This is a genomic window from Methylobacter svalbardensis, assembly GCF_037671525.1.
Lineage (GTDB): Bacteria > Pseudomonadota > Gammaproteobacteria > Methylococcales > Methylomonadaceae > Methylobacter_A > Methylobacter_A svalbardensis.
The window spans coordinates 1-42915 of record NZ_JAWPOH010000033.1 but is presented as its reverse complement, the minus strand read 5'-3'; the positions used below and the strand labels follow the sequence as shown (position 1 = coordinate 42915).

Sequence of the window (42915 nt, the reverse complement as noted above, 5' to 3'; positions counted from 1 at the left end):
TTTAGCGCCGATGATAGTGTGGCAGTTTGCCATGCGAAAGTAGGGAATTGCCAAGCTCTTAAATTAAAAACCCAAGTCTCTGCACTTGGGTTTTTTTTTGCCTTGCGTTTGATTCAACTTAGCGAATGTTATTTATAACAAAATTGGCGACTAATGGCTCATTTGTCATTTTTGCTGAGTGCAGGTAGTGAAGGTTGAGGAAAAGTTAACTGATTAAGTTAGCAGGGAGGGTACAGGTGGACGAGTCAAAACGAACCCATGTTGACGCGTCATAATCCATAGATTGATATCAAAACCAGGGGCGTTTCAATCTCCTGGGATTAGCTTGCAGGTACATTCCGAATGCCGTGCAAGTGGTGTCCGGCGTATAGTGGGCAAACGCAGGTGCGTTTGCCTAATGGAAGTTGAAAAAAGTTTATGTGTCGCTCTACGAGAGGCTGTAGGGGAGGTATCTGCGGTCTACTCTTCATGAAAATAATAATGAGCCAAAGACTTAAGGGTGATCACTTCGAGCATAACTTCGGGCATGGCAAAAAGTTCTTGTCTTCTTTGCCGGCAGCTGGAAGGCTGGTCTTATGCGGTGGAAAGTCGAATCGTTCGCCCCCAAAGCTTGAAATCGGGTAGGTTGTGGTCATAATGAGAATTGCTGCCTAGCGATTGATTGCTTCTACTTGGAGCAAAAAGAGGGCATAATGCCCTCTTTTTTAATGGTTTAACCCGCAGGAAGGCAGGTCATGACGCGATCAGAGAATATATATTTAATTGGCCTCATGGGTGCAGGAAAAACTACGATAGGGCGGCAGTTAGCCAGAGCACTTAAATTGCCTTTTTATGATAGTGACAAGGCGATTGAAGAAAGAACCGGCGTAGATATTCCGACCATATTCGAGTTCGAAGGAGAAGAAGGGTTCAGGGATAGAGAGCAGAAAATGATTCAGCAATTAACCCAAATGGATGGCATTGTGCTGGCTACCGGCGGCGGTGCAATCTTGCGTGAAGAAAATCGCAGGTTATTGAAGGAAAATGGTTTTATTGTCTACCTGCAGTGTTCTGTAGAAAGGATTTTGGAGCGGACGCGCAGAGATACACAACGTCCATTGCTGAAATCGGACAATCCCAGAGACCGCATAGAAAGCTTATTTGCGCAGCGTGAGCCGCTGTATTTGTCTTGCGCCGATTTTAAAATTGACACGGGCGTCATGCAAAGCAAAGAAGTCGTCAGTCATATTCTAGAAGAATACCATTCGGTTAATCGTTAATAAACAAAATCCAGGTCGGGTTACTTCATGCTAACCCGACCTACAAGCATGAATAAAGATGAAAAAATTACTGGTTGAATTAGGTGACCGTAGTCACCCGATCTATATAGGCTCTGATTTACTGAGCCAGTCTGAGCTGTTCATCAAGCATATAAAGTCCAAGCAGGTTGTTGTGGTTACCAATGCAACCGTTGCGCCTCTGTATCTGAATGCGGTTTTAAAAAACTTGCAGGGCTATACCGTTGAAACAGTCATATTGCCCGATGGCGAACAATTCAAGACTTTGGATTTTGTAACGCGAATTTTTGACAAGCTGCTGGCTAGTAAGTTTAGTCGTAATGCCACTTTGATTGCTTTAGGTGGCGGCGTTATTGGTGATATGGGCGGCTTTGCGGCAGCCTGCTACCAGCGAGGCATTCCTTTTCTGCAAATTCCCACAACATTGCTGGCGCAGGTTGATTCTTCGGTAGGCGGCAAAACCGGGGTTAATCATCCGCTGGGCAAGAATATGATTGGCGCCTTTTATCAGCCGCAATGCGTTATCGCCGATGCCGATGTTTTGGATACGCTGGATGACCGTCAATTATCTGCCGGACTGGCCGAAGTGATTAAATATGGGCTGATCAGGGACGTTGAGTTCTTTGAGTGGCTGGAAAATAATATCGACGCGTTACTGGCCAGAGATAAGCAGGCATTGGCTTATGCCATTGAACGCTCGTGCATGAATAAGGCTGAAATTGTCGCCGAAGATGAAACTGAAACCGGAATCAGGGCGACGTTAAATTTAGGCCATACTTTCGGCCATGCGATAGAAACCGGCGCCGGTTATGGTAAATATCTTCATGGTGAAGCGATCGCCATCGGCATCTGTCAGGCCGCCGATCTTTCCAGAAGAAAATGCTGGTTAAGCGATCAAGATGTCGCAAGAATTATTGCGCTTTTTAAGAAAACCAAACTGCCCGTAGATCCGCCGGAACAGATTGACTCCGACCGGTTTTTGGAATTAATGGCGGTAGACAAAAAGAATGTGGACGGTCGAATCAGGCTGATTCTTTTACAAAAAATCGGCATGGCAACATTGCCAGTAGAAGTAGCCCTAGAGTTATTGGAGAAGACGCTTAAAACCTATGGTCGAAGATGATGTCCTTTGGATGAACCAGCAGCCCCGTGATCCGATAAATAAGGCCCAGATCAATACGACGGCTCATTCCTTGATAACAAAGGAACGAATGCAGAAGCTTGACTTATTAAGTCATCTGCTTTCAAACCTGACACAGCCCCTTGTGGTCTGCGGCCCGAAAGGCATTGGTAAGACGACGCTGCTTAGCGTTTTGCAAGAGCGCAACACTGAATCATGGCAGTATTGCCCGATGCAAGGTAATGCTGACTTAAGTTTTGAGGCTATTTTGCAGCAATTAACTAAGGCTCTCGGCAGCCAGTCTGGTCAGTCGTTATCAATGGCTTTAGCGCAGTATCAAGGTCGACACAAGCAAGTCGTATTGATTATCGATAATGCGGGTGAATTAGTACCCGGCTTGATTACGGCAATTATTCAATATGCAGCGGCAAATTCTATTTTAAGGGTGATCTTAGCCTTAACACATGACGAATTGCAGGTGAAACGCGGATCGGATCGGGCAGTTGATGATTGCCATGTCGTTGAAATTCCGACCTTATCAGAAAAGCAGTGTGGTGATTTTTTACGTTATCTGTCAGCAAAACCTGTTTTGAACTTGTCGTTTAAAGCCATCAGCGAAAACATGATTGCGCATATCTACCAGGAAACACACGGCGTTCCGGGAAGGATTATCGCCGAAATATCCGGTGCATCAAGCGCTAAGCAAGGTGGGAAAATGAAATGGATGCTTCCCCTTGTCGTCGTGGCCGCGTGTGCTATAGCGGTAGGCGTTCAGTGGCTGGCATCGTTAAATAATAAAGAAGTCATAGCGCTTGTTGCTGTTGAACAGACAGCGGGAAATATCGAAATGCCTGCCTCACCGTCAGAGCCTCCGATAATACTAGCACTGCCGCCTGCTCAGCCAGTCATTCAGCCGCAGGAGCAATTAATACCGGCAAATGTAGAAAATGAGAAGGAACCTTCGGTCGCAGTCAATGTAAGCAGCGATGAACAGCAACCCGTTACTTCGGCTGAAAAAACTGAGGAGGCGGGCGATGTGCTTCGTTCCTTGCCTCCCGGTGTTGTTCTATCTCCTGACCTGGGTTCCATGGATCGAGGAAATGCCGCAAGACTGCCGGTAACAGTCGCGGTCATGCCGCCGCCAGCACATCCTAAACCGCCTGTGGCAGCACCAGAACAACCACAACCACAACAAGCGGAGTTAAGTAAAACGGTTGATCGTGTAGAGCCGTTTACGCCCAATAATCTGGAAACCATTCAGATGCCGGCAAAGCCTGTAGCCGTTGCGGCAGTTCTTGAACAGCGAGTCACAGAAACACCGATGCCGACGGCAAATAATTTCACCCTGCAACTTATGGTGTTATCAAAACAAGTGTCGGTTAACAGCATGCTAAAAAAATATCCGACAATGACATCGGGTTTTAGAACCATTAAGTCGCTAGCCAATGGCAAAGAGAAGTTTATTGTAGAATATGGTTCATATTCTGACGCGGCATCAGCCAATCAAGCCAAGCGATCATTGCCTGCTGAATTTCGTAATGCACTAGTAAAAAAAATGAGTTCGATAAAACGTTAGCTAGTCCCAGAGCGCATACATAAAGGACGACCTCTGTAACGGCTCTTGCATAACTCACAGGGACAAGGGGAATATAGAGCAAAGTATCTGCCCATGCAGTCGAGCCAATTGCCCTTGCGATAAAACACTATAGAATTTTAAATCTGAATAAATAAAACCATGACCGCATTAAAAAATGATATTTTTATTAGAGCATTGTTAAAACAGCCTGTTGAATACACACCGGTTTGGATGATGCGTCAAGCGGGGCGTTATTTGCCGGAATACCGCAAAGTCAGGGAGCAGGCCGGCAGTTTTTTAGACCTGTGTACCAATCCTGAGTTGGCTTGTGAAGTTACCCTGCAACCATTACGACGCTTTGATTTTGATGCGGCCATTTTGTTTTCGGATATCTTGACCATACCCGATGCCATGGGCTTGGGGCTTTATTTTACCGAAGGCGAAGGACCTAAATTCACTAACCCGGTCAGAACGGCGGCGGATGTGCATAAATTGCCCATTCCAGACCCGGAAACCGATTTGCGCTACGTGGTTGATGCGGTTCGACTGATAAGAAAAACCCTGCAAGGCAGTGTGCCGTTAATCGGCTTTTCCGGTAGCCCCTGGACGCTGGCGACCTACATGGTTGAGGGCGGCAGTAGTAAGAGCTTTCAAAAAGTGAAAGGCATGATGTACGAACAGCCCAGGCTGATGCATGTCATGTTGGATAAGCTGGCGCAATCGGTCGCCGTCTATTTAAATGCGCAGATTGCAGCGGGTGCTCAGGCGGTCATGTTGTTCGATACCTGGGGTGGCATGTTAACGGGCGAAGATTATGTCGAATTTTCTTTATATTATGCCAAGCAAGTCAGATCATTGCTTAACACCAACGTAGACGGGCAGCAGATTTCCACTATCTTGTTCACCAAAGGCGGTGGGCTTTGGTTGGAAGCCATGGCCGATTCCGGCTATGATGCCTTGGGTCTGGATTGGCAGACCGATATTGGCTTGGCGCGCACTCGCGTGGGTGACAAAGTCGCCTTACAGGGTAATATGGATCCGGTTTCGCTTTATGCTAGCCCTGAAGTTATCACTGAAAAAGTGAAAGCTATTTTACATAAATACGGTTCGGGTTCAGGTCATGTGTTCAACCTGGGTCACGGTATCTTGCCTGATATGAACCCGGATCACGTTAAAGTGATGGTTGATGCGGTGCATGAATACAGTCGTGCTTATCATCAAGTTTAAACATTGAATATCATTTAATTAATAAAGGGGTTGCGGCCATGAAAATAGTGAAACTTTTTTTGGCAATCGGTTTGCTGGTTGCCAATGTGGGTGTTAGAGCCGAGAGTTCAAGCAAGCCAATTGACATCGTCGTTCATAGAAGCCCGACCTGTACTTGTTGCGGCAAGTGGCTGGCGCATTTGAAACAAAATAACTTTACGGTAACCGATGTCGTTACCGATAACGTACAGGCCATAAAGGATAAATATGGCGTGACTCAGCAACTGGCTTCCTGTCACACCGCGATTGTCGATGGTTATGTTATCGAAGGTCATGTGCCTGCTGATGACATTAAAACATTATTAAAAACCAAGCCTAAAATTGTCGGAATAGCTGTCCCCGGCATGGTTAGTGGAACTCCCGGCATGGAAATGGGCGATAAAATCGATCCCTATGAAGTGGTGAGTTTCGATCGCGAAAATCATACCCAAGTATTTAATAGCTACGAAGGCACGAAATGATTCATGCCGGGCTGTCGCTGCCCGACTCGTTGCAGACGCCGGGTGTGAAAATCCGCGCCAGGCAGGTTTGTCTGGCGGGTGACGTCGGCGGTACAAAAACTATCCTGGCGCTGTTTGAAACCGATAGCGATGAGCTTAAGTGTCTAAAAAAAGAACAATTTTCCAGCGCTGATTATCAAACGTTTACCGAGTTACTGGCCTCATTTTTGACTGATGCAGATTGCACTCAGATAACGGCAGTTTGCATCGGCGTGGCCGGTATCGTTATCAATGGTCGCTGCGAAACCACCAACTTACCGTGGGTACTCAGCAGCAAAGACATCGGCGAACGCGCCAATACTCAAAATGTCTGGTTGCTGAATGATTTGGAAGCCACCGCATGGGGCTTGCTGAGCTTGCCGGAGCACAATTTTGTCGAATTGAATCCCGATGCACAGAGGCAGCAAGGTAGCATTGCCGTGCTTGCCGCCGGAACAGGTTTGGGTGAGGCAATCATTGCATGGGATGGAGCTACGCATCATGTTATTGCCAGTGAAGGCGGGCATGTCGATTTTGCTCCGAATAGCGAGCAGGAAATGGCCTTACTCGATTACATGAGGGAAAAATATCCTGAGCATGTCAGCTGTGAGCGACTCATATCCGGTGAAGGCCTGGTTAATATTTATCAATTTCTCAAGCATATTAACCACGCAGCAACCGCCCCGGAAATCGAACGGCAAATGAATGAACGAGATCCAGCCGCCGTTATCGGCGAAGCAGGCGTTGCAGGCAGTGATGCGTTATGCGTTGAGGCATTAACGCTGTTTTGTCGATTATATGGTTCTGAATCGGGAAATCTTGCGCTTAAATGTTTGCCTTATGCGGGTGTCTATTTGGCCGGAGGCATCGGTGCAAAAATCTTGCCTGTGCTGCAACAAGGCGAATTCATGCGTGGCTTTTTAGCAAAAGGACGCTGCCGGACCATCTTGCAGAAAATATCGGTCAAAGTATGCACCAATCCGGAAGTCGCCTTGTTGGGTGCATTAAGTTACGCCCAAAAAACATTACGTTAAAGCCATGAAAATTAGTGTTCCCAAAGAAATAAAAGATCAGGGTAATTGTCAATTATAGCCAAGTTTTAAATAGTCTTGCAGTGGTGCTCTACTGTACGATAGACATCAAAGCCGATGTAGCTCAGTTGGTAGAGCAACTGATTCGTAATCAGTAGGTCACGAGTTCGACTCTCGTCATTGGCTCCATATATTCAATATGTTATGAAGTCAAAAACCTCCGGCAAAGCCGGAGGATTGAAAATGTGAACCGCTCAAAGCGGGTTAATTTATGCGCCACCTAAAGGTGACGGTGCCTCAAAAGGGTTCAGAACGCTAATAAATATAAAGTTTTTCAACCCTTATCCCTGGTCAAAATTCAACCGGTACGGGTGGTCAATTTTCAATCGGCGCCAACACCTATATTCTAAAAAACAACATACGCGGCTTATGATCGCTCCATGACAAACAAATCAAACTTCTGGCAACTATGGGCGCCGCATCTTGCTCTTTATTGAGGATAACCACCTCGATCTGCAAACGATCAATATTATTGCTGACAAAATTTCCCAGCCTGTTTTAATAGTCGGCGGAGGACAAGGCTTAATAATCGATGCCTTGCGTAAAAAAGGGCTTCACGTCGACGGCGTCGATTCAAACTCTGAAATGGTCAGGCTGGCCGAACAGCGCAGAGGCATCAAGCTGGTGCATACCGACGGATCAAGTTTGCCCTTTGCCGACGAAAGCTACGCAACCACCATCATCTCGACCGGCGTAGTCGATTTTCTGGACGATGAAAAGCAAATCCTGCAGATCATTAACGAAGCCAGACGTGTGACAAAAAAAGGGGGGAGCCTGCTTATCACCTATTACAAGGTTCACCCTGCTGCAGAAAAGTTTTTTAAACGCATCGGGATCATTACCGAAAATCACATCATGCGGCTTAGAAGGCTTTTCGAGCTGAGCCGACTCGCTCCATCAAAGTTCATCGCCGCTATTAGACAGGACGGGAACCTGAGTCTGTGCGGTGCAATCGCTGAATTGCTGCGAATACAATGGTTTTTACCGAAAAAGGAACGCCTGTTGTCCAATACCATCTGCAAGATTTTAAAAACGGCGGACAATGCGGATGAATTGATTGGTTCGGTATCCGAAGCGATTCCCCATCATACGCGGGAAAGCATCAGCACCTTATGCAAAAAACTCAAGCTGTCTGTCAATGCCCTTATGGATTATGAGACGTGTTTCGTCGTCGACGTTGGTGTTGAATCATAGCATCTGTAAAAGAGCGTCAAAATTTGCCAGTTACTAATCTCTAAGTTATTGTTTTTATTGGACACTCTGTTTTTATTGACTGGAAAAACGGCGCTGAATTGTGGAAAAAAGTGAAAGCTGTTTTGCAATTCTGGACAAATTCTTCAATCTTCCCTGCTCCGATATATAAATCAGCATCTCTGATTTTAATGTAAATGAATCAGGCAAGACAGAGAGCAACTTAACCTGCCCCTCAATTTTTAAAGCCTTGCTATCAATATTGATTGACTGTAAAGTGCTTTCTAATGCTTTCTAACGAATTAATTGTGTGGCTTCTTAGGGAAGGGATAATTATGGGGATTTTGAGTTCGCTTTTGGATGGTGGTCGTCCTAGTAAGATTCGTAGTCTTGCAAAGCAAAGGATTCATCAAGTCCGACGTGCGCTGCTATAGGCTATAACGAAAGCATGGTTGATTCTTTGGGGATGTTTCAGTTGTCGGGTCTTCCTGAGAGTACTATTGCTACTATTGTTGAAACATACTCGGCCCTTAAAAAACAAAACTTACCTGAACATGAAATACTCACTCGTATAGAGGGATTTCGTTCAAAAATAAGCTCTGGTGATATGCCAAATCCGCTAAATCTTAATTCGCACATCCAGTATTGTGTTGATCTTGAACATTCTCATGGGGCTCCGATTTCAGAGGATTTTATTACAAAGGCTAGACAAATTAGCTCCCAACACTTTACCCGGTTTACTACTACTTTCTTTTCAGATTTGAAAATCCTCACGGAGGGGACATGTTATGAACAAACGTAAAAAATATTCCAAAAAGTTGTTTCTGCCAGTACTACTCGGCACGTTGGTGGCCGGGGGCGCAATCGCTGGCTCTAGCCTGACACCGGTATACCTTGGCAACGCTGATACTTTTGCGATTCTGAGTCAAAGCGGAACCACCAACATTTATCGATCTGCTATTGTTGGGGATGTTGGGGCGAGCCCCATCACCGGTGCAGCGATCCTTCTCACCTGCGGGGAAGTGTCGGGGAATATATATGCTGTCGACGCCGCGGGTCCTCTCCCCTGCGCGGTAACTAACCCTAGCTTCCTGTCCTCGGCTGTGGGCGACATGGGATTCGCGTACGATGACGCTGCAGGACGACTTTCACCCGATTTCACTGAACTGGGTGCCGGTGAAATTGGCGGCTTAGTCCTCGCTCCTGGCCTCTACAAGTGGTCTACGAATCTTATGCTTAGCACGGATGTTACGCTCTCGGGCGGCCCTGACGATGTCTGGATCTTCCAGGTAGCGGGAAAGCTGAACCAGGCCAACTCTACGCGGGTGACGCTGGCCGGCGGCGCCCTGGCCAAGAACATCTTCTGGCAGGTCGCTGGCGCGGTGACTCTTGGAACCAATGCACACTTTGAGGGCGTCGTACTGGGTAAAAAAATGATCGCCGTAAACACTGGAACATCGGTCAACGGCAGACTGTTGGCACAGACTGCCATCACTCTTCAGATGAATGCGATTACCGAGCCCGCCCAGTAAGGACGCACACCGTTCATGTGGGTTTGACATCTACCCACACCGGCAAAATAAAAGGGTTACAGATTTCGGTCTGTAACCCTTTTATTTTACTCTCCGCTTTCGGCTCGTGGGATCAAGGTTCCCGTCAGTTAGGCTAGGCGTAAGGAAAAAGAAAGACGCTTCCCGTTTTTAGCCCCCCTTAACCCGGCAGTAGCAGTCGTTCTCGCCGAATTCGTCTTCTTGCAAAAAGAGCCATTAAAGTATGGTTGATATATTTGTATACTTATTCAAATTTGATCACAAGAAGAGTCAGTCCAACCTGAAAAAGCAAGGTATTAATTTTATTGATGCTTAACGGCTTTGGGACGATCCTGACTTTATTGAAATCCAGGCTAGATTGACAGAAGAGCCTCGCTCCTTGGTGATCGGCGCAATCAATGTCACAAGACAAAAACAAGAAAAACCAGATAACCGATAGTGGAAATTTTACTTCGTTTGTTACTTCGTCGGCAGGGCTATTGGGGCAATTATTGTATTTTTTTGCAATGTAAGAATGTCCAGTTTTTACTAGCCAAGGCAGAATTCTGCAGGATCAACGCGCGGCCTGGATGAGGTGTGTGCCGACTTGTGGCGGTGACAGTTTTGTGTGAGGGTGTTGTTGTGTAAGGTTCTGTCGCACTGAACCCAAGGTTGTACGAATTGAGGTCATCTGTCACAATAACGCCACATTGTGACTCATAAAAGGACAGCTCCATGGCTGAGATAACTGAAGTACCTAGCCCTTTTTGCGGTATCGGCACCGATGACCTGACTATTCAGGCTGATGGTGTACTGCTTAAGGTGGTTAAAAACGGCTGTGCGGTTAATACGCCTGCTTTTGAACAGGCTATTACCGATACTCGTCCAAGAGTCGATGGCAAGGAAGTCGGTCTGGATGTAGCCGTGACTAAGGCGGCAGCGTTATTAAAAGATACTAATCAGCCGGTGATTGGCGGCTGCGCTACTGATGTCAACGGCATGCGGGCGTTGCTGGCCTTGGCTGACCGTAGCGGTGCGGTGGTCGATAATATGAGTTTTACCGGTGCTCGGAATAACTTTCTGGCTTTGCAGGATTCCGGCTGGATGAATACGACGCTGGCTGAGGTAAAAAACCGTTGCGATTTGTTGCTGGTAATTGGCGTCGATCTGGAAGGCTTTTCGCCGCGCTTTTTTGAGCGTTATCTATGGAATGAAGAATCCATGTTTCTGGACGATACCGGCAAGCGCGAGGTTATCTATTTGGGCAAAGCCCCTTCCGGTAACGCTTCCACTTCGCCTAGCGGCCAAAAGGCACTGGTTTTTGAATGCGCAAATGAAGATTTGCCGGATGTGGTCGCGGTATTAAGGGCGCAGGTCAAAGGCAATCCGATTCGGGTCGATTCAGTTGGCGGTATTGCGGTGGCCGATTTACAAAGTATTGCCGATAAATTAAAAGCAGCAAGCTATAGCGTCGTGACCTGGGCGGCTGGCGCGTTGGCCTACAGTCAGGCCGAATTGACGGTGCAGACCATTTCTGAAATGGTTAAGGATATTAACAATCAGAATACCCGTAGTTCCGGTTTGCCGTTAGGCGGCAAAGAAGGCGATCAGACCGCTAATCAGGTTTGCGGGTGGACCACCGGTTATCCTGCGCGTACCCGTTTTTCCAGTGGCTATCCTGAGTATGATCCCTTTTTGAATGATACCAATTTGTTGTTGGCCAATGGTGAGGCAGATGCTTTGGTATGGGTTCAGGCGTTTAATGCCAAAGCAGTTCCACCGGTAACAAGCTTGCCGACTATTGTACTGGGTCGTTCGGGGATGACCTTTGCCAAAGAGCCGGATGTGTTTATCCCTATCGGTACGCCGGGTATTGATCATGCCGGACACGCTTATCGTATGGATAACGTGATCGCGATACGGTTGAAAAAATTGCGCGAATCCGGTCTACCTAGTACGTTTGACGTGCTGAATGCCATTGAACAAGCCTTTTAGGCAGAAATATGCTCTTCGGCAATTGCTCCTGCATTGCTCTACTACAGGCCATCAATGGCCTTAGGCAATTTCTGTACTCATTACATCCATGTAACTCGGAAAAATAGTATGTTGATAAAGTTAACAGGCGGAGCTGTCTATGATCCCGCAAGCGGGATTGATGGCGCAAAACAGGATATTTACATTCAGGACGGACGCATCGTCGACCAGCCCGCCGGCGATTTTAAAGTCGATAAAGAATACGATTTAACAGGCAAGGTGGTGATGTCCGGCGCGATTGATATGCATACGCATATTGGCGGCGGTAAAGGCAACATTGCCAGAATTTTGTTGCCGGAAGATCATCGGGCCGATCCTGTCGCTCGTACCGATATTACCCGTTCCGGCTGCGGTCATGCTATGCCCAGCACCTTTGTGACCGGCTATCGTTATGCAGAAATGGGTTATACCGCTGGTTTTGAACCGGCCGTATTGCCGGTCAACGCGCGTCAGGCGCATATGGAAATGGCTGATATTCCGATTCTGGATAAGGGCGGTTATGTGTTGATGGGCAGTGATGATTATTTGCTGCGTATGTTGACCGCGAAAAAAGATCAGAAAGCCATTAATGACTATGTGGCTTGGACGATGCAAGCAGCAAAAGCCATCGGCGTTAAAGTCGTTAATCCCGGCGGTATCAGCGCGTTCAAATTTAACCAGCGCAAACTGGATCTGGACGAGCAAAACAGCCATTACGGCGTGACTCCGCGCGATATTCTGCGGGTATTGGCGACAGCCGTTAAGGAGCTGGGTATTACCCATCCTCTGCATGTGCACGGCTGTAACCTGGGTGTGCCCGGCAACATGAATACCACGCTGGATACCATTCAGGCCATAGGCGGCTTGCCGTTGCATTTGACCCATATTCAGTTCCATAGTTACGGCACGGAAGGTGATTTCAAGTTTTCATCGGGTGCTGCAGCGATTGCCGAAGCCGTCAACAAAAATAAAAACATCACTATCGATGTCGGGCAGATTCTGTTCGGTCAAACCGTAACCGCGTCCGGCGACAACATGCGCCAATATGCCAATCATAAGCATGCCAGCCCGAATAAATGGGTGACCATGGATATTGAATGCGATGCGGGCTGCGGCATAGTGCCGTTTAAATACAAAGATAAGAACTTTGTCAACGCGCTGCAATGGGCAATCGGCCTGGAAACCTTTTTGCTGGTTGATGATCCCTGGCGTATTTTCCTGACTACGGATCATCCCAACGGTGCGCCCTTTACCAGCTATCCGCATTTGATTCGTTTGCTGATGGATAAAAGTTTCCGTAACGATGTGTTGTCCACGATACATCCCGAAGCGCAAAAAATGACCACCTTGGCATCAATTGAGCGCGAGTACAGTTTGCAGGAGATTGCGATTATGACTCGCGCCGGTGCGGCCAGATTGATAGGTCTGCAAGATCGAGGCGGCTTGAGCGCCGGTAACTGGGCGGATATTACCGTTTATACCGACAATGCCGACCGGCAGCTTATGTTTGAGAGACCGGATTATGTGTTCAAGGACGGTGAGCTGGTGGTGGTTGACGGCAAGGTCATTCATACCAAATGGGGTACTACCCATGTAGTTAAGCCAGACTGGGATGTCTCGGTGGAAAAGGATTTACAAAAATATTTTGATCGGTTCCTGACCATGAAGCTCGGCAACTTTAAAATCAGCGATGATGAAATAACAGAGGATGGTCGCGGCAGTCTGACTGTGCATCCGCTTAAAGGAGATGTGGCATGATCATTAATGGTGTAGCTATAGATGCAACCTTTGCCGAAGCTTTCCCGATGAAAGCCACGCGTGCCATCATCACCGCACAAAACGAAAAATGGGCGATGATTTCAGCTCAAGCCATGACCGGCTTTGCCACTTCGGTAATTGCCTGCGGTTGCGAAGCCGGGATTGAACGGGTTCTTGATCCATCCGAAACCCCGGATGGTCGTCCCGGCGTTTCCATCATGATTTTTGCGATGGGCGGCAAAGGCTTGGCCAAACAACTTGAAACCAGGGCAGGGCAATGCGTATTAACATCGCCGACTTCAGCCTTGTTTGCAGGCATTGATGGCGGAACCAGAATCGCTTTAGGTAAAAATCTGCGTTATTTTGGCGACGGCTTTCAGGTAGCTAAACTGATCGACGGCAAGCGTTATTGGCGTATTCCGGTCATGGACGGCGAGTTTTTAACCGAAGCGACTACAGGGCAAGTCGATGCAATCGGCGGCGGCAACTTTCTGGTGCTGGCGGAATCACAACCGCAAGCTTTGGCGGCCTGTGAAGCGGCGATTGAAGAGATGCGTAAAATCCCCAATGTGATTATGCCTTTCCCCGGCGGCGTAGTGCGCTCGGGTTCCAAGGTCGGTTCAAAATACGCGGCTTTAGGTGCGTCAACCAATGATGCCTTCTGTCCAACTTTAAAAGGCATGACCAAAACCGATCTTTCACTGGAAATTGAATCGGTCATGGAAATCGTTATCGATGGTTTAACCAAAGAAGATATAGCTAAGGTTATGCGTGTGGGTATTCAGGCGGTTTGCGATTTGGGCGCTGCAAATGGCATCAGGCGCATTAGTGCGGGTAATTACGGTGGCAAGTTGGGGCCGTTCCACTTTCACTTACAGGAGATTATGGCATGAGCGCTTTAACCTTTACGCTGAAACACCAACCGGATCAGCGTGTGGATATGTCTCCGCTGGTTTGCGATAAGCTGGCCGATATGCCGCTTGCGGAAATTGCTGCGCTCACTTTGCAGAATGGCAAGCGCAAAATCCGGGTGGATGAATTATTCAGTATTGCAGGTAGCGATGCGCAAAACATCGTGATCAAAGGCAGCTTTGACAAGCTGGATTTTATCGGCAAAGAACTGGATGGCGGTCGTATAACGGTTGAAGGTGATGCGGGTGCTTATCTGGGTTTGGGTATGAAATTCGGCGAGATTGAGGTGTCCGGCGATGTCGGGATTTATGCGGCCTGCGAAATGAAAAAAGGTTTTCTAAAGATTAACGGTAATGCCGGGGATTTTTTGGGTGCAGCCTTGCCGGGTAACAAAATGGGCATGAAAGGCGGAACCATTCTGGTTAAAGGCAATGTCGGCGAGCGCGCCGGTGATCACATGCGGCGCGGCAATATCCTGGTTGAAGGCAATGCCGGTGATTACTGCGGCTCCAGAATGACGGCGGGTACTATCGCAGTCATGGGCCAGACCGGCAGGTATTTGGGTTTTGCGATGCGCCGGGGTACGTTGTTGTTATGGAATCAACCGCAGACGTCGGCAAGATTTAATGATTGCGGTGCGCATACCTTGGCATTTTTACCGATATTGTTTGCCTCATTTAGCAAGCTTGATTCCAAATTTGCAGACAGTTCTGCGGCCTTTAGCCGGGTGCAACGTTATGCCGGCGATATGTCGGAAATGGGGCGTGGCGAAGTATTGGTTAAAATAGGCTGAAAATTTAAATCATCCGGCTTTTTTGTATGAGAATGGGCTAGATTTTTCCGTCCAAGCCCATCTGGAAATATTTGTGGATAATTTTATCCTGATTTTCCAGCAGCCAATCGATATTCGGCGTGTTATTCATGGCCTTATGAATGGCTTGTGCCATGGCTTTACGGTGGATGTCGAAAAGAATCTGGTGATCCAAATTATCATCTGTAGCCACACTCGGATTTAACCAAACCGAGCAGATAATACCTAAGTCATTGGCTTTTTCTTTTGGGATATCGCCGGCACGCACGGCATCGAGTACGCCGTTAGCAATAGCGGCCTGTACAGTGCCCATCAGAATATTGGTGTAACGGCTGTTGTTGACCGTTACCTTGCTGACCATCAGTGTCACGGGACGTACTTGGATATCAGTATTTAACAGAGCAAAGACTTTGGAGTGGCCTTTAGCTTGATTGCCGGTCAATGTTGCCAGCGCAACACCGACAGGGCCATCAAGTTCGCCGATAATGACTTCAGGTTCTGCTGCGGTACCCGCTGGGCCGCCTGCAACCAGCGCTTCACCGGTGCGCAATATGATTCTTTCGCTCATAACTTCAAAAACTCCAAATTAAAAATAGAGAAAAAACGTAGAATAGCATAATTTGGATTATTTCTGAGTAGAGTTATGGCTTCGACATTAACAGTAAGCAATCATGATCGTGATGTTGTCAGGTTAAAGTATGTGTATCCTGTGCTTTCCAGGCGAGCAGGCGGCTTGTCTATCGGCATTAATTTCAATCCTAACAATGCCTGTAACTGGCGCTGTATTTATTGCCAGGTACCTGATTTAAAAATCGGTGCGGCCCCGGGGATGGATTTTCAGCTGCTGGAGCAAGAGTTGAGATGCTTTCTTGATGATGTGCTTAACGGTAGTTTTTATGATCGATTTCAGGTCGATGAAGACAAACGGATCATTAAGGATATTGCCATATCAGGCAATGGTGAACCGACCAGTTTAAAAGATTTTGATAGGGCGGTGGCTTTAATTGGCGAGGTGGCGACAGAAGTCGGGGTTTTACCGCAGAGTAAGTTTGTGTTGATTACCAATGGTAGCCTGGTGCATCGGGATAGCGTCCGGAATGGCCTGAAAAGATTGCAGGAATATGGCGGGGAAATCTGGTTTAAGTTGGATAGCGCTACGGAAGAGGGTAGGGCTCTCATCAATAATGCCGGGCAGAGTTGTCAGGCGAGCGTGGATAATCTGTTAATTGCGGCAAGGCTTTGTTCAACAAAGCTACAAACCTGTTTATTGGATTACGATAAACAAGGCTTGTCCCCGAAGGAAAAAAATGCCTTTCTTGATTTGCTGAGAGGCATTAAAGCAAAGGATTGCGTGCTGAAGGGTGTGATGTTGTATACGATTGCAAGACAATCGCTGCAGCCGGAATCCGGTCGGTTGGAACGATTGTCTCCGGAGACGCTGAATGCATTCGCTGATGAAATCAGGCTCTTGGGTTTTGATGTTTCAGTGTGTTGGTGAGCGATGAGTTAGGCTTCGATGTTCAGCAAGGATCCTATCGTCTCTTTATCAGCTTGAAGTAATTTAACAGCGGCCGAAGTTTCCAGTTCTGCCTCTTTTAAGCTGAGTACCGGTTTGATAATGTCGCCGGAATTGAATTCTGAGCTGCCGACTTCATTATTTTGTATGGGCAGCTTTGCAATCTCTTGAGCCGCGCCCGCTGATTTATGTTGGGCGGTATTGATTAGATTAACTGCGCTGGTAGTTGCTGAAATGTTCATGTCGCACCTCTGTACATTAAATAGCTTCAAACCAATACTACATCTATATGAGTAATATGCAATGATTGAATTGCGACTTAAGAGCAGAACCGTGAGCAACCGAGCATTTTTCTTAACGGCAAACGATTATATCAGGGTGATTAATTTAAAATTTAAAGCTTGTTGTCTGCGTATAATTACGGATATAATTGCAAGTTCATTCAAAGTGCGAATGTGGCGGAACTGGTAGACGCGCTGGATTTAGGTTCCAGTAGGTTATCCTGTGAGAGTTCGAGTCTCTCCATTCGCACCACCCAATTCATTTAAGAGTTAGCGATTCATCGCTGACTTTTCAGATCTCATGAGCCGTTTACCGGTGTTCTATAAAATTCTTATTTTAAATTTAGTTGAGGTAAAGAAATGCAAGTTTCTGTCGAGAAGACATCAGAATTAAGCAGAAAAATGACTGTTTGCGTGCCTGAAGAAGTTGTTCAGGAAAAAATGGCGGCACGTTTAAAGTCGTTAGCGCGCGAAGTTAAGATTGATGGCTTTCGTCCGGGTAAAGTGCCCCAACATGTCATTAAGAAAATGTATGGAGAGCGGGTTCGCGGTGAAATAGCCGGGGATCTGATTCAGTCGACTTATTATGAGGCATTGCAGGCACAGGATTTAAAACCTGCCGGCTATCCGCATATTCAGCCAGAAGATGAAGCCGAAGGTTTCAAATACATCGCAGAGTTTGAGGTCTATCCTGAAATATCATTGGAAGGTGTTGAGCAAATTAAGGTGGCGAGGCCTGTTGCTACCGTGCAAGAGGTCGATGTTGACGGCATGATTGAGAAGTTAAGGGCGCAAAAGAAAACTTGGTCTGTTGTTGATCGTGCATCTCAGGAACATGATCGCGTGACCATTAGTTTTTCAGGGGTTTCTGAAGGCGAGAACTTTACGGATGGAAAAGTAGAGAATTATCCCGTTGAAATTGGCGCGAAACAAATGATCCCAGGTTTTGAAGAAAACCTGATTGGTCTCACGGCGGGTGCTAATAAAACCTTTGAAGTGACTTTTCCGGAAGAATACGGCAATGAGAAGTTGACCGGTAAAGTGGCTGAGTTTGAGGTTGAAGTTACTAGTGTTGAAGAGCCGACGTTGCCGGAAATCGATGATGCTTTTATTAAGGCATACGGTATTGAGGGTTCGGTAGAGGCCTTCCGTGAAGATATTAAAAGTAATTTGGAAAGTGAGCTTGAGCAGGCATTGCGTGGTAAGCTTAAAAATGCAGTGATGGATGCTTTGTATGAAAAAATCCATATCCTGGTGCCAAATGCATTGGTCGATCAGGAAGTCGAAAGTATGATGAAGCCGTACATCGAAAATGCTAAAAGGCAGAAAATGAAGCCGGAAGATGTGAAACTGCCAAGAGATTTATTTGAACAGCGGGCAAAACGTCGAGTGGCGCTAGGATTGATCTTGGGTGAAATTATTGATAAAAATAATATTAAACTGGATGAAGATAAAGTACGCTCTACTATTGAAGATATGGCAAAAAGCTATGAGCGTCCTAGTGACGTTATAGAGTGGTATTATTCTGATCAAAGCCGATTGAACGATGTACGGCAGATGGTTCTGGAAAATCAGACCATAGATTGGCTGGTTGCGCAGGCAAAAGTGTCTGATGAAGTTATAAGTTTTAGTGATGCGATGAACAAACAAGGACAAGGGGTTTAAATGTATAACCAGTACATAAGAAATCAAGCGATTGCTCCAGAAGCAGCGGGTGGGTTGGTTCCAATCGTTATTGAGCAAACTGCTCGAGGTGAGCGTTCCTTCGATATTTATTCAAGATTATTGAAAGAGCGGGTGATTTTTCTGGTGGGGCAGGTTGAAGATTACTCGGCTAATCTGATTGTCGCCCAGTTGCTTTTTCTGGAATCGGAAAATCCTGATAAAGACATCCATTTATATATCAATTCGCCAGGCGGCTCAGTGACTGCTGGCATGTCAATTTATGACACCATGCAGTTTATTAAGCCTGATGTCAGTACTATGTGTATTGGTCAAGCGGCCAGTATGGGAGCATTGCTTCTAGCGGGTGGAGCAAAAGACAAGCGTTATTGTTTGCCTCACTCAAGAATGATGATTCATCAACCATTGGGTGGTTTTCAGGGACAGGCTTCTGATTTTGATATTCATGCCAGAGAAATTCTGGCAATTAGGGAAAAATTGAATAAAATTCTTGCTGATCATACCGGTCAGCCAATAGAAAAGGTTCGGCTGGACACGGACAGGGATAACTTCTTAAGTGCAAATGATGCTGTTAAATATGGTTTGATTGATCAAGTATTGTCGAGTCGAATAGCTGTTGCTGATAAATAACGGTTGGTGTTTTTTTGTATTTCGCTATATTCTTTATTTTATCGAAAGTAAAAATATCATCTCTGAATGGTTGCGGGAGTTCAATTTATGAATAATGACAAAAATAGCAAAGATGGTGATAAGCTGCTTTATTGTTCTTTTTGCGGTAAAAGTCAGCATGAAGTCAGAAAGCTTATTGCTGGGCCGTCAGTTTATGTCTGTGATGAATGTGTAGATCTTTGTAATGACATTATAAAAGACGAATTGCAGGATGAATCCTCTTTTTCTTTTGGTGGCGGTGAATTGCCCAAGCCGAAAGAGATAAAAGAAGAGCTTGATAGTTATGTTATCGGGCAGGAAAATGCGAAAAAGATTTTGGCAGTGGCTGTTTATAATCATTATAAACGCCTGCGTAGTAAGTCTAAAAAAGATAGTGTTGAATTGGCAAAAAGTAATATTTTGTTGATTGGGCCTACCGGTTCAGGGAAAACCTTGCTGGCTGAGACTTTGGCTCGTTTGCTGGATGTGCCTTTTACCATCGCTGATGCAACTACGCTGACAGAAGCGGGTTATGTCGGTGAAGACGTAGAAAATATCATTCAGAAAATTCTGCAAAAATGTGATTATGATGTAGAGAAAGCTGAAACCGGTATCGTTTATATCGATGAAATCGATAAGATTTCCAGAAAATCAGATAATCCGTCAATTACCCGTGATGTGTCGGGTGAAGGTGTTCAGCAGGCTTTGTTGAAACTGATTGAAGGAACTATTGCTTCGGTTCCGCCTCAAGGTGGACGCAAGCACCCGCAGCAGGAGTTTTTGCAAGTTAATACGGCTAACATTCTGTTTATAGTCGGAGGTGCTTTTGCCGGTTTGGATAAGGTTATTAAAGATCGCTCCGAGAAAGGCGGGATAGGTTTCTCAGCCGAAATAAAAACTAAAGATGAGTCTAAAAATATTGGGCAGCTGTTTGCCGAAGTCGAGGCTGAAGATCTGATTAAATATGGATTGATTCCTGAATTTGTGGGTCGTCTTCCGGTTGTTGCTACATTAGAAGAACTGGATGAGAAGGCTTTGGTGCAGATATTGACCGAGCCTAAAAATGCGCTGATCAAACAATATAAGCATTTGTTCGAGATGGAAGGCGCTGAACTGGAATTTCGGGATGACTCTCTGATTGCAATTGCTCGCAAAGCTATGGAGCGAAAAACAGGAGCGAGAGGGCTAAGAACAATCGTTGAAAATGTTCTGCTGAACACCATGTATGAGTTGCCGTCTGCGGATAATATTTGTAAAGTTGTTGTCGATGGTAGCGTTATTTCAGGTGAGTCAGAGCCTATTTTAGTTTATGAAGCCGAAAAGAAAAAGGCTTCTGCGGAGTCTTAAAGAGTATTGATGGATGATAAAGGGAGCTTTTATTTTTTTAAAGCTCCCTTTTTTTTGTGCTGTAGATAATCAAAGGTACTATTTTGAGTCGGCATCCTTGCTATTCTAATTAACGACCCCATAATCTCTTTTTTAAGAAAATTGTTATAAGGTTCCATTTATGGAAACGCACAAAATGACAGAGTTACAACAAATAAATGTACTGATTCCGGTTTTACCGCTCAGAGATGTCGTGGTTTATCCGCACATGGTCATTCCCTTGTTTGTCGGCAGGGAAAGGTCGATTGATGCTTTGGATGCTGCGATGAAGGACAACAAACAAATATTGTTGGTTGCGCAAAAAGAAGCGGAAGTTGATGAACCGGATGTTGCCGATCTTTATGAGGTAGGGACTCTGGCTAATATCCTGCAAATGCTTAAGTTGCCGGATGGAACGGTCAAGGTTCTGGTTGAAGGGGTTCAGCGCAGCAAGGTATTGCACTATAAGGAGACAGAAGGCTATTTTTCCGCAGTGGTAACGGAAATTTACGACGTTTTAAAGCTAACCGAGCAAGAGCAGGATGTATTGCAGCGGACGGTCATTAATTCGTTTGATCAATACGTTAAGCTGAATAATAAGATTCCTCCAGAAGTGTTGAATTCGTTGGCCGGTATTGATGATCCAAGCCGGCTTGCCGATACGATGGCGGCTCATATGACTTTAAAGGTCAATGAAAAACAGGCTATCCTTGAAACGGCAGATATTGAAAAGCGCCTTGAAAATTTAATGACCTTAATGGAAGGAGAGGTTGATCTTCTGGAGATGGAGAAAAGAATCCGAGTGCGGGTTAAGCAGCAAATGGAGAAGAATCAAAGGGAATACTATCTGAATGAGCAGATGAAGGCGATTCAAAAAGAATTGGGGGATATGGATGATGTGCCTAATGAAATTGAAGCGCTGGCGAAGAAGATTGAAGACGCTGGTATGTCGAAGGAAGCCAAAGCAAAAGCCGATGCTGAGCTTAATAAGCTTAAACAGATGTCACCTATGTCTGCTGAGGCAACCGTGGTGCGTAATTATATTGACTGGATGGTCAACGTGCCATGGAAGAAAAAAACCAAAGTACGGCATGATCTAAAGGTTGCTGAGCAGGTTTTGGAAGCTGAGCACTATGGTTTGGATAAGGTTAAAGAGCGTATTCTTGAATATCTTGCTGTTCAGCAACGAGTAAAACAACTCAAAGGGCCGATTTTGTGTTTGGTGGGACCTCCAGGCGTAGGAAAAACCTCGCTGGGCGAGTCTATTGCCAGGGCAACTAATCGCAAATACGTGCGTATGTCCTTGGGTGGAGTGCGTGACGAGGCGGAAATTCGTGGGCATCGTCGAACTTATATAGGCTCTATGCCGGGTAAGATTTTGCAGAATCTGGCTAAAGTGAAAACGCGCAATCCTATGTTTTTGCTAGATGAAATCGACAAAATGGCGGCCGATTTTCGAGGTGATCCGGCGTCGGCTTTATTAGAGGTACTGGATCCAGAGCAGAACCACACTTTTTCAGATCATTATCTGGAAGTGGATTTTGATTTGTCCGATGTGATGTTTGTTGCGACTGCAAATACCATGAACATTCCTCCGGCATTGCTGGATAGAATGGAGGTTATACGCATTGCCGGCTACACGGAAGACGAAAAAATCAACATCGCAATCCGGTATTTGGTTCCGAAACAAGTTAAAAATAACGGTCTTAAAGAGCGGGAAATTCAGATCACAGAAGAAGCGGTCAGGGATATGATTCGTTATTACTCTCGAGAAGCGGGTGTTCGGAGTCTTGAGCGGGAAATTTCGAAAATTTGTCGTAAAGTCGTTAAAGATTTATTGTTAAAACCGAGAAAAACCAAAGTCGTGGTGAATCCTGAAAATTTGGATAAATATTTGGGAGTTAAGCGCTTTCATTACGGTCTTGCTGAAGAGAAGGATCAGATTGGACAGGTTACCGGCTTGGCCTGGACCGAGGTGGGGGGCGAATTATTAACTATTGAAACCGCGGTAATCCCCGGAAAAGGTAAGCACTCGGCAACGGGTAAGCTTGGCGAAGTGATGAAAGAGTCAATTGAAGCGGCGATGACGGTGGTCAGGAGTCGTTCAGAAATCCTGGGTATTGATAACGAGCTGTTTCAGAAGAACGATATACATATCCATGTCCCTGAAGGTGCTACACCAAAAGATGGTCCGAGTGCAGGTGTCGGCATGTGTACGGCCATTATTTCAGCCTTGACCAAGATACCTGTTCGAGCTTGTGTGGCCATGACAGGCGAGATTACCTTGCGAGGAGAGGTGTTGCCTATCGGGGGCTTGAAAGAAAAGCTTCTGGCGGCTCATCGCGGCGGCATAACAACGGTTTTAATACCTGCTGAGAATGAAAAGGATCTGGTTGAGATACCGGAAAACATCAAGCAGAACTTGGTAATAAAGCCGGTTCATTGGATAGATGAGGTATTGGAAGTCGCTTTGCAATATATGCCCGTTCCTGTCGAAAAAATGGAAACTGAGGAGCAAGGGAAAAGTGAAACTGATGCCGTTAAAATAGTAAAGCAGGGTTTAACAGCGCATTAAGCAATTTGCGGTTTTGTCAAAAAAATGGCAAAACCGCAAAAATCATGGCCTCCAGGGTGGTTAATGCTTGACACTACGTAAGCGCAGTTGTTATAAATACACGAGTTTTTTGTGTCGCGGGCGTAGGGCATAAGAATTATCACGCGGGTCTTGTAGAATATAATTTTAAAAATGACTTCCTAAGGGGGAATAATGAATAAATCGGAACTTATTGACGCTATAGCAGAGTCTGCTGAATTGACTAAAGCGGATGCAGGTCGTGCATTGGATGGCTTTATTGGTGCAGTTACAAAAGCATTAAGCAGCGGTGATTCAGTCGCTTTAGTTGGCTTTGGAACTTATGCGGTAAAAGAAAGAGCTGAGCGTAAAGGACGTAATCCACAGACTGGGGCTGAAATTACTATTAAGGCTGCAAAAATTCCTTCATTTAAAGCTGGCAAATCTTTAAAAGATGCTGTAAACTAGGATTTCTTTAGTCGGGTGCTTAGCTCAGCTGGGAGAGCATCGCCCTTACAAGGCGAGGGTCGGGGGTTCGAACCCCTCAGCACCCACCAGACTTTGGAGTGGTAGTTCAGTTGGTTAGAATACCGGCCTGTCACGCCGGTGGTCGCGGGTTCGAGTCCCGTCCACTCCGCCAAATTAAAAAAGCCCCGGATCAATTGGTTCGGGGCTTTTTTTTTGATTATTGTAAGTTGTTTCTTAGGGCCAAGCTATGCTGACAAAAATTAGAGAAAAAGCACAAGGTGCTTTTGCATGGGGTATTTTGATAGTGATTTGCGTGCCCTTTGCTTTATGGGGCATTCAGAATTATGTGGATACTGGAGAAGAAGCACCTGTCGCTTCTGTAGGTGATAAGGATTTTTTTCAGCGCGATGTTAACAAGGCTTACGAACAATATAGCCAGAATCTTCAAGAGATGACGATAGACGAACAAACCTTGAAGGCACAAGCATTAGACAAACTGATAAAAGATGAGGTTTTATTGCAACATGTGCATGCTAAAGGTCTGGTTACAACTGATGATGTTGCGCGTGATTTCATCCAATCCTTGCCCTATTTTCAGGTAGACGGTAAGTTCGATGACAAGCGGTATAAGACAATGCTCAGTTTACAAAAAATGTCCTCAGGGGAATTTGTAAACAGAATCAAGAATGCTCTGATCATGGAGCAGTTTCAGCGCAGCATTATCGATAGCAGTTTTGCAACAAAATATGATGTGGAAAGTTTTTTCAAAATCCAGAATCAGCAGCGCGATGTGGATTACATCACCGTTGCGGTGCAAAAGTCGACAGAACAGCCTTCAGAGGAAGATATAGCGGCCTATTATCAGAAGCATCAGGACTTATATCAAACGCCTGAGCAGGTTTCTGTAGAGTACATAGAATTGGCACTTGAAGATATAGCCAAGACTATAGCGGTAACCGATGACAAGCTGAAAGCCTACTATGAAGAGCAGAAAGATCAATATACCACCGCAGAGCGAAGAAAAATCAGTCATATCCTGTTTGCAATTAATGACAAGGTCGACGAAAAAACCGCTTTAGACAAAGCCTTAAAAGCCCAAGAAGAATTGGCAACTAAAGACTTTGCAGCTGTTGCGGCGGAACTTTCCGACGATAAATTATCGGCTAAAAACGGCGGAGATTTAGGCCTGTTTAATGTGGGCGTCATGGAGAAATCATTCGAAGACGCGGCGAGTGCTTTAAAATTGGGTGAAGTATCAAAACCCGTTAAGTCGGCATTTGGTTATCACTTGATTAAAGTCACCGAGTTAATGCCGGGAGAGACCAAGCCGTTCGATGCTGTTAAAGATGAAGTCACCAAGGCTTTTCAGAAAGCCCAGGCAGAAAATGCATTTTTTGAGTCAGCTGAAACGCTAACCGAAATGAGTTATGAAAATCCGGACAGTTTGAAATCAGTGGCGGATGCTTTGGGTATCACCATTAAGAAAACAGGCTTGTTCACCAAAGATAAAGGTGAGGGTATTACCGCTGACGAAAAAATTCGGCGCGCCTCCTTCAGTGAAGAAGTTCTGCAGGGTAACAATAGTACACCTATAGAATTGGGAACCGATCGTCTGGTCGTGTTGCGGCTTTTGGAGCACAAGACTGCTGCTACAAGAGAACTAAAAGGTGTTAAGCAGGATATAGTTGCCGTATTATTGGCCGATAAAGCCAAATTACAGGCTGTCGAAACCGCTCGGCAGATTAAAGCCCGGTTACAGGCAGGAGAGTCTATTCAAAAGGTTACGGCTGAAAATAAGTTGCCAGTAAAAACGCTTGCGGGATTAACACGTACTAAGGATGATGTGCCAGTGCCGTTGAGTGAAGCGATTTTTAAGGCGGCTAAGCCTGTTGGCGACAAGCCGACCCTCTTTATTGCTGAATTGCCCGCAGGTGAGCAGGTGGTCGTGAGTCTGTCAAAAGTAAAAGAAGGCGTAATGACTGAGGATGATAACAAGCAGCTGGAACTGGCGACCAAAAACATTGCCAAAGCTTTCGGTCAGACTGAATTCAATGCGTTGATAAACAGTTTAGAGGAAGATGCTGACATCTCGGTAAAAGCACCTAAATAAACTTCGAACCTGAAATAAAAAAGGGAGCTAAGCTCCCTTTTTTTGTGTCAAAATTTTTGCTTTAAGATGCCGCTAGACCGGCAATATTATAGCCGCAATCCACAAAGGTGATTTCGCCGGTAATGCCCGAAGCCAGATCAGAACACAGAAAAGCCGCCGCATTGCCGACTTCTTCAATGGTGACATTTTTCTTTAACGGCGAGGTATCGGCGGCTTTGCTGAGCATGGATCTAAAATCATTAATACCCGATGCGGCAAGCGTCCTGATAGGACCTGCTGAAATCGCATTAACGCGCGTACCTTCCGCACCTAAGGCCACCGCCATGTAACGAACATTGGCTTCCAGGCTGGCTTTGGCAACACCCATAACATTGTAGTTAGGAATCGCCCGGTCGGCACCCAAATAAGTCAGGGTCAACAGCGAACCGTTGCGGCCTTGCATCATCGTACGTCCGGCTTTTGCCAAGGCGGTAAAGCTGTAAGAACTCACATCGTGGGCAATTTGGAAGTTTTCTCGGGTGGTAACATCAACATAATCGCCATTCAGTGCGTCGCGGGGTGCGTAAGCGACCGAATGTACGATGCAATCCAAACCGTCCCAGTGTTCGCCCAGTTTGCTAAACACCGTATCGATATGTTCATCGATACTGACATCGCATTCAATGGTAATATTGGAATTGCATTTTCCAGCCATTTCCTCGACGCGACTTTGCAGCTTTTCATTTTGGAACGTAAAAGCTAATTCAGCGCCTTCACGATGCATAGCCTCCGCAATACCCCATGCGATAGAACGATTACTGGCTAAGCCCACAATCAAGACCCGTTTTCCCTGCATAAAACCCATTATCATCTCCCGGTGTTTTTGTTGTTACAATAGAGATTCAAGTATCTATGAGCCTTTTATTGATGTCCAGTCTTTTGTTGCCGGCACACCGCTGTTCCATGCGTTGCCCTGCCTTTTAATTCCATGTAGTCGTATGAAGATGCAATTCTGCAAAGTTCGTGTATTAGTCCTGATGTTGTCGGCCGTATTTTTGGCCGTCTCGGTTTCGTGTACGCCGCGGGAATCAGATCAGCCTAATAATCCGTATAGCGAAGACGAAGGCAAGCAGGCGGTTTTATACGAATCATTTTCCGAGCGGCCCAAGCATTTTGATCCGGCTGTATCCTACAATGCCAACGAATATGCCTTTATCGCGCAGATTTACGAGCCGCCTTTTCAATATCATTATTTAAAAAGGCCTTATCAATTGGTGCCGTTAACCGCTGCCCGTATGCCTGAGGTTATTCACCTGAATCAGAAAGGCGAGAAATTGGACTATGGCGCAAATGACGACGATATTGCGTTTACCGATTATATGATTGAAATTCAGCCCGGTATTCGTTATCAGCCGCACCCTGCGCTGGCAAAAAACGCCCAGGGCGATTATGAATATCACCGGTTAAACCCAGCGCAAATCGAGGGTGCTGCGTTGCTGAATGATTTTAAAAACACCGGTTCGCGTGAACTCACCGCCGAGGATTATGTTTATCAGATCAAACGCTTGGCGCATCCAAAAATGCAGTCGCCGATAGCTGAAATCATGAAAAATTATATTGTCGGATTTGATGATTTTTCCAAACAGGTCGCAGACCAACCCAAGACAGCGATCAGAAACCTGAACATAGCCGGTGCAACAGCGCTCAGTCGTTATCAATACCGCATACGCATTAAAGGCAAATATCCGCAGTTTATCTTCTGGTTGGCCATGCCGTTTTTCTCGCCGATGCCGTGGGAAGCGGATGTGTTTTATGATCAGGCAGGACTTGCCGACAAAAACATAACCCTGGACTGGTTTCCGCTAGGCACAGGGCCCTATTTAATGGCCGAAAATAACCCGAACCGACGCATGGTCTTGCTTAAAAATCCGTTGTTCCATCTTGAAACCTATCCGACCGAAGGCGAAGCTGAAGACAAACAAAAAGGCCTGCTGGTTGATGCGGGAAAAAAACTGCCGTTTATCGATAAAGTGGTCTTTATGCTGGAAAAAGAAACCATTCCCTATTGGACCAAATTTTTGCAAGGTTATTACGATGCGTCGGGCATCGCCTCTGACAGTTTCGATCAGGCCATACAATTTACCGGCAGCGGCGAGGTGGCGCTAACGCCTACCATGCTTGAAAAAGGCATTCAGCTGCAAACCTCGGTGGCGATATCCAGTTTTTACATGGGCTTTAATATGCTTGACGCGACCGTAGGCGGTGAGACCGAACAGGGGCGAAAGTTACGGCAGGCTATCGCTATCGCGGTCGATTATGAAGAATACATCTCCATTTTTACCAACGGGCGCGGCGTTGCTGCGCAAGGCGTTTTGCCACCGGGTATCTATGGGTTTTCCGAAGATAAGTCGGGTATCAATCCTTATGTTTATGATAGTGTTGATGGTAAAGCTTCCGCTCCTCGGCAATCGCTCCTGCATTGCTCTACCTCCTGCATCCATGACAGTCGTGCTCACGCCCATTACCTACGTCCTGTAGGCAAAACTCAGCGTAAAAAAATCGCTGACGCGAGGCAACTGATGACCGAAGCCGGTTATGCCAATGGTATAGATCCCAAAACTAAAGCAGCCCTGATTTTGTATTTTGATACCACAGCTGCGAGCATTGATGATCGTCCCCGGATGAACTGGTATCGCAAACAATTTGAAAAGCTGGGTATAAAACTGGTGATACGCGGCACCGATTACAACCGTTTCCAGGAAAAAATGCGTACCGGTAATGCGCAGATCTTTGTCTGGGGCTGGAACGCCGATTACCCCGATCCCGAGAATTTCTTTTTCCTGCTGTACGGTGCCAATTCCAAAGTGCAGCACGGCGGTGAAAATGCCGCCAATTACCATAACCCCGAATTCGACTGTTTATTCGAGCAAATGCGCAACATGGATAACAGCGAGCAGCGCTACCGGATTATTCAGCAAATGCAGGAGATTGTGCGCCATGATGCGCCGTGGGTTTTCGGCTATCATCCAAAGAACTTTTCACTGTTTCATCACTGGTACAAAAACCTCAAACCCAATCTGATGGCGAATAACCAACTGAAATATACCCGCATTGATACGGCCGATCGAGATACAAAAAGGCAACAATGGAATGAACCGGTATTTTGGCCTTTGGTGTTGGGTGGCGCGGTATTTGTGTTGATGTTGATTCCGGCAGTTATTGCCTATCGCCGCCGGATCAAGGAAACCAAGCTATGACTCAATATATTATCCGGCGACTTTTATACAGCTTACCCTTATTGATGGGCGTCAATATCTTAACCTTCGTGCTGTTCTTCGTCGTCAACAGCCCGGACGATATGGCGAGGATGCAACTGGGGCAAAAGCACGTTACCGAGCAATCCATCGCCAACTGGAAACAGCAACACGGCTACGATGTGCCGTTGCTCTGGAATGACGATGCTCAAGGCGAAAAAAAAATAATTGACACCATTTTTTATCAAAAATCGGTCGGCTTGTTGTTGTTTCGTTTCGGCGTGTCCGATAGCGGCAGGAATATCGGTGCAGACATTAAAGAACGCGCCTGGCCCAGTCTTGCCGTGGCATTGCCGACGCTGATGATCGGCCTGCTGGTGAATATTTGTTTTGCGCTGATGATGGTGTTGTTTCGCAACAGCTACCTGGAACATGCGGGTCTGGTTTTATGTGTGATTTTGATGTCGATTTCCTCGCTGTTTTATATCATCGGCGGACAGTTTTTCATCGGTAAAATCTTAAGGCTGGTGCCTATATCCGGCTATGACGACGGCATGGCGGCGGTTAAATTCCTGATCTTACCGGTGTTGATCGGCGTGTTTTCCGGCATAGGTTCAGGCGTTCGCTGGTACCGAACCTTGTTTTTGGAAGAAGTCGAAAAAGACTATGTGCGCACCGCCAGAGCCAAGGGCTTAACCGAAACCCAAACCCTGTTCCGACATGTTTTACCCAATGCGATGATTCCCATTTTGACCGGCGTAGTGGTCGTGTTGCCGCTGTTATTCATGGGAAGTCTGATCATGGAATCGTTTTTCAGCATCCCCGGTTTAGGCAGTTATACGATAGATGCGATCAACAGCCAGGATTTCGCTATCGTTCGCGCGATGGTTTTCCTGGGTTCGGTGTTATATGTAATCGGGCTGTTATTGACCGACATTTCCTACACCCTGGTTGATCCGCGCGTGAGGTTGTCGTAATGGTGGTTCTATGGACAGACGCGCTGATCTATGTGCTGATTGTGGTGATATTGGCGCTGGGCATTTACCTGCGCGGCAAAGAACATATTCAGCGCCCTCTGCAACAAATAGGACGCAGTAAAATCGGCATGGCGTCATTGGTGGTACTGTTGTTTTTTGTGCTGATCGGCTTGCTCGATTCCGTGCATTTTAAACCTGCAGACGACAAGAAAAACGAGATTATCAGTCTGCTGGATGCCTTCGCCACGCCGTTGCGCGAGCATGGCGAGAAAACCTATTCCGCGCCTTTTGCAACCACGCTGTACAGCAAGGAAATGATGACGCTGGCGGACGGCTCCATACAATGGGCTTATCCGCGTCTGGAATTCGGCGGCAGGCATTTGGAGGATACTGAAACACAGCATATTGCCGACATTCTGCAAAAAGCCGTTTACGGCTTGGCTCAAGGCGCCAGTTTGATTGGTTTTATTATATTGCTGATGTGGGGATTATTAGCTGAGCAGCATAAACGCTTCATACGCAGTTCAACGGCGAAAACAGTCTGGGCAGTCGTGTTTGTTATCGTGTCGTTCAGTTACGCCTCAATCTACTTATCCGCCTATTATCATATTTTCGGCACCGACAAAGTCGGCGAAGACGTTTTTTATCAGGCGGTAAAAAGCATACGTACCGGCTTGGTCATAGGCACCTTAACCACGTTAATCATGCTGCCGATGGCGATCATCTTCGGCATCCTGGCCGGTTTTTTTCGCGGCTGGGTAGACGACATCATCCAATACATTTACACCACGCTCAACTCGATCCCCGGCGTCTTGCTGATAGCCGCCTCGATCCTGATGGTGCAGGTCTATATGGCCAATCATGAAGCCGCCTTTACCAGCGTTATCGTCAGGGCCGATACGCGCTTATTATTCCTGTGCATGATCCTCGGCGTGACCAGTTGGACGGGCTTATGCCGGTTGCTCCGGGCGGAAACCCTCAAACTCCGGGAAATGGAATACGTCCAGGCCGCCTCCGCGTTGGGCGTTAAGCAAGGCGCGATTTTGCTGCGCCACATCCTGCCCAATGTGATGCATATCGTGCTGATTTCCGTGGTGCTGGATTTCAGTTCGCTGGTGCTGGCCGAAGCGGTGTTGTCCTACATCAATATCGGCGTCGATCCGACCAGCTACAGCTGGGGCAATATGATTAACGGCGCACGGCTGGAAATGGCGCGTGAGCCTATTGTTTGGTGGTCGCTGACGGCTGCCTTTGTGTTTATGTTCGCGCTGGTGCTGGCCGCCAATCTGTTTGCCGACGTGGTGCAAAATGCGTTCGATCCGAGGCGGAGCGGCAATGAATAATCCGATACTGGCCGTTAAGCATCTTAGCGTCACCTTCAACCACCGGCAGACGGTGGTCGACGACATCAGTTTTGAGATCCATGCAGGCGAAACCTTCGCCTTGGTCGGGGAATCCGGTTCCGGCAAATCGATCACCGCCTTGTCGGTGCTCAGATTATTGCCCAATAATGCAAGGCTGAATGCCGACGCGATCAACCTGCAAGGCGATAATTTAGTGAACCGCTCCGAATTTGAGCTGTGCAAAATTCGCGGTCGGCGCATCGGCTTTATTTTTCAGGACCCGATGTCCTCGCTGAACCCGGTGATGACCATCGGTAGCCAGATCGAGGAAGTCATCAAGTTGCATTTCGACTTGCCCAGGGAAGCGGTTAAACAACGGGCGCTGGAATTGTTGCAGCAAGTTGAACTACCTGATCCAAAGCAGCGTATTAAAGACTATCCGCATCAGCTTTCCGGCGGCCAGCGGCAACGGGTGATGATAGCCATTGCCTTGGCAGGCAAACCGGATTTATTGATTGCCGACGAACCGACCACGTCCCTGGATGTGACCATTCAGGCGCAAATATTGGCCTTGTTGAAAGCTATTCAGCAACAGACCGGCATGGCGTTGTGGCTGATCAGTCATGACTTGGCGCTGGTATCCACAATGGCCGACCGGGTTGCGGTCATGCAGCAGGGTAAAATCGTCGAAACCGGCGCGACCGCCGAGTTCTTCAACCAGCCCAAACACCCCTATACCCGCAAGCTGCTGAATGCGCTGCCGTTGATGCAGAGTTGCTTGACGCACAGCGCGCAAGAAAAACCGCCGTTACTCCAGGTCAGTGATTTCTTTTGTTATTACCCGATACGGAAAGGCATTTTCAAGCGGGTAGTCGATTTTGTGCGGGCAGTCGATGGCGTGAGTTTTAACATACAGCAAGGTAAAACCTTGGCCCTGGTCGGCGAATCCGGCTGCGGCAAAACCACTTTGGGCAAGAGCTTGTTAAACCTGATACCCGGCAGCGGTTGGGTCGTGATCAACGGCGTCGAGTTGAATGCTTTAAGCGGAGAAGCTTTGCGGCAACAGCGCGCCAACATCCAGATCGTGTTTCAGGACCCGTTTTCATCGATGAATCCGCGCATGCTGGTCGGCGACATCATCGCCGAAGGCATCAGGGCCTTGCATCCCGAGGTGAGTTCCGAGCAGCGCAAGACCCGAGTCCGGCAACTATTGCAGCAAGTCGATTTGCCCGAAGATTCGGCGCTGCGTTATCCGCATGAGTTTTCCGGAGGGCAGCGCCAGCGCATCTGCATAGCCCGCGCCTTGGCGGTCGAACCCAAACTGATCGTCTGCGACGAGCCGACCAGCGCGCTGGACGTGTCGGTACAGGCGCAGATTATCCAGTTGCTTAAAACCTTGCAACAGGAAAAAGGCGTGAGCTATTTGTTCATCACCCATGATCTTGCCGTCGTCGCCGAAATAGCCGATGACGTTGCCGTGATGTACCAGGGCAAGATCATCGAGCAGGGCAGTGTGGCCGAGGTTTTGACTCAGCCCAAGCAGGCTTATACCAAAAAGCTGCTGGCGGCGGTGCCGGTTTTGAAAACGGATAGTTGAAAGCGGATACAACTTGGGTCTTGCTGCGTTCGGGCAGTAAAGGCAGAATAACTTCTTAACTTTGTGGATAAACTGATGAAAAAACAAATCTTGCGTACGCTAACAATGGTTCTCAGCACCTTAGCCTTTACTGTGTCAGCCGAAGAAATCGGTGATGTCAGCACGACATTTAGGCTGCTCGGAGCCAATAATAAAATTGTGATTGAAGCCTTCGACGATCCTGATGTTCCCGGTGTTGCTTGTCATGTATCACGCGCTAAAACCGGCGGAATGAAAGGTGCGGTAGGTCTGGCTGAAGATCCAACGGAAGCATCAATTGCCTGTCGGCAAATAGGCGCAATTGATACCGGCAAACTGGATAAATTGAAAAATGGCGAGGTGGTGTTTAAAGAAAGTCTGTCGCTGGTTTTCAAGAGTCTGCAAGTGGTGCGTTTTTATGATAAAAAACGTAATGTTCTGGTCTATTTGGCTTACAGTGACAAGGTGATTGAAGGTTCGCCAAAGAACTCTATTTCATCAGTGCCGGTTATGAAGTGGGATTAGTCAAGCGGCAGTAGGACGCAATACGCTGAAGTTATTGCGTCTTACAGGACGACTGGCTGTTCTTGGTTCGACCCGAACCGGCCTTATTGTGCGGACCCCCAAGCTGGAGCTTGAGAGCCAGTGAATCAGCAATATTTTTCCTTGAGTCTTGGCAATTGCTCCATGCAGCCGTTCGTAGTGAAAAATCAGCCAGCCAACCGCTCCCGCCATTCGCTAATTTTCATCCTCAGCTCATCAATATTAACCGTAGTCAGATGGCGCTGTTTTAACAAACGTTTGCCCGCTACCCAGACATCGGTGACTTGCTGGCGGCTTGCGGCGTAAACGATCTGCGAAATCGGGCAATATAAGGGCTGGGTTTCCAGATGCGATAAATCAACGGCAATCACATCGGCGGCTTTGCCGATGCTTAACGAGCCGATTTCATTGTCCAGGCCCAAAGCCTTCGCGCCGTTGATAGTCGCCATGCGCAACGCGGTCATCGCCGGAATGGCGCTGGCATCACCGGCAACGGCTTTGCCGAGCAGTGCTGCGGTGCGCATTTCGCCGAACATGTCCAGGTCGTTGTTGCTGGCCGCGCCGTCGGTGCCTAAAGCCACATTGATGCCGGCGGCGATACATTTGGCAACAGGGCAAAAGCCGCTGGCGAGTTTTAAATTGGACTCGGGGCAATGCACGATATGAGCGCCGGATTCTGCAAACCGGGCGATTTCGTCGTCGGTTAATTGGGTCATGTGTACCGCGATGAATGACGGGTCGATCAGGCCGAGTTCATGCAGTCTTTGCAAGGGCCGCTGTCCGGTTTTTTCCAGTTGCTGTTCGATTTCATGCAGCGTCTCGTGGACATGCATATGGATCGGCAGTTCCAGTTCATCGGACAGGGTTTTGATTTTTTGCAACGGTTCGTCAGATACCGTGTATGGCGCATGCGGCGCAAACGGCGTGGAAATCAGCGGGTGGTGCCGTAGCTGCTCGTGCAGGGACAGACCCTTTTCAATATAGGCGTCGCTGTTTTCGGCCCAGACTGTCGGGAAATCGATGACGATCAGGCCGACGCTGGCGCGAATGCCGTGTTGTATGGCCTGCGCTGCGGTGATTTCCGGGAAAAAATACATGTCGTTGAAGCAGGTGGTGCCGCCCAGTATCATCTCGGCTATCGCCAGGTCGGTGCCGTCTTTGACAAAGGCCTCGCTCATCCATTTTTGTTCCAGCGGCCAGATATGGTTGGCAAGCCAGTCCATCAGCGGTAAATCGTCGGCAATACCGCGCATTAAGGTCATCGCGGCATGGGTGTGGTTGTTGATTAAGCCGGGCAGCAGGGCGTGGTTGTCCAGATTCTCGGTAGTTGTTCCTTGGTATTTCTGCTGGGCAAGTCCGGTCGGTAGCAGGTCGATGATTCGACCATTATCGATAACCAGCGTATGGTGTTCTAGGGTTACGGATTCCGGTTCAACGGGTATAATCCAGCGAGCGTGGATGAGGGTATCGACAACTGTCATAAGATATTCCTGGGTTTGGGTTGCCGAATTATAACTTTTTAGACACTATTCGGCACGAAGGAAAGGATTAGATGGAAGGCGAAAGCCGAAGGACAATAAACTTTCGCCTCTTAAAAAAGACACTGAACAATTAGGCTATTAATGACTATGCAAAATAAATTAACCGTACAAGCCTTGCAATGGACGGGCAGCGCTTTAAAGGTATTGGATCAGCGGCAATTGCCGGAAAAAATCGTTTACGATGAATACACGGATGCCGAAGGCCTCACAGAGGCCATTGCCAGCATGCGTGTGCGCGGCGCTCCGGCAATCGGCATAGCGGCCGCTTACGGTGTGGCACTGTCGGTTCGCAAACATTATGCCCAGTCCAATCATTGGCGGCAAAAAGTGGCGGCCGATATAGCCATGTTGGCAAAGTCCAGGCCAACAGCGGTCAATTTGTTTTGGGCGTTGGATCAGATGAAGGTCAAACTGGCTAAGTCACTGGACAATCCCCCTGCGGCCGTTCTGGCTTGTGCGGAAAGAATCCATAGCGACGATATTGCGGCTAATCACAAAATGGGTGAGTTGGGCGCGGATATTCTGGCCGGTGCTAAAGGCGTGATGACCCATTGTAACGCCGGCGCCTTGGCAACCGGCGGTTACGGCACGGCGCTGGGCGTTATTCGTAGCGCTTATCAACGCCAGCGCATTAACATTTATGCGGGCGAAACCCGGCCCTGGCTGCAAGGCGCAAGGCTGACCGTTTGGGAATTGGCGCAAGACGGCATTGCTTCGACCTTGATTGCCGATTCGGCGGCGGCATGGCTGATGAAATCCGGAGCCATCGACTGGATCGTGGTCGGCGCAGACCGCATTGCCGCCAATGGCGATGCTGCAAACAAAATCGGCACCTATTCGTTGGCCGTGCTGGCCAAACAGCATGGCGTCAAGTTAATGGTGGTAGCACCTATCACGACCATCGACTGGAAAATCGACAACGGCGACCAGATAGAGATTGAACAGCGCAATCCTGACGAATTATTGCCGGCCTGCTATGTCGGGGAGGGTTCCCTGGTTAGCGCCTGGAATCCGGTCTTTGACGTGACCCCGGCGGAACTGATTTCGGCGATTGTGACCGAGCGCGGTGTAATATTGAATCCTGCTGAGCATGGGGTAAGGAGTTTAAAAAATGCAATTTGATAAAAAAGGCAATAATCCGGTATTGGCCATCGGCTTTTTATTTAAGGGGCTGAACTTATTGACACGTCCGGAACTGCGAAAATTCATCATCATTCCGATTTTAATCAACGTGGTCTTGTACAGCGCCGCCTTAGCCTTGGGATATTTTTATATTTCGGACTTGATTGATCAATTTATTCCCGGCTGGCTGCAATGGTTAAGCTGGATCTTATGGCCGCTGTTTTTTATCAGTTTTATTATCGCCGGATTTTTCACCTTCACGGTATTGGCGAATCTGATTGCCGCGCCTTTTTACGGCCATTTATCCGCAAAAACACTGGCGATGGTAAGCGACAAGCCAATGACAATAGCCGAACCATCATTGCCTAAAGTCCTGTTTGCGGAATTAAGGCGTATGGGCTATCTGGGGACCCGAGCCTTGCCGTTGCTGATCTTGTCGATTATTCCCGGTATCAACGTAATTGCGCCTGTGCTATGGGCTCTGTTCGGCGCCTGGGGCATGGCGCTGGAATACCTAGCCTATCCGCTGGAAAACGAGGGTATATTGTTTTCCGAACAGAAAAACCTGGTCAAAAGCGTCAGGTTGGGCGCGTTAAGTTTTGGCGGTCTGGCGGTGCTTGGGCTGACTATTCCGGTGCTGAATATCATCATCGCCCCGGCGGCAGTGATTGGCGCTACGCTTTATTTTAATGAGATTAAGCAGGATTGAGCGGTTAATGGTAAGGTGTTTGCTAGAAATTAATGCATTTAAAAAGGTGTCTATTTATAGTTATGTATCATGACTGAGCGCCAGAAACTGACCATTTCAAAGCTGGATGCTGCCAAACGGCAGCTAGAGACGGTCATTCGCCTCTATTTTGTTTATGGCGATCCAGTCGCTATTCACACGCTTACTTCCGCCGCTTACAACGTGGTACGAGACATCAACAAAAAGAGAGGTGGTTCGCCTCTAATTGCTAAAGATGGTTTCCTTGACTACATCAAGGAAGGTCATGAGAAGGAGGTCCGCGACCTAATCAATGGCGCTGAGAATTTCTTTAAGCACGCTGATCGAGATCACGACTCCACTATTGACTTCAATCCCGAGCAAAGCGAGTTCCTAATCCTTGAAGCTTGCGGCACATACTGGAAGCTGACTGGAGAGTTTCCCCCGCTCTTCCGCGTGTACCAATCGTGGTTCATTGCCCACCACCAAGTGCTCTTTAATTTTCCCGAAGAGCAAAAACGGCTAATTGCGCTTAGTGCTTCAGCGGTAACAACGGTGAGTAGAGAGCAATTCTTCACTCAGGCATTGCCAGCCTTAATGAAGCCCTATGCATAACCTCTCGGTCAACCCGAGTCAGGTAGGTTTATGCTGGTTCCCAAGCTCCAGCTTGGGAACCCAGTACGCGAAGCTCTAGCTTCGCGAGACTGGACAGGAAGCTGGAGTTTCCAAGACTGCATTCCCAAGCTGGAGCTTGGGAATGCGCGCAAAAGAAAATAAGCTTAGCCGATGCAAAAGCCGCCTATAGGATTGATACAATTATTCATTTCCTCCTACAGTGTTAATTTCCGGGATTTGCCGCATGGAACAGATTATTAATCTTCATATTGAAAAATTGCCAGAGGGTGTTTATTTAGCCACCTCAGACGACATTTCCGGTTTGATAGCTCAGGGACGGACAATAACCGAAACTTTGGAAATCGCCAGTGACGTAGCCAAGAAGCTTTTGGAGGCGAAGGCCGAGCGCCACCTAGATGCCGAAAATGCCAAATTAAATCCAGAACAGTTTTTTGGTGTCAGTTATTTAGAGAGTATCGATCAATTGCTTGAAAGTATGCGCGACGAGAGGGAACACTAAAACCAAATGAAATTCGCCATACAAGTCAACGCCAGTCCTTACCAGTCCAATGCCGGATATACCGCGTATCAATTTATCAAGTCCGCGTTGGCGCAAGGGCATCAAGTATTCAGGGTGTTTTTTTATCAAGACGGCATTTATCATGCATTCAAATACGCCACGCCGCCGGACGATGAACTCCAGTTCAGCGCGCAATGGAGCGAGTTGGCAAGACTGCATCAGATCGATCTAGTGGTGTGCATTTCCGCCGCGCAACGGCGCGGTTTGTTATGCAGCGACGAGGCCCAGCGGCAGGGCAAGCAGGATAATGATTTGGCAGAGGGCTTTCGCATTTCCGGTTTGGGGCAGTTGGTTGAGGCCACGCTGGAAGCCGACCGCTTTATCGTATTCGGGTGAGGGCATGAAGCGTTATTTATTTGTATTGCGTAAACCGCCGCACAGCGGCGCCCAGGTTCAGGAAATGCTGGATATTATTCTGATCACCGCCGCGTTTGACCAGCATGTCAGTATCTTGTTGCTGGACGATGGTGTGTTTCAGCTGAAAAACGGCCAGAATCCTGAAATAGCGGGCATGAAAGATACTGCCTCCATTTTTAAAGCGCTGGAAATCTACGATGTTAACGATATTTATACCGAAGTGGAGTCGCTACAGGAACGCGGCCTAAAGCCGGGGGATTTGTGCTTGCCGGTGCAGGAGTTTTACCGGAAAGACATAGCCGGATTGATGAAGCGGTTTGATGTGGTGTTTGCGGGGTAGATTTACTGTTAGCAAGAATGCTGTGGGGGCGACTTTAGTCGCCCCCACAAACAACACTACAATTAGAGGCGATTACCCAGTCAGCTTCTTATACTTTAACCGGTGCGGATTATCCGCATCGCTACCTAGGCGGCGATGGCGGTCGGTCTCGTAATCTTCATAGTTGCCCTCAAACCAGACCACGTTACTGTCGCCTTCAAAAGCCAGCATATGCGTAGCGATCCGATCCAGAAACCAGCGATCATGCGAAATAACCACGGCGCAACCGGGGAACGCCAGCAGCGCTTCTTCCAACGCCCGCAGGGTTTCAACGTCCAGATCGTTGGTCGGCTCATCGAGCAACAGTACGTTGCCGCCGGTTTTAAGCAGCTTGGCCAGATGTACACGGTTGCGTTCGCCGCCGGACAAATCGCCGATGCGTTTTCCCTGGTCTGCGCCTTTAAAGTTAAAACGGCCGACATAAGCCCGTGATGGGGTTTCATATTTGCCGACGGTAATCATGTCCAGACCGTCGGAAATTTCATCGAACACGGTTTTTTTCGGATCCAGATCATCGCGCAACTGATCAACATAGGCAAGTTGAACGGTTTGTCCCAGTGTTAGGGTGCCGGAATCGGGCTGGTCGACACCGGCCATCATGCGGAACAGCGTAGTTTTACCCGCGCCGTTCGGGCCGATAATGCCGACGATGCCGCCGGGCGGCAGTTTAAAGCTCAAGCCGTTGATTAACAGCTTGTCGCCGAAAGCCTTGCTGATGTTGTCGGCTTCAATCACCACGTCGCCCAAACGAGGTCCGGGTGGAATATAAATTTCCTGGGTCTCGTTGCGTTTTTGCACGTCGGTAGCCGATAACTCGTCAAAACGCGCCAATCGGGCCTTGCTTTTGGCATGGCGGCCTTTGGGGCTGGAACGCACCCATTCCAGCTCTTCTTTCATGGCTTTTTGGCGGGAAGATTCCTGTTTTTCCTCCTGCAACAGCCGGTTGCTTTTTTGTTCCAGCCAGCTGGAGTAATTGCCTTCCCACGGAATGCCGGAGCCTCTGTCCAGTTCCAGAATCCAGCCGGCCACATTGTCCAGGAAGTAGCGATCATGGGTGACCGCAACCACGGTACCGGGATAATTGTGCAGGAACCGTTCCAGCCAGGCGACCGATTCCGCGTCCAAATGGTTGGTCGGTTCGTCCAGTAACAGCATGTCGGGGTTGGATAATAACAGCCGGCATAACGCCACGCGGCGTTTTTCACCGCCGGACAGATTGGTCACATCGGCATCCCAATCCGGCAGCCGTAGCGCATCGGCGGCGACTTCGAGCTTGCGGTCCAGGTTATGGCCGTCGCAAGCGTTGATGAAGTCTTCCAGGAACGCTTGTTCGGCGGCCAGTTTGTCAAAGTCGGCATCGGGCAGCGCGTAAGCCGCATAGACGGCGTCGAGTTTCGCCAAAGTTTCCTTGATTTCCGCGACGGCTTCCTCGACATTGCCGCGCACGGTTTTATTGGGGTCGAGCTGCGGCTCTTGCGGCAGATAGCCGATGTTAATGCCTTTGAGCGGGATAGCCTCGCCTTCAATGTCCTTGTCGATGCCCGCCATGATGCGTAGCAGCGTCGATTTACCCGAGCCGTTTAGCCCCAGTACGCCGATTTTTGCGCCGGGGAAAAAAGACAGCGAGATGTCCTTAAGGATATATTTTTTGGGCGGGACAATCTTGCCGACCCGGTTCATTGAGTATATGTATTGCGCCATAGTGTTCAGTTCATCAGTTTAAGGTTGATAAAGGGTAGCAGAAGTAGGCACCTTAGGCGCAGTTTTTGTTCCTCGGCAACTGCTCCTGCTCAAGCTAAGTACCTACATCCCTGTAGGTGGAATTATGTCATTGATTTAATGGGTATTTTGTTATTTATGAACAGTGGGTTTTTTAAAATGATATGGAAGTAGCATAAAGTAGAGCATGAGCGTATGCTTAATTCGCTGTATTTGGCAGTCAAACTTTGCAATATTAATCTTCAAAACACTGGTAATACCGGTGCCATTTGCATGAATTTTCAGAAAAAACCATCAATTATTTGGAGTGAGTACCATGAGCAAAGAACAAAAAAGCAATAAAGAAGATAAGAAAAAACCTGCTTTAAGTCCGAAAGAAAAGAAAGCGGCGAAGAAAACCAAGAAAGATTCTAAAAGTTAAAAGATTTAATAAAATTTAATACAATTCTGCTGGATTTCCAATCTCCAGATTGGGCGTGAAGCTCTTTAGAAGGCTGTCCGAATAGAAGCCGCAGTAGGTTCTCTATTTTAGGACAGCTTTCTGGTTTCGCGAAACGGAATGTGCTGAACGAGGATCGGTATTTAACATTTGCACACAGCAACAATCAATAATTTAGCCTTGCCTTTAAATGTGCCGCTTAAAGTCCGAAAGATGACCGTAAGTTGTTGATAGTTTATAAAATTATTTTTTTGTTAAATTTTTGTACGATTTAACAAAATACTAATAAAAACCGCAGCTAAGCGCTAATTAAAACAATCAATACACAGAGTTATCCACAGATTTTGTGAGTAAGTATTGGACGCAGGTTGGCCGCTGTATTTGGGGTTGAATGGCAGATCTCGTTCCTGCATTGGCATGTAGGAACGAGACGGGTTGTTAAAGATTCGGCAGATATTGGGGAAGATGTTGACGAATATCGGCGACACTCAACATGGTGATTTCTTTGTCGAGTTCGAAGCGAATCAGTTTTTTAATCTGTTCAGGCAGATGATTACGTAGCAAGCCAAGAAAAGACGGAGAGGCTACAATCAGTAGTTGCTCAAACCGGTTGGTGTTGTGCGCGTCTTCCAGATATTGGGCAACGATATGCGCAAAACTGTCAACTTTGTGTTTTTTCGGATCGGTAGGTTGTTCAAAAGCATGTCCGCCTCCACCGACGCTTTTGATCCTTCCAGGCAGGTCGGAGGTTATCTCACGGTCGTGTAAACGACCTTCGGAATGAGAAAAATCTTCGATTTCCTCTAAAGGAGAAGCGGACGTATCGGCAGTAAAAATGCGTGCACGAGTACTGTCAGCAACGAGTATCCAGGTTAATTTCATGATGGTTCCTTCTGTGGCATATTGAGTTTAAATAACACGTTACTTGCAAAACTCATTAAATCTAAAAACATAAATTTTGCGTCACTAGTTGTAGGTTAGAGGAATCAGGTCCTTCAATCAATAAGTAGTAATACCAAGCGGATGAAGTGTATAGAGGACTTTGTTAATAGTTTGTATTTGTCGTTATCTTGATCGCACGAAATTTCGCGGACAGAGCAAAGTAGCCTGTTCGTAACGTTTGAGCAAGTTCATTCCCTTATCGAAACATTACATGTTCCGGACGGATTTGCAAAACCTGTTCAGTATAATAGCGCGGTAGGTTGAGATGGGTACAAGATTCAATAAAAAACAACAATTTACTCATAAACATTGGGGGTGAGGACTCAGCCACAGCGATGTATTGTTTTTGAATATGGCAAGCATCGAAGACATTGATTAATTGGTTTTTGACAAGAGTATTTAACATTTGCACACAGGAACAATCAGTGACTTAGCGTTGCTTTTAAATGAGCGTTATAAAGGCCGATAAGCCGTTGTAAGTTATTGATAGTCTATAAAATTATTGATTTGTTGAGTTTTTGTACAATTTAACAAAACACCAATAAAAACCGCAGCTAAGCGATAACTAGAACAAGCAACGCACAGAGTTATCCACAGGTTTTGTGAATAACTATTGGACGCATGATTAAAAATCCGATAGCAGCATAAAACTTTCTAGATCGATGGAGGGTAGTGGGTGAAATCTGTAATTATGTGTAAATATTGAGTTTAAACTCGACCGTATTGATCAGTAAGCCGATGGTCGCATCATGCATCAATTCGAGATCCGAAAAACAAATAGTTTTGTATGCCAGGTGTTTAATCCAGGTTTTGAAATTTAAGTTTTTGCGTTCTGTTTTCTGGGTATTGCGCTGACCCACTTCATGTTTGTCGGCATCAAGATGGCTCTGGTATGCCGTAGATCAGAGCCAGCGTTGATTAGATTTGAGACCGTTGTTCTCGCCTGACGCTTAGCTCACTGCTTGCGCTCAGTTCAAATAGCCTGGATTAACCGACACAAGACTGTCACCCTAGGCTGTCGAAATACAGCAACTTTGAATGTATTTTGATTTCCCGACTTATGGATTGATTCGAGTGGGTTTTAAAGTTGAATGGATTGCATTAAAATGAACATTAAAACAACGCACTCGTTCAATTA

General features: G+C 47.2%; 37 protein-coding genes, 4 tRNA genes and 1 pseudogene. 35 read left to right on the top strand and 7 right to left on the bottom strand.

Features of this window, described 5'->3' with window-relative positions; translation table 11 throughout:
• The first annotated feature begins 734 nt into the window (after positions 1 to 734).
• The 14 genes from aroK (at position 735) to RW114_RS13115 (ending at position 15005) form a co-directional block, all read left to right on the top strand.
• Positions 735 to 1259 carry a shikimate kinase AroK gene (aroK, locus tag RW114_RS13180; RefSeq protein ID WP_340123219.1) on the top strand — a complete coding sequence of 175 codons (525 nt, stop codon included), beginning with the start codon at positions 735 to 737 and terminating at the stop codon, positions 1257 to 1259.
• A gap of 58 nt (positions 1260 to 1317) precedes the next feature.
• Positions 1318 to 2400 (top strand): 3-dehydroquinate synthase, encoded by a 1083-nt coding sequence (aroB, locus tag RW114_RS13175; protein WP_340123218.1) that lies wholly within the window; start codon positions 1318 to 1320, stop codon positions 2398 to 2400.
• A complete protein-coding gene (locus tag RW114_RS13170) occupies positions 2387 to 3973 on the top strand; it encodes an AAA family ATPase (RefSeq protein ID WP_340123217.1) in 1587 nt (528 codons plus the stop codon). Before aroB ends, RW114_RS13170 begins: the two co-directional genes overlap by 14 nt.
• Before the next feature lie 159 nt (positions 3974 to 4132).
• Positions 4133 to 5200 (top strand): uroporphyrinogen decarboxylase, encoded by a 1068-nt coding sequence (hemE, locus tag RW114_RS13165; protein WP_340123216.1) that lies wholly within the window; start codon positions 4133 to 4135, stop codon positions 5198 to 5200.
• A gap of 38 nt (positions 5201 to 5238) precedes the next feature.
• The gene (locus RW114_RS13160; protein ID WP_340123215.1) at positions 5239 to 5700 is read left to right on the top strand and encodes a DUF411 domain-containing protein; all 462 of its coding nucleotides are present in this window, start codon (positions 5239 to 5241) and stop codon (positions 5698 to 5700) included.
• On the top strand, positions 5697 to 6752 hold the full coding sequence (gene glk / locus RW114_RS13155; protein ID WP_340123214.1) for a glucokinase: 1056 nt from the start codon (positions 5697 to 5699) through the stop codon (positions 6750 to 6752). The genes RW114_RS13160 and glk overlap by 4 nt, the downstream gene beginning before the upstream one ends.
• A 110-nt stretch (positions 6753 to 6862) precedes the next feature.
• Positions 6863 to 6938, top strand: a tRNA-Thr gene (locus tag RW114_RS13150).
• Between the two features lie 294 nt (positions 6939 to 7232).
• On the top strand, positions 7233 to 8003 hold the full coding sequence (locus RW114_RS13145) for a class I SAM-dependent methyltransferase (RefSeq protein ID WP_340123213.1): 771 nt from the start codon (positions 7233 to 7235) through the stop codon (positions 8001 to 8003).
• A 445-nt stretch (positions 8004 to 8448) separates the two neighbouring features.
• Complete coding sequence (locus tag RW114_RS13140) at positions 8449 to 8802, top strand: hypothetical protein (RefSeq protein WP_340123212.1); 354 nt, start codon at positions 8449 to 8451, stop codon at positions 8800 to 8802.
• Positions 8789 to 9532 (top strand): ice-binding family protein, encoded by a 744-nt coding sequence (locus RW114_RS13135; RefSeq protein ID WP_340123211.1) that lies wholly within the window; start codon positions 8789 to 8791, stop codon positions 9530 to 9532. Before RW114_RS13140 ends, RW114_RS13135 begins: the two co-directional genes overlap by 14 nt.
• 732 nt (positions 9533 to 10264) lie before the next feature.
• Positions 10265 to 11524, top strand: coding sequence for a formylmethanofuran dehydrogenase subunit B (locus tag RW114_RS13130; RefSeq protein ID WP_340123210.1), 1260 nt, complete (start codon positions 10265 to 10267; stop codon positions 11522 to 11524).
• Positions 11525 to 11632: 108 nt separating this feature from the next.
• On the top strand, positions 11633 to 13300 hold the full coding sequence (locus RW114_RS13125; protein ID WP_340123209.1) for a formylmethanofuran dehydrogenase subunit A: 1668 nt from the start codon (positions 11633 to 11635) through the stop codon (positions 13298 to 13300).
• Entirely contained in the window at positions 13297 to 14193 is an 897-nt protein-coding gene (gene fhcD / locus RW114_RS13120) for a formylmethanofuran--tetrahydromethanopterin N-formyltransferase (RefSeq protein WP_340123208.1), read from the top strand. The genes RW114_RS13125 and fhcD overlap by 4 nt, the downstream gene beginning before the upstream one ends.
• Entirely contained in the window at positions 14190 to 15005 is an 816-nt protein-coding gene (locus RW114_RS13115) for a formylmethanofuran dehydrogenase subunit C (protein WP_340123207.1), read from the top strand. The genes fhcD and RW114_RS13115 overlap by 4 nt, the downstream gene beginning before the upstream one ends.
• 37 nt (positions 15006 to 15042) lie before the next feature.
• On the opposite strand, the gene fae is transcribed toward RW114_RS13115, so the two are convergent.
• Positions 15043 to 15591, bottom strand: a complete 549-nt coding sequence (gene fae, locus RW114_RS13110; RefSeq protein WP_340123206.1) for a formaldehyde-activating enzyme — start codon at positions 15589 to 15591, stop codon at positions 15043 to 15045.
• 75 nt (positions 15592 to 15666) lie between these two features.
• Here fae and RW114_RS13105 point away from each other — a divergent pair, with 75 nt between their 5' ends.
• Positions 15667 to 16521 carry a radical SAM protein gene (locus RW114_RS13105; protein WP_340123205.1) on the top strand — a complete coding sequence of 285 codons (855 nt, stop codon included), beginning with the start codon at positions 15667 to 15669 and terminating at the stop codon, positions 16519 to 16521.
• 8 nt (positions 16522 to 16529) lie between these two features.
• On the opposite strand, the gene RW114_RS13100 is transcribed toward RW114_RS13105, so the two are convergent.
• Positions 16530 to 16781, bottom strand: coding sequence for a hypothetical protein (locus RW114_RS13100; RefSeq protein WP_340123204.1), 252 nt, complete (start codon positions 16779 to 16781; stop codon positions 16530 to 16532).
• A 207-nt stretch (positions 16782 to 16988) separates the two neighbouring features.
• On the opposite strand from RW114_RS13100, the gene RW114_RS13095 reads away from it, so the two are divergent.
• The 9 genes from RW114_RS13095 (at position 16989) to RW114_RS13055 (ending at position 25666) form a co-directional block, all read left to right on the top strand.
• Positions 16989 to 17073 (top strand) — tRNA-Leu (locus RW114_RS13095).
• 107 nt (positions 17074 to 17180) lie between these two features.
• On the top strand, positions 17181 to 18485 hold the full coding sequence (gene tig, locus RW114_RS13090; RefSeq protein ID WP_340123203.1) for a trigger factor: 1305 nt from the start codon (positions 17181 to 17183) through the stop codon (positions 18483 to 18485).
• On the top strand, positions 18486 to 19133 hold the full coding sequence (clpP, locus tag RW114_RS13085) for an ATP-dependent Clp endopeptidase proteolytic subunit ClpP (RefSeq protein ID WP_340123202.1): 648 nt from the start codon (positions 18486 to 18488) through the stop codon (positions 19131 to 19133). It begins immediately after the preceding gene.
• An 87-nt stretch (positions 19134 to 19220) separates the two neighbouring features.
• Positions 19221 to 20498, top strand: a complete 1278-nt coding sequence (clpX, locus tag RW114_RS13080; protein ID WP_340123201.1) for an ATP-dependent Clp protease ATP-binding subunit ClpX — start codon at positions 19221 to 19223, stop codon at positions 20496 to 20498.
• A gap of 160 nt (positions 20499 to 20658) precedes the next feature.
• Positions 20659 to 23091 carry an endopeptidase La gene (gene lon, locus RW114_RS13075; protein WP_479687032.1) on the top strand — a complete coding sequence of 811 codons (2433 nt, stop codon included), beginning with the start codon at positions 20659 to 20661 and terminating at the stop codon, positions 23089 to 23091.
• 192 nt (positions 23092 to 23283) lie between these two features.
• A complete protein-coding gene (locus tag RW114_RS13070) occupies positions 23284 to 23556 on the top strand; it encodes an HU family DNA-binding protein (protein WP_006893096.1) in 273 nt (90 codons plus the stop codon).
• Positions 23557 to 23569: 13 nt separating this feature from the next.
• Positions 23570 to 23645 (top strand) — tRNA-Val (locus RW114_RS13065).
• A gap of 6 nt (positions 23646 to 23651) precedes the next feature.
• Positions 23652 to 23728, top strand: a tRNA-Asp gene (locus tag RW114_RS13060).
• A gap of 75 nt (positions 23729 to 23803) precedes the next feature.
• Positions 23804 to 25666 (top strand): SurA N-terminal domain-containing protein, encoded by a 1863-nt coding sequence (locus RW114_RS13055; protein ID WP_340123199.1) that lies wholly within the window; start codon positions 23804 to 23806, stop codon positions 25664 to 25666.
• A 61-nt stretch (positions 25667 to 25727) separates the two neighbouring features.
• On the opposite strand, the gene RW114_RS13050 is transcribed toward RW114_RS13055, so the two are convergent.
• Positions 25728 to 26510 (bottom strand): enoyl-ACP reductase FabI, encoded by a 783-nt coding sequence (locus RW114_RS13050; protein ID WP_340123198.1) that lies wholly within the window; start codon positions 26508 to 26510, stop codon positions 25728 to 25730.
• A 133-nt stretch (positions 26511 to 26643) separates the two neighbouring features.
• Here RW114_RS13050 and RW114_RS13045 point away from each other — a divergent pair, with 133 nt between their 5' ends.
• The 5 genes from RW114_RS13045 to RW114_RS13025 all read left to right on the top strand — a co-directional run bounded on the left by RW114_RS13045 (position 26644) and on the right by RW114_RS13025 (position 33359).
• Positions 26644 to 28902, top strand: a complete 2259-nt coding sequence (locus RW114_RS13045; RefSeq protein ID WP_340123197.1) for an ABC transporter substrate-binding protein — start codon at positions 26644 to 26646, stop codon at positions 28900 to 28902.
• Positions 28899 to 29876 (top strand): ABC transporter permease, encoded by a 978-nt coding sequence (locus tag RW114_RS13040; protein WP_340123196.1) that lies wholly within the window; start codon positions 28899 to 28901, stop codon positions 29874 to 29876. Before RW114_RS13045 ends, RW114_RS13040 begins: the two co-directional genes overlap by 4 nt.
• The gene (locus RW114_RS13035) at positions 29876 to 31219 is read left to right on the top strand and encodes an ABC transporter permease (RefSeq protein ID WP_340123195.1); all 1344 of its coding nucleotides are present in this window, start codon (positions 29876 to 29878) and stop codon (positions 31217 to 31219) included. Before RW114_RS13040 ends, RW114_RS13035 begins: the two co-directional genes overlap by 1 nt.
• Entirely contained in the window at positions 31212 to 32816 is a 1605-nt protein-coding gene (locus RW114_RS13030) for an ABC transporter ATP-binding protein (protein ID WP_340123194.1), read from the top strand. Before RW114_RS13035 ends, RW114_RS13030 begins: the two co-directional genes overlap by 8 nt.
• 75 nt (positions 32817 to 32891) lie before the next feature.
• Positions 32892 to 33359, top strand: coding sequence for a CreA family protein (locus RW114_RS13025; RefSeq protein ID WP_340123193.1), 468 nt, complete (start codon positions 32892 to 32894; stop codon positions 33357 to 33359).
• Between the two features lie 185 nt (positions 33360 to 33544).
• Here the strand turns inward: RW114_RS13025 and RW114_RS13020 are convergent, their stop codons facing one another.
• Complete coding sequence (locus RW114_RS13020; protein ID WP_340123192.1) at positions 33545 to 34858, bottom strand: TRZ/ATZ family hydrolase; 1314 nt, start codon at positions 34856 to 34858, stop codon at positions 33545 to 33547.
• Between the two features lie 141 nt (positions 34859 to 34999).
• On the opposite strand from RW114_RS13020, the gene mtnA reads away from it, so the two are divergent.
• The 6 genes from mtnA (at position 35000) to tusC (ending at position 38638) form a co-directional block, all read left to right on the top strand.
• A complete protein-coding gene (gene mtnA / locus RW114_RS13015) occupies positions 35000 to 36040 on the top strand; it encodes an S-methyl-5-thioribose-1-phosphate isomerase (protein WP_340123191.1) in 1041 nt (346 codons plus the stop codon).
• The gene (gene cysZ / locus RW114_RS13010; RefSeq protein WP_340123190.1) at positions 36030 to 36749 is read left to right on the top strand and encodes a sulfate transporter CysZ; all 720 of its coding nucleotides are present in this window, start codon (positions 36030 to 36032) and stop codon (positions 36747 to 36749) included. The genes mtnA and cysZ overlap by 11 nt, the downstream gene beginning before the upstream one ends.
• A 69-nt stretch (positions 36750 to 36818) precedes the next feature.
• Positions 36819 to 37361 (top strand): hypothetical protein, encoded by a 543-nt coding sequence (locus RW114_RS13005; protein WP_340123189.1) that lies wholly within the window; start codon positions 36819 to 36821, stop codon positions 37359 to 37361.
• 244 nt (positions 37362 to 37605) lie between these two features.
• Positions 37606 to 37881 (top strand): type II toxin-antitoxin system HicB family antitoxin, encoded by a 276-nt coding sequence (locus RW114_RS13000; protein ID WP_340123188.1) that lies wholly within the window; start codon positions 37606 to 37608, stop codon positions 37879 to 37881.
• 6 nt (positions 37882 to 37887) lie between these two features.
• Complete coding sequence (gene tusD, locus RW114_RS12995) at positions 37888 to 38277, top strand: sulfurtransferase complex subunit TusD (RefSeq protein ID WP_340123187.1); 390 nt, start codon at positions 37888 to 37890, stop codon at positions 38275 to 38277.
• A 4-nt stretch (positions 38278 to 38281) separates the two neighbouring features.
• Positions 38282 to 38638 carry a sulfurtransferase complex subunit TusC gene (tusC, locus tag RW114_RS12990; RefSeq protein WP_340123186.1) on the top strand — a complete coding sequence of 119 codons (357 nt, stop codon included), beginning with the start codon at positions 38282 to 38284 and terminating at the stop codon, positions 38636 to 38638.
• Positions 38639 to 38710: 72 nt separating this feature from the next.
• On the opposite strand, the gene ettA is transcribed toward tusC, so the two are convergent.
• The 3 genes and pseudogenes from ettA to RW114_RS20995 all read right to left on the bottom strand — a co-directional run.
• Positions 38711 to 40378, bottom strand: coding sequence for an energy-dependent translational throttle protein EttA (gene ettA, locus RW114_RS12985; RefSeq protein WP_340123185.1), 1668 nt, complete (start codon positions 40376 to 40378; stop codon positions 38711 to 38713).
• A gap of 895 nt (positions 40379 to 41273) precedes the next feature.
• A complete protein-coding gene (locus RW114_RS12980) occupies positions 41274 to 41717 on the bottom strand; it encodes a host attachment protein (RefSeq protein WP_340123184.1) in 444 nt (147 codons plus the stop codon).
• Between the two features lie 749 nt (positions 41718 to 42466).
• Positions 42467 to 42673 (bottom strand): annotated as a pseudogene (locus RW114_RS20995) (IS1 family transposase); the annotation flags it as partial.
• Between the last annotated feature and the right edge of the window lie 242 nt (positions 42674 to 42915).

Excerpts from the sequence above, each read along its gene's own strand:
- aroB (WP_340123218.1), top strand. The coding sequence starts at position 1,318 with ATGAAAAAATTACTGGTTGAATTAGGTGACCGTAGTCACCCGATCTAT.
- fae (WP_340123206.1), bottom strand. The coding sequence starts at position 15,591 with ATGAGCGAAAGAATCATATTGCGCACCGGTGAAGCGCTGGTTGCAGGC.
- tusD (WP_340123187.1), top strand. The coding sequence starts at position 37,888 with ATGAAATTCGCCATACAAGTCAACGCCAGTCCTTACCAGTCCAATGCC.
- lon (WP_479687032.1), top strand. The coding sequence starts at position 20,659 with ATGGAAACGCACAAAATGACAGAGTTACAACAAATAAATGTACTGATT.
- RW114_RS13040 (WP_340123196.1), top strand. The coding sequence starts at position 28,899 with ATGACTCAATATATTATCCGGCGACTTTTATACAGCTTACCCTTATTG.
- RW114_RS13035 (WP_340123195.1), top strand. The coding sequence starts at position 29,876 with ATGGTGGTTCTATGGACAGACGCGCTGATCTATGTGCTGATTGTGGTG.
- clpX (WP_340123201.1), top strand. The coding sequence starts at position 19,221 with ATGAATAATGACAAAAATAGCAAAGATGGTGATAAGCTGCTTTATTGT.
- RW114_RS13140 (WP_340123212.1), top strand. The coding sequence starts at position 8,449 with ATGGTTGATTCTTTGGGGATGTTTCAGTTGTCGGGTCTTCCTGAGAGT.
- RW114_RS13000 (WP_340123188.1), top strand. The coding sequence starts at position 37,606 with ATGGAACAGATTATTAATCTTCATATTGAAAAATTGCCAGAGGGTGTT.
- clpP (WP_340123202.1), top strand. The coding sequence starts at position 18,486 with ATGTATAACCAGTACATAAGAAATCAAGCGATTGCTCCAGAAGCAGCG.
- cysZ (WP_340123190.1), top strand. The coding sequence starts at position 36,030 with ATGCAATTTGATAAAAAAGGCAATAATCCGGTATTGGCCATCGGCTTT.
- ettA (WP_340123185.1), bottom strand. The coding sequence starts at position 40,378 with ATGGCGCAATACATATACTCAATGAACCGGGTCGGCAAGATTGTCCCG.
- RW114_RS13045 (WP_340123197.1), top strand. The coding sequence starts at position 26,644 with ATGAAGATGCAATTCTGCAAAGTTCGTGTATTAGTCCTGATGTTGTCG.
- hemE (WP_340123216.1), top strand. The coding sequence starts at position 4,133 with ATGACCGCATTAAAAAATGATATTTTTATTAGAGCATTGTTAAAACAG.
- RW114_RS13125 (WP_340123209.1), top strand. The coding sequence starts at position 11,633 with ATGTTGATAAAGTTAACAGGCGGAGCTGTCTATGATCCCGCAAGCGGG.
- RW114_RS13115 (WP_340123207.1), top strand. The coding sequence starts at position 14,190 with ATGAGCGCTTTAACCTTTACGCTGAAACACCAACCGGATCAGCGTGTG.
- aroK (WP_340123219.1), top strand. The coding sequence starts at position 735 with ATGACGCGATCAGAGAATATATATTTAATTGGCCTCATGGGTGCAGGA.
- RW114_RS13050 (WP_340123198.1), bottom strand. The coding sequence starts at position 26,510 with ATGGGTTTTATGCAGGGAAAACGGGTCTTGATTGTGGGCTTAGCCAGT.
- RW114_RS12980 (WP_340123184.1), bottom strand. The coding sequence starts at position 41,717 with ATGAAATTAACCTGGATACTCGTTGCTGACAGTACTCGTGCACGCATT.
- glk (WP_340123214.1), top strand. The coding sequence starts at position 5,697 with ATGATTCATGCCGGGCTGTCGCTGCCCGACTCGTTGCAGACGCCGGGT.
- RW114_RS13100 (WP_340123204.1), bottom strand. The coding sequence starts at position 16,781 with ATGAACATTTCAGCAACTACCAGCGCAGTTAATCTAATCAATACCGCC.
- RW114_RS13030 (WP_340123194.1), top strand. The coding sequence starts at position 31,212 with ATGAATAATCCGATACTGGCCGTTAAGCATCTTAGCGTCACCTTCAAC.
- RW114_RS13160 (WP_340123215.1), top strand. The coding sequence starts at position 5,239 with ATGAAAATAGTGAAACTTTTTTTGGCAATCGGTTTGCTGGTTGCCAAT.
- RW114_RS13055 (WP_340123199.1), top strand. The coding sequence starts at position 23,804 with ATGCTGACAAAAATTAGAGAAAAAGCACAAGGTGCTTTTGCATGGGGT.
- mtnA (WP_340123191.1), top strand. The coding sequence starts at position 35,000 with ATGACTATGCAAAATAAATTAACCGTACAAGCCTTGCAATGGACGGGC.
- RW114_RS13020 (WP_340123192.1), bottom strand. The coding sequence starts at position 34,858 with ATGACAGTTGTCGATACCCTCATCCACGCTCGCTGGATTATACCCGTT.
- RW114_RS13170 (WP_340123217.1), top strand. The coding sequence starts at position 2,387 with ATGGTCGAAGATGATGTCCTTTGGATGAACCAGCAGCCCCGTGATCCG.
- RW114_RS13135 (WP_340123211.1), top strand. The coding sequence starts at position 8,789 with ATGAACAAACGTAAAAAATATTCCAAAAAGTTGTTTCTGCCAGTACTA.
- tig (WP_340123203.1), top strand. The coding sequence starts at position 17,181 with ATGCAAGTTTCTGTCGAGAAGACATCAGAATTAAGCAGAAAAATGACT.
- RW114_RS13005 (WP_340123189.1), top strand. The coding sequence starts at position 36,819 with ATGACTGAGCGCCAGAAACTGACCATTTCAAAGCTGGATGCTGCCAAA.
- RW114_RS13105 (WP_340123205.1), top strand. The coding sequence starts at position 15,667 with ATGGCTTCGACATTAACAGTAAGCAATCATGATCGTGATGTTGTCAGG.
- RW114_RS13070 (WP_006893096.1), top strand. The coding sequence starts at position 23,284 with ATGAATAAATCGGAACTTATTGACGCTATAGCAGAGTCTGCTGAATTG.
- fhcD (WP_340123208.1), top strand. The coding sequence starts at position 13,297 with ATGATCATTAATGGTGTAGCTATAGATGCAACCTTTGCCGAAGCTTTC.
- RW114_RS13130 (WP_340123210.1), top strand. The coding sequence starts at position 10,265 with ATGGCTGAGATAACTGAAGTACCTAGCCCTTTTTGCGGTATCGGCACC.
- RW114_RS13025 (WP_340123193.1), top strand. The coding sequence starts at position 32,892 with ATGAAAAAACAAATCTTGCGTACGCTAACAATGGTTCTCAGCACCTTA.
- tusC (WP_340123186.1), top strand. The coding sequence starts at position 38,282 with ATGAAGCGTTATTTATTTGTATTGCGTAAACCGCCGCACAGCGGCGCC.